Origin of the sequence: Zavarzinia compransoris, assembly GCF_003173055.1 — a bacterium.
Taxonomy (GTDB): domain Bacteria; phylum Pseudomonadota; class Alphaproteobacteria; order Zavarziniales; family Zavarziniaceae; genus Zavarzinia; species Zavarzinia compransoris.
In genome coordinates this window covers 55,671-112,108 of the sequence record NZ_QGLF01000001.1, presented here as the reverse complement: position 1 = coordinate 112,108, position 56,438 = coordinate 55,671, and the positions used below count along the sequence as shown (strand labels likewise).

The window sequence follows — 56,438 nt, the reverse complement described above, 5'->3', positions numbered from 1 at the left end:
CGAGGCGATATCGACCTCGACCGGCAGGCGCGCCACCTGCTCGAACCAATATTTGGCGACCAGGGCGGCATAGGAGGACGTCCCGCAGGCGACGATGGTCAGGCGCCCGACCGCGTTCCAGTCCGGCCCCGCGGCCGGCAGGCGCGGACGGCGCGTGGCGGGATCGAGATAGGTCGCGAGCGCATCGCCGATCACCTGCGGCTGCTCGAAGATTTCCTTCTGCATATAGTGGCGGTAGTTGCCCTTCTCGATCATCGCCGGCGACAGGGCGACGGTGCGCACCGCCCGCTGCACCGGCCGGTCCTCGGCGTCGAAGACTTCGGCGCCATCGTGGTTCAGCACCACCCAGTCGCCCTCTTCGAGATAGAGCACCCGCCGCGTCCAGGACGAGAGCGCCAGGGCGTCGGAGCCGAGATACATCTCGCCCTCGCCGAAGCCGACCGCGAGCGGGCTGCCGCGCCGCGCCCCGATCAGCAACCCGTCCTCGCCGGCGAACAGCATGGCGAGGGCGAAGGCCCCGCGCAGCCGGCGAAGCGCGGCGGCGACCGCCGCCTGCGGGCCGAGGCCGCGGTCGATCCCGTCCGAGATCAGATGGGCGACGACTTCCGAATCGGTCTCGCTTTCGAACTCGTGGCCGCGGGCGACCAATTCGTCCTTCAGCTCGCGGAAATTCTCGATGATACCGTTGTGCACCACCGCCACCTGAGCGGTGGCATGGGGATGGGCATTGGTCGTGGTCGGGGCGCCATGGGTCGCCCAGCGGGTGTGGCCGATGCCGGTAACGCCGGGCAGCGGCTGTTCGACCAGCAGATCGGCCAGGGCCTGGAGCTTGCCTTCCGCCCGCCGGCGCTCGATGGCGCCGCCGACCAAGGTGGCGAGGCCCGCCGAATCATAACCCCGGTATTCCAGGCGGCGCAGGCCTTCGACCAGCCGCGGCGCGACCGGATCCCGTCCGACGATGCCGACGATTCCGCACATAGGCTACTCCCTGAGCTTCACTTGGACTTGCGCATGGCGGCGCGGAAACGGGCGGCCCAGCCCGGTTTCTGCACCGGCCGGGCGCGTTCGAGATAGAGGGCATCGGCCGCGACCGCCTCGACCACCACCGAGCCGGCGCCGACGATGGCCCCGGCGCCGACCGCGACCGGCGCGACCAGCGCGCTGTTGGAACCGATGAAGGCCCCGGCGCCGATCTCGGTCTTCGACTTGGTGAAACCGTCGTAATTGCAGGTGATGGTGCCGGCGCCGATATTGGCCCCGGGCCCGACCGTGGCATCGCCGAGATAGGACAGGTGGTTGGCCTTCGCCCCCTCGCCCAGCACCGTGTTCTTCAGTTCGACGAAATTGCCGACATGGGCGCCGGCGCCGACCACCGCCCCGGGCCGCAGCCGGGCATAGGGCCCGACGATGGCGCCGGCGGCGACCGCCGCCCCCTCGAGATGGCTGAAGGCATGGATGCGGACCTCGTCGGCGACCGTCACCCCCGGTCCGAACACGACCTGGGGCGCCACCGTGACGTCGCGGCCCAGCACCGTATCGGCCGACAGGCGGACCGAGGCCGGATCCTCGAAAGTGACGCCCGCCGCCATGTGGCGGCGGCGCAGGCGGGCCTGGAAGATCGCCTCCGCCTCCGCCAGTTCGAGGCGGCTGTTGACGCCCAGCACTTCGTCCGCCGCGCCCTCGACCACGGCGGCGGCAAGGCCCCGGGCACGGGCGATGGCCACGACATCGGTCAGATAATATTCGCCCTTGGCATTGCCGTTGCCGATGGCGCCGACCAGGGCGGCCAGATGCTCCGCCCGGATCGCCATGACCCCGGCATTGCAAAGGGGAATGGCCAATTGCCCGGCCGTCGCCTCCGCCGCCTCGACGATGGCGGTCAGATGGCCCGCGCCGTCCTGGACCAGCCGGCCATAGGCGCCGGGCACCGCCGGCCGGAAGCCGAGCACGGCGACCGCCACCCCCGGCGCCTCCAGCGCCGCGCGCAGCCGCAGCAGGGTCGCGGCCTCGATCAGCGGCGTATCGCCGAACAGGATAAGGACACCGCCGGCAAAGCCTTCCAGCACCGGCAGGGCCGCCGCCACCGCATGCCCGGTGCCGAGCGGCGGGTCCTGGATCGCGACGGCAACGCCGGGCAGGGATTGGGCAACGGCGCCGAGCCCGGGCGAGAGCACGGCGACCAGCCGTTCCGCCCCGATCTCGCGCGCCGCCGCGACCACATGATGGATCATCGGCCGGTCGGCCACCGGGTGCAGCACCTTCGGCAGGGCCGAGCGCATCCGCGTTCCCTTGCCCGCGGCAAGGATCACGGCGGCGGTGGCAGGCGTGGCGACAGTCATGGCGGCAACTCACTCGGTCCTGGATTCGCGAGCGACAAGGTGCCACAGCCGGGACTGCCGGTTACAGTCACCTTTTGTTTCAAAGTTTTGCGCCGGGCAGGCACACTGCCGACATCATGTCGTCCTGCGAAATCCTGCCTTTTGGCGCCACCCTGCCCGACACGGTCGTCTTCGACCTGGACGGCACCCTGATCGACAGCGCGCCGGACCTGACCGGCGCCCTGAACGCGACCCTGGCCACCCTCGGCCTTGCCGCCATCCCGGAAGCCGAGGTCCGCCACATGGTCGGCCATGGCGCCCGCAAGCTGATCGAACGGGGCCTGGAAGCCCATGCGGTGGCGAAGACCGCGGCCGAGGTCGATGCCCTGGTCGAGATCTTCATCCGCTATTACGCCAGCCATGTCGCCGACCGCTCGGTGGTCTTTCCCGGGGTCGTCGCCACCTTGAACTGGCTGAAGGCGCGGGGCGTCAAGCTCGGGGTCTGCACCAACAAGCCGGAAGCGCTGGCGAAACAGGTGCTGATCGCCCTCGAACTCGACGGCTATTTCCCGGCGGCGGCGATTCTCGGCGGCGACAGTCTCGCGGTGAAAAAGCCGGACGGCCGCCACCTGATCGCCACCGTCGAAGCCCTGGACGGCAATCTGGACCGCACCGTGATGGTGGGCGACAGCGCCACCGACCTCAACGCCGCCCGCGACGCCGGCGTGCCCACGGTCCTGGTCAGTTTCGGCTATACGCCGATCCCGGCCCGCGAGCTTGGCGCCGACGCCGTGATCGATCATTTCGGCGATCTCGCAAAAGTCCTGCCCGAGGTGCTTGACAGGTCGCACGCGCGCCTCTAAACATCCGGGCCTCGACGGAATGGGCGCGTAGCTCAGCGGGAGAGCATCGCCTTCACACGGCGGGGGTCACAGGTTCAATCCCTGTCGCGCCCACCATTCCGAGCCGCCGGAAATACTGGATTTTCCGCCCTGACGCGGTTTTTGCCCGGGCATGGGAAACCGCCGCGCCCGGCAGGCGCCTCCCTTACGCGGCGTTGCGGGCGCGGGCGATATCGCCGAGCGCCGCAGCGATCAGCGCCGGATCGCCGTCCTCGACACAGGCTTCGAGATAGGCCGCGATGTCTTCCTCGGTCTTGAGGTAGTCGGCGGTATCGTAGCGGCTGAAGGTTTCTTTCCCGGTCATGGCTCGATCCATCCTTTCAGGGCAAGGCCCTTGGGCGTAAGCGATGAGAGCCGGTCAGTGCCGCGAGGCCGGCTTCAGTCGTTCTCAGGTACGGGGCTTGGTCGCGGGCTTCGGCGGTTTCTTCGTCGAGGCGGCGGGCTTCGGCTTGACCGCGGGCGGTTTCGGCTTGGCCGGCTTGGTGGCGGCGGGTTTCGGCTTGGCCGGTTTGGCCGCCACGGGCTTGGGCTTGCCGGGCTTGGTGGCGGCGGGCTTCGGCTTGCCCGGCTTGGCCGCCACCGGTTTCGGCTTGCCCGGCTTGCCCGGCTTGGCCGCCGCGGGCTTCGGCTTGCCCGGGCGGGTGACGCTGGAGGTGGCCCGCGTGGTCGAGGCCGGCTCGAAACCGCTGCGCTGGTTGTAGACCAGCGCGGTCATGTCGGGCCCGGTCGTAGCGAATTCCCGCGGGTCGTAGACCGACAGCGACTTGAAATCGGCGGCATAGAAGCAGGACAGCCCGGCCTGCTTGCAGATATGGTCGACCGCCATCGCCCGGTCGCGGGTGGGCACGCCGCCCGGATCGACCCGCCGGGTCGACAGGCCGCGATCGATCGAATTGGTGCTGAAGAAGACTTTCATGCCCCCGGCATCGGCGATGCGTTCCAGCACGGCCTGGGCGCTGCCGGCGGCAAGGTCGCCCTGGCTGACGAGGCCGGCGAGCGCATCGCCCGACAGGCCGGGCGGGGCATGATGGCTGCCCGCCTGATCGCCCGGGCCGATGGCGCCCGGCGTGATTTCCATCAGGCCGGCGGCTTCGTCGCCCTCCTCCTCGTCGCCGGCGGCAGCGGGCGGGCTCGAGGCGAACAGGCCGCGGGTCGCGGTGTCGCCGGCCGGGGCATAGGCCACAGCCCCGGTACCCGGCGCGTGGCCGGTACCGGCGTCGACCTCCTCGCCGGCGAGGTTGGTCACGCCCTGGCTGGTGATCATGGTGGTGGTGCCGGCGACGGTGGTCGTATCCGTGCTTCGCCGCGTGGCGCGCGACTTTGAACAGGCATCGAGCGCCGGCACGCTGAGCACCAGCAACAACACGGGCAACAGGCGCCACCGCCGGCCCTGACGCAGACCTGCCCGACGCAGACCTGTGCTTTTACCTTGCCCGTTCATACGCGTGCCCTCAACCGATGCGACGGCGGTTCAACCCATCGACCATGGCGTCCTCGGGCCGGCGTTTTTGCCGGCTTCTCGTCTTGCCACCGCTTTCAGGTGCCGACCCGGTTCCCATTCCCGTTCCCACCGGGACCTGCGGACCGGCAATATTTGCCCGGCAACAGGTTCGCGCCTCGGCGTCGCGAACGCAAATGTGAATACGCGTCAATTGCCCCAAATCATGGCTAAAAACGGGCGGCGTCGCCGTCGAAACGCGCGGGCGCGCGGACGAAGGCCAGAATGTCGCGCCAGACCCGCGGCCCGCGGCGGTCGCGCAACAACAGATGATAGCCGCGGTCGTACCAGCGTTCGCGGAAAAGGGGCGACTCCGCCCGGGCCCGGGCGGCCAGGCGGGCCACCGCCTCGAACGGCACGATCCGGTCCTGCAGGCCGTAGAGCAGCAGCACCGGGCGATCCCGCGGCACGCCCGCGGCGGCGGCGGCCGCCATCAGCGCCATCAGCCCCTGCACCGAGTCGGTCCGGGTTTCCTTCAGCATCAGGGGATCGGCGCGCATGGCCTTGATCTCGTCCTCATTGTCGGTCGGGCGTATGCGCATGCCCTCCGGCGGGGTCATGCGGTTCCAGGGCATGACGAAACTGGCGATATCGAGCAGAAGCAGGCCGGGAAAAGGCACGTCCTCCGCCCCCCAGACCGCCGGCGCGAGCAGGACGACGCCGGCGACCGGCAGATCGGGATGGCGCGCCAGGGTCAGCAGGGCGACCGCCCCGCCCATGCTTTCCCCCATCAGGAACAGCGGCCGGCCCGGATGGCGCGCGGCCAGCAGCCGGACCATGGCCGCCGCATCCTCGACCAGGGCCTCGGTCCCCGGCCACAGCAGGCGGGTGGCGCTGCGGCCGAAGCCGCGCTGATCGTAAGCGACGGTGGCGATGCCGTGATGGGCCCAGAAGGGTGCCGCCGGCGCGAAGGCGCCGGCATAGTCGTTGAACCCGTGCAGGCCGAGGAGAAGCGCCGCCGCCGGCCCACCCCCGCCCGGCAGCCAGGACTGCACGGGCAGCACCGTGCCGTCGGCGGCGGTAAACCCCGCGGCCGACAGGGACGGCGCCGCCACCCGGGGGCCGAGGCCGGTCACGGTCGCGCCGCAGCCGCCGAGGGCAGCGGCAAGGACGATCGGCAGCAGGCACCGGAACGGGACGGCGAACATGCCCCTTCCCTATCACCCCCGCTGCCGGGGGCAAAGGGTCAGTGGCTGATCATCCAGGGCCGTTTCGAGGGGAAGCTCTTGGCGCCGGACGGGGTCTTCACCGTCGTGCTCTTTTTCTTCTTCGCACCGGCCGTGCAGCAGGAACAGCCGCTGCGGTGCTGCTTCGCCGCCTGCTTTGCTGCATATTCGCCGGACGTCATCGGCGCATTCGCCGCGCGCTCGTTGGTTTCGATCGCCATCCTGGCGTCGCCGGCGATGCAGGCCATCATGGGCGGGGTCAGATAGGCGCGGGGCGCGTCTTCCCCGCAGTCCGGGCAGGCGCAGGGCAGCGCGGATTCCGCCATGGGCCGCAGTTCGGTGAAGGGCCCGCAATCGAAACATTCATATTCATAAAGCGGCATTCGGGCGTTTCCTCCCAAAAGGCCCCGGCCGCGCGGCCGGGGCCGGGTCGGGTCAGTCGAAGGCGATGGGCATGTCGATGTCGCCGGTCAGGAACTTGGTCGGACCGGCGGCACTGGGGTTGATGTCGAAATCGAAGATCTCGGTCGGCAGCCACAGGGTGGCGCAGGCATTCGGAATGTCGACGACGCCCGAGATATGGCCCTGCACCGGCGCGGTGCCCAGGATCGAATAGGCCTGGGCGCCGGAATAGCCGAATTTCTTCAGGTATTCGATGGCGTTCAGGCAGGCCTGGCGATAGGCGACATGGACGTCCAGATAATGCTGGGCGCCCGCCTCGTCGACCGAAATGCCTTCGAAGATCACATAGTCCTTATAGTTGGGCGTGATCGGCGACGGCTTGAAGATCGGGTTCTTGATGCCGTATTTGGCCATGCCGCCCTTGATGATATCGACCTTGATGTGCAGCCAGCCGGCCATTTCGATGGCGCCGCAGAAGGTGATCTCGCCGTCGCCCTGGCTGAAGTGCAGGTCGCCCATGGAAAGGCCGCCCCCCGGCACATAGACCGGGAAGAAGCATTTCGAGCCGCGCGACAGGTCCTTGATGTCGCAATTGCCGCCGTGTTCGCGCGGGGGCACGGTGCGGGCGCCGGTCGCGGCCGCCGCATCGCGGGCCTCGCCCGCCAGGCGGCCCATATGGGCGGTGCCGGCGAAGGGCGGATTGGCCAGGGGCGGCACCCGGGTCGGGTTGGTGGCGATGAAATCGACCTCGCGCTTGTTCCAGGTCTCCAGCAGCTTCGGGTCGGGCAGGCAGCCGATCAGGCCGGGGTGGATCAGCCCGGCGTATTTCACGCCCGGAATATGCCGGGAGGTGGTGAACATGCCGTGGAAATCCCAGATCGACTTCTGGGCATTCGGGAAGTGATCGGTCAGGAAACCGCCGCCGTTCTTCTTCGAGAAGAAACCGTTGAAGCCCCAGAGACTGTCCTGCTTCGCCCCGATGTCGAGGAAATCGACCACCAGCAGGTCGCCCGGCTCTGCCCCCTCGACCCCGATCGGGCCCGAGAGGAAGTGGACGGTGGTGAGGTCGACGTCGCGCACGTCCGCCGCATCGTCGTCGTTCTTGATGAAGCCGCCGGTCCAGTCGTAGGTCTCGATCACGAAGTCGTCGCCCGGCTTCACCCAGGCGACGATCGGGATATCGGGGTGCCAGCGGTTGTGGACCATGTCGTTCTCGTAAGGAGAAGTCGACAGATCCACCTCAATCAACGTCTTAGCCATGGGGGTCTCCCTTCCGATTAAACCCGATTGATTACACAGCGAGGAAGCGGCTGATCTTTTCCTCGTCCACCTCGGCGCGCGTGTTCTCGTGGACGATGCGGCCGTTCTCGATGACGAGGACACGGTCGGCGACATCGAGCACGAAGCTCAGCACCTGTTCGCAGACGACGATGCAGAGGTTGGTCATGTCGCGGATCTGGCGCAGCACCTTGGCCATGTCCTTGATGATGGAGGGTTGGATGCCCTCGGTCGGCTCGTCGAGCAGCAGGACCTTGGGGTTGGTCGCCAGCGCCCTGGCGATCGCCAATTGCTGCTGCTGCCCGCCCGAGAGATTGCCGCCCCGGCGCTTGGCGAATTCCTTGAGGATCGGAAAGATCTCGTAGAGTTCCTCCGGCACCTGCTTCCGGCCCGAGACGATCAGGCCGGTCTCGATATTCTCTTTCACCGTCATGGTGCCGAAGATCTGGCGCCCCTGCGGGACATAGGCGATGCCCTGCTTCACCCGCTGGTGCGAGGCGAGGCGGTGCACCTCGGCCTCGCCCAGCGACACGCTGCCGGCGGCGGTGGGCAGGATGCCGACGAGGGATTTCATCAGCGTCGACTTGCCCATGCCGTTGCGGCCGACCACGGCGACGATCTCGCCCGGCTTCACCGTGAAGTTGAGGCCGTGGAGCACTTCGCTCTGGCCATAGCAGACCTTGAGGTCGCGAACGTCGAGCATGTTACCTCTCCAATCTCAATGGCCGAGATAGACTTCGCGGACCTTGGGGTCGTCCTGGATCACTTCCATGCGCCCCTCGGCCAGCACCTTGCCCTGGTGCAGGACGGTGACCTTGTGGGCGATCGATTCGACGAACTTCATGTCGTGCTCGATCACGATCACCGCGCGGCCCTCGATGATGCGGTTCAGCAATTCCGCGGTCTTCACCCGTTCCGCCACCGACATGCCGGCGACCGGCTCGTCGAGCATCAGCAGTTCCGGGTCCTGGATCAGCAGCATGCCGATCTCGAGCCACTGCTTCTGGCCGTGGCTGAGGATTTCCGAGCGGGTGTCGAGATGGTCCTTCAGGAAGATCATCTCCGCGATCTCGTGGATGCGGTCGATCACGTCCTTGCTGCGCCGGAAGCCCAGTGCGCCGAACACGCCCCGGCCCTTCGGATAGGAAATCTCCAGGTTCTCGAACACGGTCAGGTCCTCGTAGATCGAGGGGTTCTGGAATTTCCGGCCGATGCCGAGGCGGACGATCTCGTGTTCCTTCAGCCGGGTCACTTCCGTGTCCTTGAACTGGATGGAACCTTCCGAGACCTTGGTGCGGCCGCAGATGAGGTCGAGCACGGTGGTCTTGCCGGCGCCGTTCGGGCCGATGATCACGCGCAATTCGCCCTTCTGGATGTAGAGGGAGAGGTCGTTCACCGCCTTGAAGCCGTCGAAGGAGACGGTGACGCCTTCAAGGGCGAGCAGGATATCGCTTTCGACGACGGGGCCGATGACGGGCATGGGTCTCCTCCTCTCACTCGGCGGGGGTCGGGGCCGGGCGATCGTTCGGCTTCACGCCGAGCAGATGCCGGCCGAGGAACGGGCGGACATAGTCGTCGACGAGGCCGGCCAGGCCCTTGGGGAAGAACAGGGTCACGCCGATGAAGAGGCCGCCCATGGCGAAGAGCCAGAGTTCCGGGAACATTTCGGAGAAGGTGGTCTTCGCCGCATTGACGATCAGGGCCCCGGCCACCGCGCCGATCAGGGACAGGCGGCCGCCCAGCGCGCAGAAGATCACCATCTCGATCGAGGGCACGATGCCGATGATGGTGGGCGACATGAAGCCGACCTGGAGCGTGAACATGGCCCCGCCGATGCCGGCCAGCGCCGCCGCCGTGCAGAAGACGAAGACCTTGAAGTTGGCGACGTCGTAACCGGAGAAGCGCACCCTCTCCTCCTTGTCGCGGATGGCGACCAGGATGCGGCCGAGCTTGGATTTCAGGACGAAGCGCCCGATCAGGATGCAGACGAGCAGCAGGGCGACGCAGATGAAATAGAGGGCGAAGCGCGCGTCGTCGGTGCGGATGTCCCAGCCCATCAGGGTGCGTAGGTCGGTGATGCCGTTGATGCCGCCGGTATAGCCCTGCTGGCCGATGATCAGGATGGTGAGGACCGCCGTCACCGCCTGGGTGATGATGGCGAAATAGACCCCGCCGACGCGGCGCTTGAACATGGCATAGGCGAGGATGAAGGCGATCGCCGCCGGCACCGCCATGATGGCGAAGACGGTGAAGGCGAAGGAATGGAACGGTTCCCAGAAGAAGGGCAGTTCGGTCAGCTGGTTCCAGTCCATGAAGTCGGGAATGCCGGGGGTGGACTGGATCGCGGTGTTTTCCGGCGTCGAGGCTTCGAGCTTCAGGAACATGGCGATGCAATAGCCGCCGAGCCCGAAGAAGATCCCCTGCCCCAGGCTGAGAATGCCGGTATAGCCCCAGCACAGCACCAGCCCGAGGACGACGAAGCCGAAGGAGAGATATTTGCCGACGAGGTTGAGGCGGAAATCGTCGAGCACGGACGGGAAGATCGCGATCAGCACGAAGGCGAGCAGGCCGAAGCCGAGCCATTCGCGGGCGAGACGGGCGAGCGTTTCCTTGGTCATGAGGATCACCTCCGCACCTTGAGGACGAAGAGGCCCTGGGGCCGCAGCATCAGGAGACCGATGACGATGAGCAGCGTCAGCACCTTGGCCATGGAGCCGGAGATGAAGAATTCCAGCGCCGACTGGCTCTGCGAGATGGTGAAGGCCGAGGCGACGGTGCCGATCAGGCTCTGCGCGCCGCCGAAGACGACGACGAGGAACGTATCGACGATATAGAGCTGGCCCGAGGTCGGCCCGGTCGAGCCGATCATGGTGAAGGCCGCCCCGGCGACGCCGGCGACGCCGCAGCCGAGGCCGAAGGTCATGCGGTCGACGCGCCGCGTATCGATGCCGACCGCGCCCGACATGGTGCGGTTGGTGGTGACGGCGCGCACCTGAAGGCCCCAGCGCGACTTGAACAGCAGGGTGAGCACGGCGACGGTGATCGCCACCGTGAGGCCCATGACGAAGAGGCCGTTGATCTGCACCTCGATGGTATCGCTGAGCGCCAGCGAGCCCATCATCCAGTCGGGCAGTTCGACCCCGACCTCGCGTGCGCCGAAGGTCGAGCGGAAGATCTGCTGCAGGATGAGGCTGAGCCCCCAGGTGGCGAGCAGCGTGTCGAGCGGCCGGGCATAGAGATGCCGGATCATCGCCCATTCGACGAGCAGGCCGAGGGCGCCCGCCACCACGAAGGCGAAGACCATGGCGACGAAGAAATAGGCGGGATAGGCGAAGGGCAGGAATTCGAGAAAGAGATGCGACGTCAGATAGGTCACATAGGCGCCGAGGATCATGAACTCGCCATGCGCCATGTTGATGACGCCCATCTGGCCGAAAATGATGGCAAGCCCGAGCGCCATGAGCACGAAGACCGAAAACAGGATCAGCCCGGCGAAGCCCTGCATCACCAGGATCGAGCTTAGCTCGGCAAACGAATAATCGAACATGGCCGCGTCACCCCGCACGACGGTTGAAACACGCAACGCCCAAAGGGGCCCGGCCGGGCCGGGCCCCGACGCAAGGCTTATTGGTAGCCGGCGGGGAACGGGTTCGGTTCCACCAGGTCGGCGGTCTCATAGACCACGTCGTATTGGCCGTCCTTGCGGACGCGGCCGACGCGGGTCTTCGACCACAGGTGATGGTTCTCGTGGATGCGGACGTAGCCTTCGGGGGCTTCTTTGAACTCGATCCCGGGCGAGGCCGCCGCCACCTTGTCGATATCGAAAGAGCCGGCCTTCTCGACCGTCGCCTTCCACAGCCAGGGACCGAGATAGGCGGCCTGGGTAACGTCACCGATCACGATGTCCTTGCCCCACATGGCCTTGAAGGCTTCGACGAACTTCTTGTTGTTCTCGTTGTCGAGGGACTGGAAATACTTCATGCAGGCATAGGCGCCGACGATGTTCTCGCCGCCGATGCCGAGGATCTCGTCCTCGGTAACCGAGATGGTCAGCAGGGTCTGCTTGTTCTCGAGGTCGAAGCCGGCGGCCTTCAGCTGCTTGTAGAAGGCGACGTTGGAACCGCCGACGATGATCGCATAGATCACATCGGGCTTCTTCAGCTTGATCTTGTTGATGACCGAGTTGAACTGGGTGTGGCCGAGCGGGAAATATTCCTCGCCCACCACTTCGAGCTTCTGGAAATTCTCGATGTGCTTCCGCGCGATCTTATTCGAGGTGCGCGGCCAGATATAGTCGGAGCCGAGCAGGTAGAAGGTCTTCGCGCCCTTCTCCTTCACCACCCAGTCGAGGCCGGCGATGATCTGCTGGGTCGCCTCCTGGCCGGTGTAGATGACGTTCTTCGACTGTTCGAGACCTTCATAGAAGGTCGGGTAGTAGAGCATGCCGTTGTATTGCTCGAAGACCGGCAGCACCGCCTTGCGGCTGGCCGAAGTCCAGCAGCCGAAGACCGAGGCGCATTTGTCGTTGACCAGCAGTTTCTTCGCCTTTTCGGCGAAGGTCGGCCAGTCGGACGCGCCGTCCTCCTGGATGTATTTGATCTTGCGGCCGAGCACGCCGCCCGCGGCGTTGATCTGCTCGATCGCCAGCTTTTCCGCCTGCACCGACCCGGTTTCCGAGATCGCCATGGTGCCGGTCACCGAATGCAGGATGCCGACCGTCACCTCGGTATCCGTGACCGCAAGGCCGGTGGTGTTGACGCCGTCGGCCGCGAAGCCGGCGCGCGGGGCGCCGCCGAAGGCCGCGACCGCGGGCAGCGCCGCCATGCCCTTCAGCAACTGCCGGCGCAGCGGCGAAGTCAGGCCCTTCTGTTCATTGGTATCGTCGGCAGCCATACGCCCCTCCTGTCAGTGATCCCTGTCAGATCCGATCGGGACTTGCGTCCCTGCGAGGCGATGGTCAGATTTTTTTGTGCATCGCAACCATACGCAGAACTGCGTATTTGCAGCGCAGCAATGACGCATCACTCTTGCGTCATGTCGCGGTCGATGGGGCGCCGCCGGCATTGCGTATCAAGCGCGGGACATGCGTATCTTGTTGGCACGTTGCGTAACCGAGGGGCCAGGGGATGTCGGCACGACAGCGCATCGTCCGGGTGCGCCGCCAGTATAATCAGTGGGTCGCGAACCAGACCCTGGAAGACTACGCCCTGCGCTTCACCGCCAAGGGGGCCCGCCGCTGGTCGTCGTTCCGTGTCGCCAATACCGCCCTCGGCGCCATTTCCTTCCTGGCGCTCGAAGCGATCGGCGGCGCCATCACCCTCTCCTACGGCTTCTCGAACGCGACCCTGGCGATCCTCGTCGTCGGCCTGCTGATCTTCCTGACCGGGGTGCCCATTTCCTATTACGCCGCGCGTTACGGTGTCGATATCGATCTTCTCACCCGCGGTGCGGGTTTCGGCTATATCGGCTCGACCTTGACGTCGCTGATCTATGCCTCCTTCACCTTCATCTTCTTTGCGATCGAGGCGGCGATCATGGCGCTCGCGCTCGAGATGCTGTTCGGCCTGCCGCCCTCGCTCGGCTATATCGTCTGCGCCCTGGCCGTTATCCCTGTGGTTACCCACGGCATCACCTGGATCAGCCGGGTGCAGATGTGGACACAGCCGTTCTGGATCGTGCTGCACCTGATGCCCTTCGCCTTCCTGATCTTTTCGGGCGGCGAGATCTTCGGCGACTGGAAGTCCCATACCGGGCGCCACGGCCCGGCCGACGGCGGCCTCGACCTCATCGCCTTCGGCCTTGCCGCCTCGGTCATCTTTTCCCTGGTCGCGCAGATCGGCGAACAGGTCGACTTCCTGCGCTTCCTGCCGGCGGCGCCGAAGACCCGGCGGGAGAAGTTCGGCTGGTGGGCCGGGCTGCTGGCCGCGGGGCCGGGGTGGATCGTGCTCGGCGTCCTCAAGATGCTGGCGGGATCCTTGCTGGCGGTGCTGTGCCTCCGCCACGGCATCGCGGTCGAACAGGCGGCGGAGCCGACCCAGATGTATCTGGTCGCCTTCGGCACCATGTTCGACGATCCGGGGGTCGCACTTGGCGTCACCGGCGCCTTCGTCGTGCTGTCGCAGTTCAAGATCAATGTGACCAATGCCTACGCCGGCTCGATCGCCTGGTCGAATTTCTTCTCGCGCCTGACCCACAGCCACCCGGGCCGGGTGGTCTGGCTGGTGTTCAACGTGGCGATCGCCCTGCTCCTGATGGAACTGGGCATCTATCACGCGCTGGAACGCATCCTCGGGCTCTATTCGGTGATCGCGATCGCCTGGGTCGGGGCGATCGTGTCCGACCTCGTGATCAACAAGCCGCTCGGCCTGTCGCCGAAACACATCGAATTCAAGCGCGCCCATCTCTACGACATCAACCCGGTCGGCGTCGGCTCCATGCTGATCGCGACGGGCGTGGCCTCGATCGCCCTGTTCGGCCTGTTCGGGGCCGAGATGCAGGCCCTTGCCCCCTTTCTCGCCCTCTTCGTCGCCTTTTCCACCGCGCCGGTGATCGCCTGGGTCACCAAGGGCCGCTATTACATCGCCCGCACGCCGCGGCGGAACTGGCGGGCCCGGCAATCGATCGCCTGCTGTATCTGCGAGCATAGGTTCGAGCCCGAGGATATGGCTTTCTGCCCCGCCTATGGCGGGCCGATCTGTTCCCTGTGCTGCTCGCTCGACGCCCGCTGCCACGACGGCTGCAAGGACAAGGCCCGCATCCCGGACCAGATTCTCGCCCTGCTCGGCACCATCATGCCGGCCCGCCTGGTCGACCGGCTGAATTCCCGCCTCGGCCATTATATCGGCATGCAGGCGATCGCGGCCGGGGTGATCGGCCTCACCCTGTGGCTGGTCTATTACCAGGGCACGCTGGACAGCGGCGGGCATAATCCGGCCCTCGCCAGCATGATGTGGTCGATCTTCTTCATCCTCTTCATCATCACCGGGGTCGCCGCCTGGCTCTTCGTCCTCGCCCAGGAAAGCCGCCATGTCGCGGAAGAGGAATCCGGCCGCCAGACCACCCTGCTGATGCAGGAGATCGAGGCCCACAAGGTCACCGACGCCAAGCTGCAAAAGGCCAAGGAAGCGGCCGAGAACGCCAATCTGGCCAAGACCCGCTATGTCGTCGGCATCAGCCACGAATTGCGCACGCCGCTGAACGCGATCTTCGGCTATGCCCAGTTGCTCGACCGCGATCCCGCCATGCCGCCCCACCGCCAGGATGCGGTGAAGGTGATCCGGCGCAGCGCCGAGCACCTGACCGGGCTGATCGAGGGCCTGCTCGACATCTCGAAGATCGAGGCCGGCCGCCTGCACCTGCACCGCGACGAGGTACAGACCGACGAATTCCTGGACCAGATCGTCGGCATGTTCCGGCTCCAGGCCCAGGGCAAGGGTATCGACTTCATCTTCGAGAAAGCCCCGACCCTGCCCGCCGTCGTCTTCACCGACGAGAAGCGCCTGCGCCAGATCCTGATCAACCTTCTCTCCAACGCGATCAAATTCACCCGCCACGGCCATGTCGCGCTGCGCATCCGGTTCCGCGATCCGATGGCGGAATTCGAGGTGGTGGATACGGGCATCGGCATCCACCCGGACGACATCGGCCGCATCTTCGATCCCTTCGAGCGGGGCCGGCAGCCGAATGCCTTCGCCTCCCTCGGCACCGGCCTCGGCCTTACCATCACCAAATTGCTGACCGAGATCATGGGCGGCGAGATTTCGGTCTCCTCCGTCTTCGGCAAGGGCACTTTGTTCAAGGTCCGCCTGCTGCTCTCGACCTCGGGCAAGCCGGTCGAGGAGCGCGAGCGCGACCCGGTGATCCGCGGCTATCTGGGCCCGGTGCGCACGGTGCTGGTCGCCGACGACGAGGCGGATCACCGCGAATTGATCCAGGATTCGCTTTCGCCCGTCGGCTTCACCGTGTTCGGCGCGGCGGACGGCACCTCGTGCATCGAGCTTGCCGCGGTCGCCCGGCCCGACCTCGTCCTGCTCGATATTTCGATGCCGGACATGAACGGCTGGGAGGTGGCGCACCGCCTGCGCGAGACCGCCGCGGCCGGGGACTGGCGCCCGCGCATCGTCATGGTCTCGGCCAATGCCAATGAATACCGCCCGGGCGGCGACCCGGACGACCCGCACGATGCCTTCCTGGTCAAGCCCGTCCACCTGCGCCGCCTGTTCGAGACCATCGGCCGGGTCCTGAACCTGTCCTGGACCCATGAGGCGGCGTCGCCCGCCGCCATCGCCGGCCCGCCCCGTTTCGACGCGGCCGCCCTGCCGCCCGCCCGCCATCTGCAAGACCTGCTGAAACTGGGCGAGATCGGCTATGTCCGCGGCATCCGCGCCAAGCTGGACGAGATCGACCAGCAACACCCACAGGCCCTGGCCTTCACGACCGCGCTGCGGTCCATGGTGAGAGGATTCGCCCTCGATGAATACATGGACACCCTACGCCGCCTATCGACCGGTGGACCCCATGACGGCCCGTGACATCGTCCTCGTCGTCGACGACAGCCCGGGCACCCTCGGCATGCTGACCGATGCGATCGAGGAAGCGGGCCTGACCGTCCTCGTCGCCGTCGCCGGCCAGGCCGCCCTGTCGCTGGTCGAGAAGATCACGCCGGACGTCATCCTGCTCGATGCGGTCATGCCGGGCATGAACGGCTTCGAGACCTGCCGCCACCTGAAGCGCATCCCGGCCATCGCCCATGTTCCCGTCATCTTCATGACCGGGCTGTCCGAGACCGAGCACATCGTCTCGGGCTTTGCTGCCGGCGGGGTGGATTATGTCACCAAGCCGATCGCGCCCGACGAACTGGTGGCGCGGATCCGCGTCCATCTCGCCAATGCCCGGCTGACGCAAAGCGCGCGGGCGGCCCTCGACGCCACCGGGCGCTATCTCCTCGGGGTCGATCCGGCCGGCCGGATCCTGTGGTCGACGCCCCAGGCCGCGCGCCTGCTCTCCGCCGACGGTGGCGCCGGCCGCCTTTCGGCCGAGGCGGTGCACTGGGTGGCGCAACTGGCGGCGGGCGACAATGCGCCGCCCCGCTTCACCCCGCCGGCGATCGCCGGGCGCAAGCTGCAATTCGGCTTCGTCGGCCGCACCGGGGCCCAGGAACTGCTGCTGCAACTGGCCGAACTGGACCAGCCGGCCCAGGAAATCGTGCTGCGCGACAAGCTCGGCCTGACCGCGCGCGAGGGCGAGGTGCTGATGTGGCTGGCGCGCGGCAAATCCAACCGCGACATCGCCGAAATCCTGGGCCTGTCGCCGCGGACGGTGAACAAGCACCTGGAAACGATCTACGACAAGCTGGGCGTCGAGAATCGCACCGCCGCCGCCATGCTGGCCCTGCGCACCCTGGAAGGCGACCGGAACTGAGCCCCTATTGCCCCTGGAACACCGGGGGCCGCTTGCCCAGCAGGGCCGCCACCGCCTCCTTGTGATCGGCGGTCGCATGGGCCAGGGCCTGAAGCGCCGCCGATTGTTCGAGGATGGGGCCGAGATCCGCGCGCCACGCCTGGCGCAGCAGGCGCTTGGTCATGCGCACCACATGGGGCGGGTTCACGGCGATCCGCCGCGCCAGGGCCTTCGCCTCGTCGATCAGCCGTTCGGCCGGCACCACTTTCGAGACCAGGCCGCAGGCCAGCGCCTCGGCCGCATCGACGGCATCGCCGGTCAGGGCCATTTCGCAAGCCTTGGCGAAGCCGACCACGCGGGGCAGCAGCCAGGCCCCGCCGTCGCCGGGAATGAGCCCGACCTTCACGAAACTTTCGGCGAAGCGCGCCCTGTCGGAGGCGATGCGCAGGTCGCACATCAAGGTCAGGTCGCAGCCCGCCCCGATCGCCGGCCCGTTCACCGCCGCGATCACCGGCACTTCCAGCGCCTCGAAGGCGAGCGGCAATTGCTGGATACCATAGCGGTAATTGCGCCGGGTTTCCGCCGGCAGGGCATGGTTCAGGCCACCCTGTTCCCCCATCGCCTTCAGGTTGCCGCCGGACGAAAAGGCCGAGCCCGCCCCGGTGAGAATGGCGACCCGAACGCTCATGTCCGCTTCCAGCCGGCGCAACACGGCGAGCAGGGCCTCGATCACCTCCTGGTCGGAAATCGGGTTGCGTGCCTCGGGGCGGTTCAGGGTGATGGTGGCGATGCCCTCGGCATCGCAGTCCAGAAGCACGGAATCGGACAAGACGGGCTCCTCCTCGGCCGTGTCGGCCGGCCGTTCAGCGATTGCATCTTGCCCGCCGGCAGCCGAAACGCCAAGATCGGGGCCGACGCGGCCCCCCCATCCGGGGCCGTTTGCTTTTCGGGGCCCGGGTCATGTCAGCGTCTTTCTGCGGGTTGGATTTCGGGACGTCGAATTCGACGGTGGGGATCGTCTCGGGCAATGGCTTTGCGCTTTGCCCGCTGGAGGGGGAGCAGGTCACCCTGCCCAGCTCGATCTTCTTCGACTATGAGGAGCACCGCGCCCGCTTCGGCCGCGACGGCACCGCCGCCTATATCGACGGCACCGAGGGCCGGTTGCTGCGGGCGCTGAAAAGCGTGCTCGGCTCGTCGCTGATCGAGGAAACCACCCAGGTCAACCGCCGCCAGGTGCCGGTGCGCGACATCATCGGCCTGTTTCTGCGCCACCTGAAGCATTGCGCCGAAGCCCGCCTGGGGCGCGAGATCGACCAGGTGGTGCTGGGCCGCCCGGTCCGCTTCGTCGATCACGACGACGAGGCGGACCGGCGGGCCGAGGCGGAACTGGTCGCCATCGCCCGGGCGCAAGGCTTCCGCCACATCGAGTTGCAGTTCGAGCCGGTGGCCGCCGCCCTCGACTACGAACAGGCGGTCACGCGTGAGGAATTGGCGCTGATCGTCGATCTGGGCGGCGGCACCTCGGATTTCGCCGTCACCCGCCTGTCGCCCGCCCATGCCCGGCAGGCGGACCGGGGGACGGATATCCTCGGCCGCGCCGGCGTCCATATCGGCGGCACGGATTTCGACCGCCGCCTGAGCCTTGCCCATGCCATGCCGGAACTGGGGCTGAACGTCCTGATCGGGCCGAAGAAACTGCCCATGCCGATCCGGCTGTACCAGGATCTCGCCACCTGGCATCGCATCCCCTCGCTCTATACCGCGTCGAACATGAATTATCTCCGCTCCATCCGCCCCCAGGCGGACCGGCCGGACCTGATCGACCGCCTGATGGAACTGCTGCGGGAACGCAACGGCCACCGGCTGGCCAGCGCGGTCGAGGCGGGAAAGATCGCTCTGTCCGCCCGGGAAGAAGCCGCCATCGACCTGCCCTTCCACCAGCCCCTGCCGGTGACCGTCACCCGCGCCGACCTCGAGGCGGCGCTCGCCCCCGACATCGCCGCGATCATCCGCGGCATCGACGAATGCCTGGCGCTTGCCGGCATCGGGGGCGAGGCTATTCAATCGGTCTTCCTCACCGGGGGCTCGACCGCCATCCCGGCGATCCGCCGCCGCATCCTGGCCCATCTGCCCGGGGCACGGCCGGTCGAGGGGGATATTTTCGGCAGCGTCGGCCTTGGCCTTGCCATCGATGCCGCGCGCCGCTTCGGCCGCTGAGAGGACGCCATGCCCCACTTCAAGATCAGGCTCTATTTCGACGACGACAGCTGGCTCGGCCCCGGCAAGATCGAGCTTCTGGAACGGATCGCGGCGGCAGGGTCGATCGCCGCCGCGAGCCGCGAGATGAACATGTCCTACAAGCGCGCCTGGGACCTGGTCGCCGAGATGAACCGCATCTTCGGCCAGCCCGTGGTCAGCGCCCAGATGGGCGGCCGGCACGGCGGCGGCGCCGAACTCACCCCGCTCGGCCGCTGCCTGATCGCGCGTTTCCGCGCCATCGAGGCGACATGCAACGCCACCGCCGCCGCCGAGATCGACGCCATCGAAGCCCTGCGGCAGCCCGCGGCTTCATAAAATCGCCACACCGGCCCCATTCAGCCCCTTGACGATTCAGCCCGACCGACCACAAGATGTTGTCAGCGTGGCACCCCGGAACACCATATTCGGGGTAGAGGGAATTCGGTAGCGGGCCTTTCGCCCTCGATGCCGAAGCCGCCCCCGCGACTGTAAGCGGCGAGCCGCCGTCGACGAAAGCCACTGGGCAAGCCGGTTTCCGGGGCGCCTGGGAAGGCAGACGGAGGGGCATCGACCCGCGAGCCAGGAGACCGGCCACGCTGCATATGTTGTCCACGGGCGGGGTGCTCCGGGGGGATTGCGACGGCCGAAGCTGATTCGGACGAAGGCTCCCCGACTCTGCCGAAATCCTGGGGGAATGCCGGTGTCGCTGCCAGCCTTTGAAATCACGCGCAAGGATCAACTGGCCGCGACCACGCCCGCCCCCGCCGCCAAAGCCGCGCCCGCGCCGCGCCCTGCCCCCGCGCTGGTGCCGCGCCGCCCGCTGCCTGCCGACCTGAAACTGGTGCGGTCGCGCGATGCCAAGCTCACCGCCTTCGGCAAGGCGACCCTGGACGACCGCTACCTGATGCCGGGCGAATCGTATCAGGACCTGTTCGCCCGCGTCGCCTGCGCCTATGCCGACGACGCCGACCACGCCCAGCGCATCTACGACGCCATCTCGAACCTGTGGTTCATGCCGGCGACACCCATTCTTTCCAACGGCGGCACCACCCGCGGCCTGCCCATTTCCTGCTTCCTGAACACGGTGTCCGACAGCCTGGACGGCATCGTCGGCACCTGGAACGAGAATGTGGCACTCGCCTCCAACGGCGGCGGCATCGGCACCTATTGGGGCCAGGTGCGTTCCATCGGCGAGCCGGTGAAGGGCTGCGGCGAGACCTCCGGCATCATTCCCTTCATCCATGTCATGGATGCGCTCACCCTCGCGATCTCCCAAGGCTCGCTGCGCCGGGGCTCGGCCGCGGTCTATCTCGACGTGCATCACCCGGAGATCGAGGAATTCCTCGAAATCCGCAAGTCGTCCGGCGACTTCAACCGCAAGGGCCTGAACCTGCACCACGGCATCAATATCACCGATGCCTTCATGGACGCGGTGAAGGCGGGCGAGAAATTCCCCCTGATCAGCCCGAAGTCGGGCGAAGTCATGCGTCACATCGATGCCCGGCAATTGTGGCAGCGCATCCTGGAAACCCGGTTGCAGACCGGCGAACCCTATCTCCTCTTCATCGATACGGTGAATCGGGCGGTGCCCAAGCACCAGCGCGACCTGGGGCTGAAGGTCTCGACCTCCAACCTCTGTTCCGAGATCACCCTGCCGACCGGCATCGACCACCGGGGCGAGGACCGCACCGCCGTGTGCTGCCTGTCGTCCCTGAACATCGAGACTTACGACGAATGGCGTGACGAGGAGGGCCTGATCGAAGACGTGATGCGTTTCCTCGACAATGTCCTGACCGATTTCATCGACAATGCGCCCCCGACCATGGCGCGGGCCACCTATGCCGCGATGCGCGAGCGGTCGGTCGGGCTCGGGGTCATGGGCTTCCACTCCTTCCTGCAATCGAAGGGCATTCCCTTCGAAAGCGCCATGGCGAAGTCGTGGAACATGCGCATCTTCAAGAAGATCCGCCAGGAGGCCGACGCCGCCTCGGTGCTGCTGGCCGAGGAGCGCGGCGCCTGCCCGGATGCAGCGGAACGCGGCCTGAAGGCCCGCTTCAGCCACAAGATCGCCATCGCCCCGACCGCCTCGATCAGCATCATCTGCGGCGGGACCTCGGCCTGCATCGAGCCGATCCCGGCCAATATCTACAACCACAAGACCCTGTCCGGCGCCTTCGTGGTGCGCAATCCCTATCTGACCGACCTATTGGCCGAAAAGGGCCTGGATACCCAGGAAACCTGGACCTCGATCCTCGAACACGAAGGCTCGGTCCAGCACCTGGAGGGTCTCGACGAGCACGAGAAGGCCGTGTTCCGCACCGCCTTCGAGATCGACCAGCGCTGGCTGGTGGAACTCGCCGCGGATCGCGCCCCCTTCATCTGCCAGAGCCAGTCGCTGAACCTCTATATCCCCGCCGATGCCGACAAATGGGACCTGCACATGCTGCATTGGTCGGCCTGGGCCAAGGGCATCAAGAGCCTTTACTACTGCCGGTCCAAGTCGGTCAGCCGGGCCGGTTTCGCCGGCAAGCTGGAAGCGCCCGCGGCGCGCAAGGATTATGAGGAGTGCCTCGCATGTCAGTGACCGGGATCGGCCACCTCGACCCCCGCAGCCTGATCGGCAGCGGGCGCGTCGGCCTGCTCACCTCGACCGGGACCTATGACGTCGAGCGCTACCCCTGGGCCTATGAGTGCTGGAAGCGCCAGCAGCAGACCCATTGGATGGGCGAGGAAGTGCCGCTCGGCGCCGACATCAAGGACTGGACCTCGGACCGGGTGACGGACGAGGAACGCGCCCTGCTGACCCAGATCTTCCGCTTCTTCACGCAAAGCGACGTCGAGGTCGGCGACAATTACATGAAGCGCTATCTGCCGATCTTCCAGCCGCTGGAAGTGCAGATGATGCTGGGCGCCTTCACCAATATGGAGACGGTGCATATCGATGCCTATGCCCTGCTGCTGAAGACGCTGGGCATGCCGAAGACCGAATTCGCCGCCTTCCGCGACTATGCCGCCATGCGCGACAAGGCGGATTACATGCACACGTTCGGCGTCGGCACCGTCGCCGACGTGTCGCGCACGCTGGCCATGTTCGGGGCCTTCACCGAAGGCATGGCGCTCTTCGCCTCCTTCGCCATGCTCCTGAACTTCCCGCGCCACAACAAGATGAGCGGCATGGGCCAGATCGTCTCGTGGTCGGTGCGCGACGAATCCTTGCATTGCGAAGGCATCATCCGCCTGTTCCACGAATGGAACGCCGAGACCGGCTGCCTGACCAAGGCGGTGAAGGACGATATCGTCGACGTCGCCCGGACCATGGTCGGCCTGGAGGAGAAATTCATCGATCTCGCCTTCGGCATCGGCGGCATCAAGGGCATGACGCCGGAAGACATCAAAGCCTATGTCCGCTATGTCGCCGACTGGCGCCTGACCCAATTGCGCCTGACCCCGGTCTATGGCCATTTCGAGGCGGTCGACGGCAGCTACCGGCAGTTGAAGGCGCATCCCCTGCCCTGGCTGGTCGAGATCCTGAACGGCGTCGAACACGCCAATTTCTTCGAACAGCGCGCCACCGAATATTCGAAGGGTGCCAGCCGCGGCACCTGGGACGGCGCCGACGGCGTCTGGGCCAATTTCGAGCGGATCGTCAACGCCGCCTGATCATTCCCCCACCCCCGCCCAGGGGCCCTGCTCGGCCTTGAAGCCGTGAAAGCCCCGATAGGGGGCGCGTTCCGGCGGTTTCCAGCCCGCCAGCAGCGCGGGGTCGAGACGATAGACCTCGACCCCGAGGGGCCGGCAGACATCGAGGGGATCGCGCGCCTCCGGCCCCCAGAGCGGCACCGAGAGGTCGCCGCCGGGACAGGCCGAAAGCGCGCAGAGCAGGTCGATCTCCGCGAAGAATTCCAGGTGGTCGCCCGGCCGCGCCGGGCAATAGCGCATGAAATACTTGTCCTCGTGATTGAGGCCGGTGCATTGGAAGACGTTCAGCACGTCATGCACGTCGAACTCGGTCAGGCCGTGGGGAAAGACCGCCCGGCACAGGTTCGAATGGCAGTGGAAGTGGAAATCCTCGCCGGTCAGCAGGCGGTTGACGTAAGGGTCGCAGCGCGTGCCCAGCAGGTCGTGCACCCGCCCGCCGTAGTCGTCCACGCCATAGCCCGCCAAGGTGTCGCTGGTGATCGTCGCCAGCGGGCGCAGGAACGGCAGGTTGGACCATAGCCGGTCGTAGGTGGTGACATGGGCCGCCTGCAATTGCCGGGTGCGCGACGCCCAGAAGCGTTCCCGGGGATCGCGGGCGTTCCAGATATTGAGGTCGCCGACCTGCGGCCCTTCGACCGTCAGGATGCGGAAGACGTGGCCCGCCGGCACTTCCCAGGCTTGGGCGCTGCGGATCGGGATTTCGAAGGCCTGGACCCGTTCCCGCTCCCCGGCCCGGGCGATGCGGTCGTAGAAGGCGCGGTCGACGTCGAGCGCGCCGCCGCGCGTGACCTGATAGGCGGCGGGGAAATTCCTGGTCATCCGTTCGCTCCCGTCTTCGCCGCCGCCCCGAAGCCGCCGGGCGTCGGGGTTTCGATGGTGACCGCATCGCCCGGCGCCAGCACGGTCTGGGCGCAACCGGGCAGGTCTTCGAGCGTGCCGTCATGGCGCCGCACCCGGTTGCGGCCGGTGCGGCCCGGCTCGCCGCCGTCGAGGCCGAAGGGGGCGACCACGCGCCGGCCCGACAGGATGGCGCAGTCCATGGTCTCGATGAACCGAAGGGTGCGCCGCGTACCGTCGCCGCCGTGCCAGCGCCCGCGGCCGCCGCTGCCGCGCATGATGCTGAACTCCTCCAGGACCACGGGGAAGCGGGTTTCCAGGATTTCCGGATCGGTCAGGCGTGAATTGGTCATATGGGTCTGGACCGCGGCGGCACCGTCGAAGCCCCGGCCGGCCGGGGCGCCGGAACAGATGGTTTCGTAATATTGGTAACGCGCGTTGCCGAAGGTCAGGTTGTTCATCGTCCCCTGCCCGGCCGCCAATGCGCCGAGTGCCGCGAACAGCGCATCGACCACCAATTGGCTGACCTCGACATTACCGGCGACCACCGCCGCCGGATAGCGCGGCGACAGCATGGAACCGGGTGGGACCACGAGGCGGATCGGCCGGAGGCAGCCGGCATTCATCGGGATCGGCTCGTTCACCACGGTGCGGAAGACATAGAGCACGGCCGCCCGCGTCACCGGTTCGGGCGCATTGAAATTGTCGCCGCGCTGGGCCGAGGTGCCGGTGAAATCGACCGTCGCCGCCCGCGCCGCGCGGTCGACGGTGATGCGCACCCGGATCACGCTGCCGTCGTCGGTCGCCACCTCGAAGCTGCGGTCCGCCGCCATGCGATCGATCACGCGGCGGACACTTTCGGCCGCATTGTCCTGGACATGGCCCATATAGGCCCGGACCACGTCGAGGCCGAAATGGCGCACCATGCGGTGCAATTCCTGGGCGCCCTTGGCATTGGCCGCGACCTGGGCCTTCAGGTCGTTGATATTCTGTTCGGGGTTGCGTGCCGGATAGGGCGGCCGGACCAGCAGGTCGCGCACCGCCTGCTCGCGGAAGGCATCGTTCTCGACCAGCTTGAAATTGTCGATATAGATCCCCTCCTCCTCGATGGTCGTGGCCAGCGGGGACATGGAACCGGGGGCGATGCCGCCGATATCGGCGTGGTGGCCGCGGCTGGCGACCCAGAACAGGATTTCCGCCCCGCCCTCGTCGAAGACCGGGGAACAGACGGTGACATCGGGCAGATGGGTGCCGCCGCTGTAGGGCGCGTTCAGGACGAAAGCGTCGCCCGGCCGGATCGCCGCATTCCGCGCGATGATCGACATGACCGACTGGTCCATGGAGCCGAGATGCACCGGCATATGGGGCGCATTGGCGACCAGATGGCCGTCGCGATCGAAGACGGCGCAGGAAAAGTCGAGCCTTTCCTTGATGTTCACCGAAAAGGCGGTGTTCTGCAGCGTCGCCCCCATCTGTTCGGCAATCGACATGAACAGATTGTTGAAAATCTCCAGCATCACCGGGTCCGCCGTGGTGCCGACGGCCTGGGCCGCCGGGCGGGCCGCGATACGGTGCAGAATGACGAAATCATCCGCCGTCACCCCGGCCTGCCAGCCGGGCTCGACGACGACGGTCTGATGCGCTTCGATCAGCAGGGCCGGGCCGGCGACCCGGGCGCCCGCGCCCAGGGCTTCCCGCCGGAAGATACCGGCCGCGTGCCACGCGCCGCCGGAATAGAAACGGGTTTCCGCCGCCGGCGCCACCGGGCCGCCGGCCGCCGCCGGCGCGGCGACATCGGCGGGATCGGCGCCATGGCCGATCGCCTCGACCGAGATCGCCTCGATCACCAGGGGTTTGTCGTTGTCGATGAAGCCGAAGCGCGCCCGATGCGCCGCCTCGAACGCCGCCCGCATCGCCCCCGGCAGGTCGTAGGGGACGGCAAGCGTACTGTCCGAGCCCTGGTAGCGGACCAGGGCCTGGACCACGACCTCGATCGCCGCCGGCCACACGCCCTGGTCCGCCACCTGTTCGCGGACCTCGGCGGCCAATTCGTCGATCAGGTCTTCGAGATCGGTTTCGAGGCCCTGCTGCACCGTGCGCTGGCGGCTGGCGCGGATATCGGCCAGGCCCATGCCATAGGCGGACAACAGGCCGGAGAAGGGATGGATCAGGATGGTCTCGATGCCCAGCGTATCGGCGACGAGGCAGGCATGCTGGCCGCCGGCGCCGCCGAAACATTGCAGGGCGTAACCGCTGACATCATGGCCGCGCTGGACCGAGATCTGCTTGATCGCATTGGCCATGTTCTCGACCGCGAGGCGGATGAAACCGTCCGCGACCGCCGCCGCCTCCCGCCCCTCGCCCATCTCGGCCGCAAGGGCGCGGAAGCGGTCGGCGACGACCTCCCGGTCCAGGGACAGGTCGCGGCCCGGGCCGAAGATGCGGGGGAAGAAACCCGGCAGCAGCTTGCCCACCATCACATTGGCATCGGTGACGGTCAGGGGCCCGCCCCGGCGATAGCTGGCGGGGCCCGGGTTGGCACCGGCGCTGTCCGGCCCGACCGTCGCCCGCAAGCCGTCGAACTTCAGGATCGAGCCGCCGCCGGCGGCAACCGTATGGATCAGCATCATGGGCGCCCGCATGCGCACCCCTGCCACCTCGGTCTCGAAGGCGCGTTCATAGTCGCCGCTGAAATGGGAGACATCGGTCGAAGTGCCGCCCATGTCGAAGCCGATCACCTGCTCGAAGCCGGCCAGGCGCGCGGTCTCGATGCAGCCGACCACGCCGCCCGCCGGGCCCGAGAGGATGGCGTCCCGGCCCTGGAACAGGCGCGCCGCGGTCAGGCCGCCGCCGGACGTCATGAACATCAGGCGGTTGTCGTCCTCGAGGCCGGGCAATTCGCCCCGCACCTGATCGACATAGCGGCGCAGGATCGGCGAGAGATAGGCATCGACCAGGGTGGTATCGCCCCGCCCCACCAGCTTGATCAGGGGGCTGACCTCGCTCGACACCGAGACCTGGGTGAAGCCGAGCGCCCGCGCCAGGGCGGCGGCCCGGCGCTCGTGGTCCGGGAAGCGATAGGCATGCATGAAGACGATGGCGCAGGCGCGGATCCCGGCCTCGAAAGCGGCGGCAAGGTCGCGGCGCAGGGCCGCCTCGTCCAGCGGGACCGCCACCGTGCCGTCGGCCAGTAGGCGCTCGTCCGCCTCGATCACCCGTTCCGACAATTGATCGGGCTTGACGATCTGAAGGGCGAAGATATCGCGCCGGGCCTGATAGCCGATCTCCAGGGCATCGCCGAAGCCCCGGGTCGTCACCAGCACCACCCGCTCGCCCTTCCGTTCCAGAAGCGCATTGGTGGCGACCGTGGTGCCCATCTTCACCGCGCCGATGGCCGCGGTATCGATGGCCGCGCCCGGCGCCCCCCCCATCAGGTCGCGGATGCCCTGGATGGCGGCATCGCGGTAAGCCTCGGGGTTTTCCGACAGCAGCTTATGGGCGAGAAGCCGGCCGTCCGGGCGGCGGGCGACGATATCGGTGAAAGTGCCGCCCCGGTCGATCCAGAAATCCCACGTGCTCACGCTCGTCCACCCTTGACCGCCACCATCCAAGGCGACGGTAGTCAAGCCCCGGAGAAATGACAACTGCCCCGCCCGGCCCCGGGGTGGAACGAAAGCCGGACGGCCCGGCAGGCATGGGAGGCCCGCCTCACATGCTCGGAAACTGCCCCCGAGTTGGAAGAACAGACGCGCCGTCTCCGGCTTTACCGTGGCGGCCGGGTGATCGAGGGGGAAGGCCAGTTCCCAGCCGCCGCCGATGCCGACAGCGCTGAGCGCGTCGCTGCGCCGTTCGCCCCCCCGGTTTCCGATGCGCCGGATCAGAGGCCCAGCATGGCCTGGAGTTGCGCCGGGTAGCGCGCCCCCTCGATATCGATTTCAGCCAGGGCCAGGCGGATGGCGGCCAGATCGGCCGCCGTCAGCGCGACATCCGCGGCACCGAGATTCTCCTCCAGCCGATGCAGCTTGGTGGTGCCGGGGATCGGGACGATCCAGGGCCGCTGCGCCAGCAGCCAGGCCAGGGCGACCTGCGCCGGTGTCGCGCTCTTCTCGCCGGCGATGCGCTTCAGCAGATCGACCAGGGCCTGGTTTCTCTCCATCGCCTCGGGGGTGAAGCGCGGCAGTATCTTGCGGAAATCATTCTCCGCGATTTTCGTGTCCTTGCCCATGGTGCCGGTCAGGAACCCCTTGCCCAGCGGGCTGTAAGGCACGAGGCCGATGCCAAGCTCCTCGCAAGTCTCGATGATGCCGTTGGTTTCCGGTCCGCGCGTCCAAAGCGAATATTCATTCTGCAAGGCCGCGACCGGATGGACGGCATGGGCCCGGCGCACGGTCTGGGCGCCGGGTTCGGACAGGCCGAAATGCCTGACCTTGCCCGCGGCGACCAGATCCTTGACCGTCCCCGCCACCTCCTCGATCGGGACATGGGGGTCGACCCGGTGCTGGTAGAACAGGTCGATGACGTCGATCCCCAGTCTTTTGAGCGACGCATCCGCGACGTGGCGGATATTTTCGGGGCGGCTGTTCGTCCCCGCCATGCGGCCGTCGACGATCTCGAAGCCGAATTTGGTGGCGATCACGACCCGGTCGCGCAGCGGGCGCAGCGCCTCGCCCACCATGTCCTCGTTGGTGAAGGGGCCATAGACCTCGGCCGTGTCGAAGAAGGTTACGCCAAGCTCGACCGCCTTGCGGATCAGGCCGATGCCTTCCTGCCGCGTCACCTTGTGGCCATAGCTGAAGTCGAGGCCCATGCAGCCGAAACCAAGGGCCGAAACCGCCAGCCCGCTCTTTCCCAGAACCCGTGTCTGCATCGCAAATCCCCTGTCCGCCGGCTTTCGCCCCGCCCGATCGGGGAACGGGGCCGATGGTGGCACCTCATGAGCCGTAACCTGAATATCACCGGCAGGGGCATTCCATTAGATCGTGCAAACGGCATGACCCTATCCCTCCGGTTCATATATGCATCCCCGCTGCAGGCCGTCCCGGGTTACCCCTGCCGGGCGCGGAAATAGGGTGCCGACCTCTTAATCCATGAATTCCCGATATAGGCGCGTTCGGCTTTGACCGTCTAATCGCCCCCTTCCCGCGACGTTAACGTCTTCGGGCCCCTTCGGGAGACTGCCCCGCTCGCCGGCGCGAAGGCAGATGGGCGCGAAAACCGTAGATGCCGAAAAACATCCACCCGCGAGAGTTCCGGACCGGCCCCGGCAGGCGAAGGGAAGACCCATGTGCGACCTATGCGGCAAAGCCCATCGAGAGAACGGCCCGACCAGCCAAAACCGGCGGAGCCTGCTGTTCGGGGGCGCGACCCTGATCGCGGCCACCCCGGCGCTGCTGGCCGGGGAGGCCCGGGCGGAACAACCCCGCCCGGCCGCCGGCGACGGCCCCTATCCGACGCGAGCCTGGGCAACGGCTGCACTCGGCGGCCCCTTCGCCCCGATCACGATCCAGCGCCGCGCCCTTGGCCCGAACGACGTCCTGCTCGATGTTCTCTATGCCGGCATCTGTCACTCCGACGTGCATACGGTGCGGGGCGATTGGGGCACGCCGCCGTTTCCCTGCGTGCCCGGTCACGAGATCGTCGGCCGCGTGGCCGCGGTGGGCAGTGCCGTGACCAAATTCAAGGCCGGCGACCTCGGCGGTGTCGGCTGCATGGTGAAGGCCTGCGGCACTTGCGCGAATTGCCTCGCCGACCGCGAACAGATCTGCCTCGACCGGGTCACCTTCACCTATGGCAGCGAGGACGATATTTCCGGCGGGCACACCTATGGCGGCTATTCGGACAGGATGGTCGTCAGGGAAAAATTCGTCATCCGCATTCCGCCGGGCATGGATCCGGTTTCGACCGCGCCGATCCTTTGCGCGGGCATCACCACCTTCTCCCCCCTCCGCCATTGGGCGGTGCGCCCCGGCCAGCGCGTCGGCGTGGTCGGGCTCGGCGGCCTTGGCCATATGGCGGTGAAACTCGCCGTGGCCCAGCGCGCGGATGTCACCGTCTTCACCACCACGCCGGGCAAGCTCGACGACGCGAAACGGCTGGGCGCAGGGGCGGCCGTGCTGTGGGACGACAAGGCGGCGATGGCGCGGCTCGCCAATGCTTTCGACCTGATCATCTCGACCGTGCCCTATGCCTTCGAGGCGCAGCCCTTCATGGACATGCTGAAACTCGATTGCACCCTGGTCAACGTGGGCCTGGGCGAGGCCCGGGGCCTCGATCCCGCCGCCATGGCCTTCGGGCGCAAGGGCCTGGCGGGTTCGATGATCGGCGGCATCGCCGAAACGCAGGAGGTCGTCGACCATTGCTTCGCCCGCGGCATCCGGCCGGATGTCGAGGTGATCCGGCCCGACCAGATCGCCGCCGCCTACGACCGGGTGGTCGGAAAGGATGTGCGCTACCGCTTCGTCATCGATTTCGCCTCGGCCCGATGAAATCCGGGCAGCGGCGGCGGGTGACGGCCGGACCGACGAGACCCAATCCGTCGGCGGGATATTCCGCCGGCGCACGCGCATGCGGGAACAAGGACCAGACCATGAAAACGATCGCGGCAGGCATTGCCATCTCGGCGCTGGCGGCAACCGGCGCGGCGGCGCAGGACGAGAAACGCCGCGTCGCGCCGCCGGCGGTCTATGATGTCGCGCCCGGCCTCGGCCACTTCACCGACGACGTGTTGTTTGGCGAAGTCTGGGAACGGGCGGATCTCGCCCCGCGCGACCGCAGCCTCGCCACACTCGCCGCCCTGGTTTCCACCGGCAAGACGGCGCAGATCGGCGGCCATGTGCGCCGGGCGCTGGACAATGGCGTGCTGCCGGCGGAAATCGGCGAATTGATCACCCATCTCGCCTTCTATTCCGGCTGGCCGAATGCCATCTCGGCCGTTACCGAAGCGAAGAAAATCTTCGACGAGCGCGGCATCGGCCCGGTCGCCGGCAGCGACCGGGCCCGGATCGAACTGGCGGCGGCGGCGGAGGCCGCCCGGGCCGGCACGGTCGATACCACCGTGGGGCCGACCGCGCCGGCCCTGGCCGACCTGACCAACCGCGTGCTGTTCGGCGATCTGTGGCGCCGGCCGGAGCTTTCCCCGCGCGACCGCAGCCTGGTGACCATGGCGGCGCTGGTCGCCATCGGCCAGCCGGAACAATTGCCGTTCCATGCCCATCGCGCCATGGACAACGGCCTGACCCGGGGGGAGGCGGCGGAACTGCTGGCCCATCTCGGCTTCTACGCCGGCTGGCCCCGGGCCATGTCGGCGGTCCCGGTGCTCCGTCAGGTCTTTGCCGCGCGCGAGGCGCCGGCCGCCCCCGCAGGCGAACTCCAGGTCCACCGCGCGACGCCCGGGGCCGGGACCAAAGGCCCGGAAGCCAATTTCACCGGCGATGTCACGATTTCCACCCGCTACCAGGGCACCGGCCCGGCCCGGATCGGCGGCGGCACGGTTTCCTTCGCGGCGGGCGCCCGCACGGCCTGGCATACCCATCCCCTGGGCCAGACGCTCTATATCGTTTCCGGCCGCGGCTGGGTTCAGCGCGAGGGCGGCCCGATCGTCGAATTCGGCCCGGGCGACGTGGTCTGGATTCCGCCCCTGGTCCGGCATTGGCATGGTGCCAGCGCCACCGAGGCGATGGTACATTTCGCCGTCGCCGAAGTCCTGGACGGCAGCGCGGTCACCTGGATGGAGAAAGTGACCGACGAACAATACCGCGCCGGCCCGCCCCGGTAAGGCGGATGCCCGCACCGCCCCGAGCCACCGAGTGCCCTGCGCCACCGAGTGAGGAACGCCATGCCCCCGACACGCCCCGCCCACGGCCCACGCCCGTTTCTCGCCCTCGGCCTGTTTCTCGCCCTGGACCTGCTGGCCGCGCCGCTGACGGGCCGCGCGGCGACGGCGCAGGATTTCAACGCCGAGGCGCCCAATGCCGCCGGCCAGCGGCCGGCCTTCCAGGGGCAGACCCGGGCCGCCGCCATCGCGGATGACGTCGGGCTTCGGGCGACCGTCATCGCCTCGGGCCTCGATACGCCCTGGGGCATGGCCCATCTGCCGGACGGGCGCTGGCTGGTGACGGAACGCCCCGGCCGGCTGCGGCTGATCGGGACCGACGGCACCCTGTCCAGCCCCGTCGCCGGCCTGCCGGCGGTGGATGCCAGCGGCCAGGGCGGGTTGCTCGATGTCGCCGTCAGGGGCGATTTCGGCGCTACCCGGCGGGTCTGGTGGAGCTTTTCCGAACCGCGCGGCGAAGGGCGCAATTCGACCTCGGTGGCGACCGGCACGCTTTCCGCCGACGGCACGGCGATGACCGGCGTCCGCGTGGTCTTCCGCCAGGAGCCGGCCTGGGCCTCGACCTATCACTTCGGCTCCCGCCTGGTCTTCGACGGGACGGGGGCCTTGTTCGTCACCACCGGGGACCGTTCGCGGCCCGAGCCGCGGCAATTGGCCCAGGATCTTTCCACCCATATCGGCAAGGTGCTGCGCATCGATCCCGAGGGCGGCCCGGCGGCGGGCAATCCGGCGATCCCCGGCGCCCGGCCCGAAATCTGGTCCTATGGCCATCGCAATATCCAGGCCGCGGCCATCGGGCCGGACGGCGCGCTTTGGACCGTCGAGCACGGCGCCCGCGGCGGCGACGAATTGAACCGGCCCGAGGCGGGAAAGAACTACGGCTGGCCCGTCATCACCTATGGCCAGGAATACAGCGGCCGGCCCATCGGCCAGGGCCTGACCGCACAGCCCGGCATGGAACAGCCGGTCTACTACTGGGATCCGGTGATCGCGCCGAGCGGCCTGGTCTTCTACGACGGCGACATGTTCCCCGGCTGGCGCGGCAGCGCGCTGATCGGCGGCCTGTCGGGCATGGCGCTGGTGCGGCTGGAACTGGACGGCGCCCGGGTGACGGGCGAAGCGCGCTACCTGCGCGACGAGGCCCGCATCCGCGATGTCGCCGTCGCCCCGGACGGGGCCGTGATGATCCTGACCGATTCGGACGACGGCGCCCTGATCCGCCTGACCCCAGCGCCATAGCGCCTGGTGCCCCCCCGGCATGCCCCCGGGCCGGGGCGGCGCGGACCGGACGGGGAATTGGGACGCCCCCTTCCCCATCTTCGTGCCGCTATGGGTTCCCGCCATTCATGAACCATGGACATAGCTTCATGCCGATCTTGGCGGCTACCGCGCGGGGAGGATCGGCCGCTACCCTTCCCCCATGTGCCCCCGCTCGCATAGGGCGCCGCGCCCCCATCGCCCGTCCTGGGCCGGCCGGAAGACGAGGCACCCCATCAACCGACGAAGGTAGAGAATGAAGACGATCGGCTTCGCCTGCACGGCGGCAAACGAACCCCTGGCGCCGTTCCATTTCGAGCGCCGGGCCCTGCGGCCCAACGATATCGCCCTGGAAATCCTTTATTGCGGGGTTTGCCATTCCGACCTGCACTGGGCGCGCAACGACTGGGGCTGGACGGTATTTCCCGCGATCCCGGGCCATGAGATCGTCGGCCGCGTGGTCGATGCCGGCCCGGCCGTCACCCGGTATAAGATCGGCGACCATGTCGCCGTCGGCTGCATGGTCGACAGTTGCCAGCACTGCGACCAGTGCCGCAAGGGCGAGGAACAGCTGTGCCGGGAAGGCAATACCGGCACCTACGGCGGGTTCGACCGTTTCACCAGGGACCATACGCTCGGCGGCTATTCGAAACACCTGGTGGTGCGGGAGGAATTCGCCCTCCGCATTCCCGCCGGGCTGGACCTTGCCCGGGCGGCGCCCCTGCTGTGCGCCGGGATCACCACCTATTCGCCCCTGCGCACCTGGAACGTCGGCCCGGGCAGCCGTGTCGGCGTGGTCGGCCTCGGCGGCCTCGGCCATATGGCGGTCAAGCTCGCCGCCGGCCTCGGCGCCCATGTCACCGTCATCAGCCGGAGCCCGGGCAAGGCCGAGGACGCCCTGGCCCTGGGCGCCGATGCCCTGCTCGTCTCGACCGATGCGGATGCGATGGCCAAGGCGGCGAACAGCCTCGACCTCATCATCGACACGGTGCCGGTGAAGCACGACCTCAATCCCTATATGCCGCTGCTCGATGTCGACGGCACGCTGGTGATCGTCGGCCAGATCGGCCTTCTGCCCGAGCCGACCACGGTGCCCCTGGTCCTCGGCCGGCGGCGGATCGCCGGCTCGCCCATCGGCGGCATCCGGGAAACCCAGGAGATGCTCGATTTCTGCGCGAAGAAGAACATCCTGCCGGATGTCGAGATGATCGCCATGGACCAGATCAACGCGGCCTTCGAACGGCTCGAGCAATCGGACGTCCGCTATCGCTTCGTCATCGACATGGCCTCGCTCGCGGTCGGGGCGTAACCGGAGACGGCATGGCGGCGACGGTGGCCCGCCGCCCCTCCCCCTGGCCGGCCGGTCAGGGGGCCGGCAGCTCCTGCGGCGGGAAATGCACCGCATAGCGCAGGTGCACCGCGCCGAACCCGACCGCCGCGCAAGAGGTGAGCGATAGTGCCGCCCGCCCGGCAAGCCCCGCCTCGCCGGCATCGATCACGCCGGCGGCGCCGGTGCGCCCGTCCAGCGCGGGCGCGACGAGAAGGCTGAGTTCGTCCACCAGCCCGGCGGCGAAAAACGCGCCGTTGATGACGGCGCCGCCTTCGAGCAGCAGGCGGCGGATTCCGAGTTCGCGGCCGAGCACGGCCAGCACCTTGGCCGGATCGGGCCTTTCATCCTCGGCCACGAGATAGGAAATACCGTCGGCGGCCAAGGCCGCCAGATGGCTGTCCCCGACGCCAGGGCCCAGCACCACCACGATGTGATCGCCGCCGATCCTGTCCGACTGGAAATGGAGCCGGCCGGCGGGATCCATGGCGATGGCATAGGCGCCGGCCGCGCGGTCGGCGAAATGCCAGGGCCGGCTGACCGCCACCGGCCCCGTGGGCGCATGGGGCGCGCCGCCGCTCATCTCGGCCATGGTCACCCGGCCGACGATCCAGGCATCGCCGGCCAGCGACCGATGGATCTCCTCATAGAGGGCCGACCAATCGGCGCGCCCGCCATCCGGGCTGTCGGTCCAGCGGCCGGGATGCAGGCGGCCGTCCAGGGAGGTGACCATGTGACAGATGACCAGGGGTTTCATCGCATCCCTCCGAAAGACCGGGATTGCCGCGCAAGCCGGCCGGCAGGCAGGCAGGAAAAAGGTGGCCCGGCGCCGCGACGTTTCATTCGACCACAATTTAGCCAAAGGGGACTTCGATGATTAGCCGCGGTAAACTGATCGGGGCCATATCGGAGGTTCATGAATGAAGCGCGAGGATCTCGTCGATTTGAACGCCTTCCTCGTGGTCGCGGAGGAACAGAGCTTCACCCGGGCGGCGGCGAAACTCAGCACATCCCAGTCGTCGCTGAGCCATACCATCCGCCGGCTCGAAACCCGGCTGGGCGTCCGCCTCCTGACCCGGACGACACGCAATGTCGCCCCGACCGAAGCCGGCGAGCGCCTGCTGCGCACCCTGCGCCCCGCGCTGGAAAGCATCGGCGGCGAGCTTGCCTCGATCAGCGAACTGCGGGAAAAGCCCGCGGGAACCATCCGCATCACCGCATCCGACCATGCCGTGAAAACCGTGCTGTGGCCGGCCATCGCAAAGCTGCTGCCGCAATATCCCGACGTCCATATCGAGCTCAGCATCGATTCCAGCCTGACCGATATCGTGGCCGAACGGTTCGACGCCGGCGTCAGGCTGGGGGAAGCGCTGGCCAAGGACATGGTGGCGGTCCGGATCGGGCCGGACTTGCGGATGATCGTGGTCGGATCGCCGGCCTATTTCCGGAACAACCCGGTTCCCCGCTTTCCCCACGACCTTGCAGGCCATCGCTGCATCAATCTGCGGATGCTGAGTTCCGGCTCGCTCTATGCCTGGGAATTGGCCAAGGACGGGCGCGACGTCCGCGTGCGCGTCGAGGGGCAACTGGCCTTCAACAGCGTCCCGATGATCGTCGAAGCGGCCGCGGCGGGTTTCGGCCTCGGCTTCGTCATGGCGGACCAGGCCGAACAGCATCTGGCGGACGGGCGCCTGGTCCAGGTGCTGGAAGACTGGTGCCCCGCCTTCGCCGGCTATCACCTTTACTATCCAAGCCGGCGCCAACCCTCGGCCGCCTTCGCCCTGCTCGTCGATGCCCTTCGCTATCGCGCCTAGAATATCTTCAGGCGACGTGGAAACCGGTTCGCCGTCGGCGTCAGGCGGCCCTGGCCAGAAGCCGCCGCGCGAAGAGCCAGCAGGCGACAGCCCAACCGGTGCCGGCGCTCCAGCCCCCCACGACGTCGGTCGGATAGTGGACGCCAAGGTAGATCCGGCTGAAACCGACCCCCACAGCCAGAAGGATTGCGCTGCCGATGAAATACAGGCGCAAGGCCAATGCCTTCTGCTCCTGCGCCAGCAAAGCACCCAGGGTGAGAAAGGTCACGGTGGACAGCATGGCATGCCCGCTGGGAAAACTGAGGTCGTTGACCACGACCAGATGCCCGACGATATCAGGCCGGGGCCGAGCGACACCAAGTTTGAGGGCCGTGCTGAGCAGCCAGCCGCCGGCCACGGACGCCAGCACGAATACTGCCGCGCCGCGGCGTGCCGTCAGCGCAAGATAGGAAGCCGTCAGCACGGTAATCAACGTCAGCGTCGTCGCGCTTCCGAGACTGGTAAGATCGGTCATGAAGATGCGCAGCCAAGCCGGGCCGATCGGTGCCTCGACGTCCTGCGGCTGGCGCAAGGCCAGGAGAACGGCTTCGTCAAAAGCCCGCGTCTCCCCCTCCAGCACTTCACCGGTCAGCTGCGCAAAGGCGAACAGCGCCCCCGACGCAAGCGCGAACATCACCAAAGCCAGCATGTCGCCCCTGATGGCGCCCGTCTCACACTTCGATCCCAGCCGCATCGACCGTCTTTCATCAATCGGAACGCATGATTTCCTTCGCTGCCCGCGCCCGCGCGGCCGCCAACGCCAGAAATTCCCATGCCGACACAACCCGCATCAGGCTGACACGGAAAACTTAGCAAGAACTTAGCCCGCCCCGCACATCCGCCATGATCAGCCGCCAGTTCAAACGCGTTGACCGCCAGGTATAATGTTGACCGGTCATCGGCGGGCCCCGGGGGCGTGCCGGCGCGCGTTGCGGAAGCGATCCCTGATCCGGAGCCAAGATCGGCATTGAAGCGGCAAAGCAAAAGCATCGATGAGAATCCTGCTCGTAGAAGATGACCCGATGATCGGCAACAGCCTCTGTGCCGCCCTGGCCGATGCCCGCATGTCGGTCGACTGGGTGCGGAACGGTACCGATGCCGACCTCGCCCTGGACGCCAATACCTATGCGGTCGTTCTTCTCGATCTGGCCTTGCCGCGGAAACCCGGGATGAAAGTCCTGAAGGAGATGCGGGAGCGGGGCAACGGGACGCCGCTGATCATCATCTCCGCCCAGGACGATCCCGCCAATCTCGTGATCGGCCTGGACCTCGGCGCGGACGACTATCTGGTCAAACCCTTCGAGATCGAGGAACTGCAGGCGCGGATGCGGGCGGTCCTGCGCCGGCACGGCGGCCATGCCACCTCGGTCATCGGCAGCGACCGGATCAAGCTGGACCTTGCGACCGCGGAACTGTCCTACAACGGCAAGACGGTGCAACTGCCTACCCGAGAGTTCGCCCTCATGCGGGCGCTGCTGCATCGGCCCGGCGCCATATTGTCGCGCCACCAACTGGAAGAACATGTCTACGGCTGGGGGCAGGAAGTCGAAAGCAACGCGGTCGAAGTGCTGATCCACTACGTCCGGCGCAAGTTCGACAAGGACATCATCCGCAACATCCGCGGCGCCGGGTGGATGGCCGCCAAGTGAAGCGATCGCTTTCCCTGCGCCGGACCCTGTCGCGCTGGCTGACGGTGCTGCTGGCGCTTGTCGGCATCCTGACCGGCGCCCTGTCCTATTTGCTGACATTGAAAGAGGCGGCAGAATTCTTCGATCAGCAGTTGCGCCAGGTCGCCCTCAATGTCGGCGATCCCGGCGTCCAGGGCCTGCCCCCTCAGCGCCCCCCCGCGGACGAGATCTATGACCAGGAGGACGATTTCGCCGTCCAGATCTGGGATCGACGGGATGAGATCGTGCAATCGTCGCCCCCTGAAGCGGCCGACATCCCGCGCCATTCGTCGACCGGGTATTCCGACACGTCGAGCGGCGGCCTGGCGTGGCGCACCTACACCCTGGTCACCCCCAGGCGGACGGTGCAGATTTCCCAGCAGGTCGAAGTGCAGCGGGAACTGGCGGAAGCGGCCGCCCTCCGGTCGATGCTGCCGGTGGCGATCGCCATCCCCCTGTCCTGGCTTCTGCTCATCGTCGTCGTCCGCCGCATAACCATCGGGCTGAACCGCCTGGCCCAAAGCCTGGCCAGGCGCAGCGCCGACGACGACGCCGCCTTCCGCCTGGACAATATCCCGGCCGAAGTCGCCCCCCTGGTCACCGAGATGGAACGCCTGCTGGGGCGCTTGCAGTCCGTCGTCGCGGTCCAGCGCCGCTTCGTGTCCGAGGCGGCGCACGAATTGCGCACCCCGCTCGCGGCCCTGCAACTTCAAGCCGGCAACCTCGACAGGATCGGCGATCCCGCCACCAGGGCGGCGCGCATCGCTGAACTGAAGCAGGGCATCAGGCGGGCCTCGCTGCTGGTTGACCAACTCCTCAAGATAGCGCGTCAGGAAGCGGGCAGCACCGGCACCGGCTTCGCGGCGATCGATCTCCTGGAACTGATCAAGGAGGTCGTCGCCAGCATCCTGCCGATCGCCGATCACCGGCGGCAGGACATCGGCCTGACCCATACGGACACCGCCGTCGTGTTCGGGAACCCCTCCGACTTGCGCACGCTTTTCGGCAATCTTGTGGAGAACGCCCTGCGCTACACGCCCGAGGACGGCACCATCGACATCGCCGTGCGCCGCGCGGGCGACAGCGTGTTTGTGGAGATTTCGGACAGCGGCCCGGGAATTCCGGAACATTTGATGACGCGCGTCTTCGACCCCTTCTTCCGCGCCGCATCCGCCGACATCGAGGGCAGCGGGCTGGGGCTGGCGATCGCCGCCCGCATTGCCGCGCGCCATGGCACGGCGATCGAACTGGCGAACCGGCCCGACGGCCGGGGCCTCGTCGCCCGGGTCTCGCTGAATATCAGGGAACCGGGTGACCGGCTTCCGGTGACGCCGAAAAACAGATGATGACGCGAAGGCCGGGGTCCGCATTCTTCAAGGAGATCTGCGCACCGTGGAGATCGGCGACAGCCCGCACGAGGCTGAGGCCAAGCCCGCTGCCCGGCGTCGTCCGGCTCTTTTCCATGCGGTACAGGCGGCGAAAGACTTTCTCGTGCTCCGGCTCCGGGATGCCCGGGCCATCATCGCGCACCTCCACGACCACCCTGCGCCCGACAGCCTGGACCAGCAGCGAGATCGAAGTCCCCGCCGGACAATGGCGCATCGCGTTCTCGACCAGATTGGCCAGGAGCTGGGTCAGCAGATCGGCATCTCCGTTGATCACGGCGGCGCCTTCAGGCGGCAGATCCAGGGTCAGCACCTTCCCGCCGTCAGCCGCGACTTCGGCATAGATATCCCCGATCGTCTCGGCCACGAGGCGCAGGTCGACCGCCTTGAAGCGCGCCTTGCGCGCCCCCGCCTCGATCTGTGCGATGCGCAGCAGGGCGTCGAAGGTTGCATTGATGCGCTCCATCTCGCCGCGGGCCTCGTCCAAGGCGGCGGAAAGTTCCGGCGAGGCGACCCGGCCGGAGAGGTCTTCCAAGGTGATGTTCAACCGGTTCAGCGGTGTCTTCAGATCATGGGCGATGTCGGCGCTGACCTGCCGCATGCTGTCGACCAGCGACGCCAGGCGATCGAGCGCGGCATTCACCTGTTCGGAGACGATATCGATGTCGTCGCCGTTCCCGATCATCGGAATCCGCGCCTGCAGCCGGCCGAGAGAGACCTCGACCATGGTCGTCGCGATCGCATCCAGCCGGCGCTGCACGCGCGCGGCCAGGATCGCGCCCGCGGTTACAGCCAGCAGCGCGGCGATCAGGGTCGCCCAGCCGAAGCCCGTAATGACGATGGCGCGCAGTTCCTCCGTTTCGGCATAGCTGAGGCCGATGATCAGCAGATTGCCGGCGATCCGGCCGGCGAAGACCCGATAGCGCTCGTCGTCCGGCAGGCCGAAGTCGGTTCCCGCACGATCGGAGAACCCGGGCATCACACCTGCCGGCACGACGTTGCCCGCCAGCCTGCGGCCCGAGGCGTCGGTGAGGGCCAGGATCTGGTGGGAACTGTCGGTCGCGGCGGCGTGGCTGCCCACCGCCGCGACAAGATCCTCGAGATCGTTCTCGCCATAGGCGGCCGCGACCACGGCAAAGGTCTGATCGATCGTCTCGTCCAGCCGGTCCGCGATATCGGCGCTCATCACGCGGTAGACGATGGTGCCGGAGAGGATGAACACGACGATCAGCAGCGAACTGAAAGTCACCGCCAGGCGGAAAGGCGTGCTCCGGACGAGGTGGCTAGCGCGGGACATGAATGCTGTAGCCCGTATTGCGGATCGTGTGCAGCAGCTGGACTTCGAAAGGCTTGTCTATCTTGGCGCGCAGGCGGCTGATGTGGGTCTCGACCACGCTGGTTTTCGGGTCGAAGTGAAAATCCCAGACCTGCTCGAGCAGCATGGTGCGCGTGATGACACGCCCCTCGCCCCGCATCAGCACTTCGAGAAGGCGGAACTCGCGCGGCTGCAGGTCGATCGCCTCGCCGGCGCGGCTGACCTGCCGCTTGATCAGGTCCATTTCCAGATCGGCGATACGCAATACCGTTTTCTGGTCGAGGGTGGGCGGGCGCCGGCTCAAGGCCAGAACCCGCGCGAGCAATTCCGAAAAGGCGAAGGGCTTGACCAGATAATCGTCGCCACCGGCTTCGAGCCCCTCCACGCGGTCGTCAACGCCGCCGATCGAGGTCAGAAACAGCACCGGGGTCTTCACCCCGGCCGAGCGGGCCGATTTAACCATCGAGAGACCGTCCAGGCCGGGCAGCATCCGGTCGGCGATGATCACGTCATAGGGCTCGCGCATGGCGGCATATAATCCATCGCGCCCGTCGACCAGAATGTCACAGACATGGCCGGCCTCGCCCAGGCCCTTGGCAATATAGCCGGCGGTCTTGCCGTCATCCTCGACCAGAAGAATGCGCATCGGCCCTGCCTGTCGATAGTTTCGTTTCGATCACCCGCCATCCTAGCAGCCTGGCGGAAGGAACGGGAACCGCCCGCTCCCCCGGGGAGCGGGCGGCGCCGCAAGCGACGAGCCGAACGGTTTACCGGCTTGGCGCGGGCTTGTCGTGCGTGCTCCTGGTCACGGTCATATAGATGACCAGGGCGGCGATCGCGGCCAGGAACAGCAGGCTGGTCAAGGTCGTTCCGAACCCCAGCCCGCCGTATTCGGCAGGCTGCGACAGGAGATCGCCGAACGAAGCCCCCAGCGGGCGGGTGAAGATATAGGCGAGCCAGAAGGCGGCTATGCCGTTGAGTTCGAACGTATAGTAGCAGAAGGCGATCAGGCCGATGACGCCGGCGAACAGGATGCCGGTGGTCAGGTAGCCGAATGCAAATCGCTCCGCCACCAGATCGCCCGCCGCGGTGCCGAGGGCGAAGGTGAACAGGATCGCCAGCCAATACCAGGCTTCGCGCCTGACGTTGTCGATGGTGTGGATCGACAGGCTGCGTTCCATTGCGTGCCAGACCGCGAACGTCGCGACCAACGCCACCGTGAACAGAATGGTCGAGGTTTCCAGCGGCACGCCGAAATTATCGGTGAGGTTGTCAGTCACCAGCGTCCCGACGACACTGATCAGCACCACGGCCGACCAATAGCTCCAGGGGACATAGCGCTGCTGGCGAAACTGCACCAGCAGCATCACGGCGAGAACCGCCGCCATGAGGAGCGAGGTGGCGGTCAGGCCCAGGCCCATGTTGACGGCCAGGTAGTCGGCGGCCGTCTCGCCCATGGTCACGGCCATGAGCTTGATCAGCCAGAAATCGACCGTGACCTTGGGCACACGGTTGGGCGCCGAAGATACCGGAGCGGTGAAGGGAGAAGTCATGGCGATCATCCTGCAATCCGCAAGGTCACGGTCTGTTGCTTACTTGCCGAGCAGGGCCTTCGCCTGGGCGAAGAAATCGTCGGCACGCTTGTCGTCGTCGGCATTGCAGCGCTCGATGCCCTTGGCCTTCAGGCTCTCGTAGGACGCCTTGTTGGCGTCCGAGACGGTGCCGGCAGCCTCGGCAGCGCGCAATTCCTTCAGCACCTCTTCGCAGGGGACGGAGGCCGCATAGGCCAGCGGCATCGCCGCCACCGCCATGCCGGTGCCGAGCAGCGCCGCGAGAACGATTTTCCTCATAGAACCGATCCTTGATATGGCGCCGGGCCGGCGCCGTTGATCCCGCCCGGACGAATGCCCTGGGCAGGATCAAGCTAGGCGCAGCCGTTTACCGGCACCTGTCGCTCACCATACGGATCGGTAATGTGGGCGGCTTACAAATCCGTATGCGAACGGCAAGGTGGCTGTAAGCGGCGGCCCGGATGCTCACAGGTGCGGGTCTGTTCCCGCGGTTCGGAGACATCCATGAAGAAATATCTGCTGGCCCTGGCCATCGTGACCGCCCCCGTTGCCATGACCGGGCTTGCCGCGGTGCCGGCACAGGCTGCTGCCGCCGCGCCGGCCTCCGCCCTGGGCGACCTGTCGCTTTACGAAGCCATCGCCAAGGACACCCTGGCCCTGGTGACGAAGGGCGATCTGGCCGCCGCCCAGAAGCGCATCACCGACTTCGAGACGGCGTGGGACGACGATCAACCCGACCTGCGGCCCCGCAATGTCGACCAATGGGGCGTCATCGACGATGCGGCCGATCGCGCGATCGCGGCCCTCAGGGCCGGCAAGCCGGTTCAGTCCGAAGCGAAGGACGCCGTGGCCGGCCTGATCGCCGCCCTGCAGAACCCCGCGGGCAAGTGAGGAGTTGCCGCCGCCCCGAAAGGGCGGCGGCCTCCACCTCCCTGCTAGACCAGCCGCGCGAGATCGGCGGCACTCTCGCGCGCCGCCTGCAGGGTGAGTTCCACCTCATCCAGGCCATGCGCGGTCGAGACGAAGAGATTCTCATAGGCACCGGGATGAAACAGCACGCCGCGGGCCAGCATATTCTCCCACCAGACACGAAATAGGGCCTGGTCGGCGTTACGGACCGCATCCCGGTAGTTGGCGATCGGCTCGCGCGAGAACCAGACCTGCATCAGCGGCCCGAGCCCGACCACGAAGGCCGGCAGCCCCGCCTGTTCGAAGATCCGGCCCAACCCGCCGCGCAGGCGGTCGGAGACCTCGTCCAGCCGGTCGTAGACGCCGGCGCCGCTCAATTCGTCGAGGGCGGCATTGGCCGCAGCGACGGCGATGCCGTTGGCCGTATAGGTCCCCGCCATCGACACGGTGCCATCGGCGACCAGGGCCATGATCTCCCGCCGGCCGCCCAGCGCGGCCACCGGGAAACCGCCCCCCAAGCCCTTCGCGAAGACCGACAGGTCGGGCAGGATGCCGAAGCGCCCCTGGGCCCCCCCGAGGCCCAGGCGGAAGCCGGTGATCACCTCGTCGAAGATCAGCACGACGCCGTGGCGGCCGGTCATGTCCCGGACGGCCTCCAGGTAGCCGGCCTGCGGCAGGATGCAGCCCGTATTGCACATGACGGGTTCCATGAGCACCGCCGCGATCTCGTCCCCCCTGGTCGCCAGCACCTCGGCGAGGGCTTCGGCATCGTTCCAGGGCAGGATGATGAGATTGTCCTCGACCCCCTTGGGCAGGCCCGGCCCCTGCGCGACCGGGCGCGGCCGATGGTCGGGGCCGGCCTCGTCGATGCGGGGGTGCTTGCTCCAGTAAACCGCATCCGAGAAGCCGTGATACATGCCCTCGAAGCGGACGATCTTGCTGCGGCGGGTGAAGGCCCGGGCAAGGCGCGTGGCATAGAGCACCGCTTCCGTCCCGGTGTTGCAGAGCCGGACCTGCTCGACGCTCGGCACCGCCGCGATGATCTTCTCGGCCAGCACCGCCTCCTCCTCCGTCGGCAGGGCGAAGACGGTGCCGCGGTTGCGGATGAATTCCACCACGGCATCGGTCACCGCCGGCGGCCGATGGCCGAGGATCATCGGCCCGAGGCCCAGCAGATAATCCACGTAGCGATTGCCGTCGACATCCTGGAGCCAGGCCCCCGTCCCCCCCGTCACGAACAGGGGATAGGGCGTCCAGCCCGCCCACTGCGCCCGGGCGGTGCTGTTGACGCCGCCGGGGATCACCCTCGCGGCGGTATCGAAGAGCGCCGCGCTGCGCGCGGTGCGCGGGGTTACAGTGCTGAAGTAATTCACAGGATTTCCTTTTGCGGTGGGAACGGGGGAAGGCGGCGGGGCGACAGGCTGCGGTCGAGAAAGCCCAGCGCATGGGGCGGCCAGATGACGCGCGTGCCCGCCCGGCGCTGCTCCTCGGCCAGGGCGCGGCGCAGCTCGGGCATCCGGGTCCAATGCGCCTTGGGCCGATAATGGTGTTCGGCGTGATAGCCGTTGTTCAGCCAGGTCCAGTTGTAGAGGCGGCCATAAGTGCTGACGCCCCAGGCGATGGGCCGGTCCGGATCGCCGCCGAAATGCTCGTAATAGCCGTTCAGCGAGGACAGGCACTGGCCCAGGTAATTGAACGGCAGCATGCAGACGACGAAGCGCCAGTCGAGCACGAGCAGGACCAGATAGAAGGCCGCGACCCCGGCCATTTCCAGCTTGGCCTGCAACGCCAGCCCCGCCCTGCGCGGCCCCATCGCCCGCAGGATCTCCGCCGGATCGTCGCGGAAGTAGCTGAGGAATGTGTAATGCCAGACATTCTCGGCCCGGCCGCCCCGGCCATGCTTGTAGATGGACAGGTAGTCGATTGTCCGCCCCCCGTCGTCGGGGCGATCCATGTTGCCGCTGTGGTGTCGCATATGCACGAAGTCGTACATCGCCTGCGAAAAGCCGACTGTCGCCGACAGCATGAAGCTGAAGCAGGCGTTCAGCCAGCGCTGCCGGAAATAGGGATTGTGGATGAAGTTGTGCGAGATACTGTTGATGTTCCACGAGACCGCGACCGCATAGGCAAGGCCGCAAAGGCCCACCTGCCACCAAGCCAGGGCCGGAAAGGCGACGAACAGCCACAGGACGGCCGCGAAGTGAAGCACGCCCAGCATGACCGGGATCCAGTCCCATCGATTGCGGGTGAGGGTTGCTGACGGCATGGCGTGGGGTCCCGTCCGTTTCCGAAATCCATATCGTTACCCGGCCCGGCATTCGCCGAGGGGTGTCGCCCCGTCACCCGCAAGCTCCGTGCCAAGTCGGCGAGGGCGCGGATCCCCAAGGCATCGGCACGCCCCGCCCGGCCCGGCCCCGCCAATTTGTGATGCGAGCTGCAAATTTTGGAGCCTGCGCCGCCGCCATCCGCCCGCAACGCAGCCTCTCCGGCCGTGGCACGGATCTTGCGGTTACGGAATCCAGGTGGAAGCCGGCCGTGTTTTTGTAATGAGGGGAATATCCATGTCCTGCCGCATCCTGTGCGATTTCGACGGCACGATCGCGCTCGGCGACGTGACCGACATGCTGCTGGATGCCTTCGCCGACCCGAGCTGGCGTGACGTGGAAGCCTTGTGGAAAGCCGGCGAGATCGGTTCGGCCGCATGCATGGCCCGCCAGGTCGCCTTGATGCGCTGCGGCCGGGATGCGCTTCACGGCGTTCTCGACCGGGTGACGATCGATCCGGGCTTCCGCAGCTTCGTCGCCTATTGCCGACAGGAAGGCTTGTCACTGACCGTGGTCAGCGACGGCATCGACTATGCGATCCACCACATCCTGCGCAGGGCGGAGATCGACGGCATCCCGGTGATCGCCAATCGCCTGCTGTTCCTGGATCAGGAAAGGCACGCCCTGCTGACCCCCCATGCCTCGGCGCGCTGCGTCTCGGCCGCGGGCACATGCAAATGCGCCGTCGCGAAGCAGCCCGACGACGGGCGCCTCACCGTCCTGATCGGCGACGGCCGGTCCGACTTCTGCGCCGCGGATACGGTGGACTTCGTGCTGGCCAAAAGTTCGCTGCTCGATCATTGCCGGGCGAATGCCCTGCCCCATGCCGCCTTCGGCAGCTTCTCGGAAATCCCCCACCTCCTGGCGCGGCACCTTCCGGTCGCGGCCGGCCGGCCGGCTTCCGCCGCCCCTGCGGCCCTGTCCGTGTAAGCGCCGGAACAGGGAGGCAAGCCGATGCGCACTCTGGTCCTCGACCTGGACGACAGCCTTCCCGGCCAGCCGCCGCTGGCGGCAAGGATGGCGGCACACAGGGCGGAATATCACCCGCTGCGCCGGCTGGGGCCCGCCCTGCGGCTATGGTCGCTTGCCGGGCCCTTCCGATCCTTTCAGGCCTATTGGCGCGGCCTGCCCCGAACGGCGGCCCCTGTCCTGGCGCTGCTGGGATCGGGGGATTTCCACCATCTGAGCGCATGTTTCATCGAGTCCGCGGCAGGCCCGCTTTCGGTCGTTCACTTCGACAACCATCCGGACTGGGCCTGGACTTTCCCGCGCCGCCACTGCGGCTCCTGGGTGAACGAGGTGCTGGCGATGCCCCATGTTCAGCGTGTGGTTACCATCGGCCCTTGCAGCGACGACATCATCCGGCCCCGGCGCAGGGCCGGCCCGTGGTTGCACAAGCTCGAGATTCATCCCTGGTGGAACAGCGGCGCGCGGGGATCGGACGGGGTCGTGCGGGCGCGCAATCTCGCGGATTGCGATTGGCATGTCTTCCTGGCGGAGTTGATCGCCAGCCTGCCGACCGAGCGCCTCTGGATCACCATCGACAAGGATGTGCTCGCCCCCGACGAGGCGGTCACCAATTGGGACCAGGGCGGCCTACCCCTTGCCAGGCTGGTGGAGACGATCCGGCGCCTGGCCCGGCATTTCACGATCGTCGGCGCCGACATCTGCGGCGAATACGCCCCGATCAACCACCGCAACCCGTTCAAATCTCTGGAAGCGCGCCTCGATCAGCCGCGGCTGCCGCCGCAGGCGGATCTGGCCGTCAACGCCCGCACCAACGAGACCCTGATTTCGACCTTCGAGGAAATATGGTGAATACCGTCGCCTATGCCGTATTGGCCTTGACCATCGTTCTCGACGTGGCTGGCCAGGTCTGCTTCAAGCTGGGCCTCAACCGATCGGCAGGCTCCGCCGGCCCGCGGTCCTTCTGGCGCCGCGTGGCGGGAACGCCGCTGATCTGGGCCGGCGTCGCCGCCTATGCCATCGACCTCGGCGCCTGGCTGTTCGTGCTTTCGCGGGTCCCCCTCAGCCTGGCGGTGCCCTTGGCCAGCCTGTCCTATTGCGGCATCGCCCTGGCCGGCCGCCTCCTTCTCGGCGAGCGCCTGTCCCCCCGTCGATGGGCCGGCACGGTGCTGATCGCCCTGGGCGCCGCCATCGTGAGCACTACGGCATGACCGCGGCGCCCCCGCCCCCGCCGCCGCGCGGCGCCGGCTTCCATTTCGCCGGCGGATCGACGGCCGTCCTGCTGATCCACGGCCTGACCGGAACCCCCGGCGAGGTGAAGCCGCTTGCCCGTGCCCTGGCCCGCGACGGCAATTCCGTCTACGGCGTGCAACTGGCCGGCCACTGCGGCACGGAAGCGGACCTGCTCGCCACCGACAGGCACGACTGGCTCGACAGCGCGCTCGACGCCTTCGACCGCATCCGCCGGAACCATGAGACCGTTTTCGTCGGCGGCCTGTCCATGGGGGCGCTGCTGTCCCTGATGGTTGCGGCCGAGCGGCCCGGCCTCGTCGCCGGCTGCCTGCTCTATTCGCCGACCATGTTCTACGACGGCTGGAGCATCCCCCGGGCCAGCATCTTCCTGCATCTTGCCCTCGTGCTGGGGCTGGGCCGCTTCGTCCGGTTCCGCGAGAGTTTCCCCCATGGCATCAAGGACGAGCGCCTGCGCGCCAAGATCGTCTCCCAGATGGAGGCGGGGCGCAGTGCCGATGCCGGCCTGCTTTATATGCCGGGCCTAAGCCTCCGCCAACTTTTGAGGCTTATCTCTACCCTCAAGCGGCGCCTGCCCCGGATACGCACACCGACCTTGCTGCTGCACGCGCGGGAGGACGATGTCACCAGCATCCGGAATGCCGCCTATATCGCCGCCAATATCGGCGGAAGGATTGAGAAGATCTTGCTGGAAAACAGTTATCACATGATCACCATCGATCAGGAGCGTGATCTTGTCGCCGATCACTCGGCCGCTTTCATTCGCCGCATCGGCCCCGCGTCCCGGGCCGCCGTCATGGCCGGATAGGTGAAATCGTGCCGGTTACCGCAATCGAGACGACGATCGAAGCCTTCGCCCCGGCGGATTGGAATCGCTGCTTTCCCGGCGACCCCGAAAACTGGGCCTTCTATGCCGCCTGCGAAAAGGCCGGCCCGCCCGGCTTTCGCTGGTTCTATGCGGCCGTGCGCGAGGGTGGCCGTCTCGTCGCCGTGGCCCCCGCGTTCGGCACCGACTACCGTCTCGACACCACGGTCCAGGGCGCCTGGAAAAAAGTGACCGAGCGCCTTTACCGCCTGGCGCCAGCGCTGCTCAGCGTGCGGCTGCTGGCCATGGGCTCGCCGGTCGCGGAGATCTGCCATCTGGGCTTCGCGCCGGACGTGGCCGGGGACGCCAGGCCCGGATACCTGGCGGCGCTGGTCGCCGCCTTGCAACGCCTGGCGGCCCAGCAGCGCTACGGCCTGCTCGGGATCAAGGATGCCCCCGCCGCGGACGGCGCGCTTTGGGCCGACACGCTTCTGCCCAGGGGCTTCACCCGCCTGCCCGGGCTGCCGACCGCCGTGCTCGACCTGCCGCATGCCGATTTCGACGGCTATCTGGCCACCCTGAGCCGTGCGACCCGCAAGGACCTGCGCCGGAAAGCCAAGGCCTTCGACGAGATCCGGATCGAGAAGCGTCACAGCGTGGACGATGTCATCGACGAGATCGGCCGCCTGTACGAAGCGACGGTCGCCCATAGCGACCTGCAATTCGAGCACCTGCCGCCCGACTACTTCCGCGAGCTGCTGCGGCGCCTGGCCCCCAACGCCAGCGTCTTCCTCTATTGGGCGGACACCAGGCTGATTGCCTTCAACTTCGTGATCGAGACCGAGGGGCGCCTGATCGACAAATATATCGGCATGGATTACGCGCTGGTCCACGAATACAGCACTTACTTCAACACCTGGATGTGCAACGTAAAATATTGTATCGCCCAGGCGATATCCACCTATCAGAGCGGCCAGGCCTTCTACGGGCCCAAACTGCGCCTGGGGTGCCGCCTGACGCCGAACTGGCAATTCTTCAGGCATCGCAATGTAATCCTCAACGCGCTCCTGCTGCTGGTCGCGAAATGTGTCCGGCTCGACCGCTTCGATCCGGCGATCGCGAAACTGATCGAGGATGCGGCATGACCGCGGTAAGCAGCCAGGCGTGGCGGCGCAACCTGGGCCCGGTCTTCGCCTGGCTGTTCCTCCTGGCGTTCGAAACGCTGGCGCAGATCGCCCTGAAGGCCGGGGGCAACGCCCTGACGGATCAGCCTTTCGGCGGCGACTGGCTGCTCGCGGCCGTCACCAGCCCCTGGGTGATTGCCGGCATGGCGGGCTATATCGGCTCGTTCTGCGCCTGGATGATCATTCTCGACCGCACGCCGCTCAGCTTCGGCTTCCCGCTCACGGCCGTGGTTATGCTATGCGTTACCCTGGCCGCCTATGTCGTCTTCGGCGAGGTGCTGACGGGCTGGCGCACGGCGGGCATCGCGCTGATCATCCTCGGCGTGATCGTCATGGGCGGAGAGGAGGCTTGACCCTCCGCCTCGGTGCCGCGGGGGCGTGGTGGGCACGATCGATCCGGTGGAAACTGGCCGGTATCTTCGTCGCCATCTGTCTCGTGCCGATGCTGATCGTCACCGATTTCACATCCCATGTCGTGGTGAGAAACTTCCGGACGGATGTGGAAACCTGGCTGTTCCAGATCTCGCGCTTCTTCGCCGCCGATATCCTCGATGAGCGGCTGGAGACGGCGCAGACCGCCAATGCCCTGGTGGAAGAAGGCGTCCTGATACCGCTGATCACCGGCGAGACGCACGACCTGCCGCCCCTGGTGCAGCGCATGATCGACACGCTGGGCTACGACATCCTGGCGATCTTCGACGATCAGGACGAAGTGGTGTTTTCCACCGGCCCGCAGGCAGCCTTCACCAGCATTTCGTTCGTCGCCGGACAGGCGATCTACCTGTACCACCAAGGCCAGCGGCCGATCCTGATGGCCGCCGGCTCCCGCCATCTCCAGCTGGGCGGCCGCGCCTATACGGTGCTGCTGGGAACCCTGATCGACCAGAGCTTCATCAGCAACATGGGCGCGATGTCATCCCTGATGATACGGGTCTACTACAACCTCGATGGCGATTTCGTCGAAGTGTATTCGTCGCAGGCGACGCCCGACGGCCAGGCCAGATTGCCGCTGGCGGTGACCGAATCGCTCACCGGCGGCCAGGCGGGCAATGGATATGTCTCGGCCGATACCACCGGCAGCGCGCAATCGATCGGCATCTACACGCCGTTCGTCGCCAACGGCAAGCTGATCGGCATCCTTTACTGCGGCCTCAACTCCAATGCCGGCCTTGCCGGCTGGGTGACCCGCTGGAACCTCTTCATCGGCATCTTCGCCCTGGGGATGGCGCTGTCGATCGGCGCCGGCCTGATCATGTCGCGCCTGCTCGTCAGGCCGGTCACGCGGCTTGCGGCGGGCGTGAACGCGATTGCCGAAGGGGATTTCTCGGAACGCGTCCCCGTGGTCGGCCACGACGAGCTGGCTCAGCTGGCCGTCGCCTTCAATTCCATGGCGCGCCAACTGGAAGGCCTGCGCAAGCGCGAGGCCAAGCTGCGGCGGCGCGAACGGATGATCACGCTGGGCGAGGTCGCGGCCGGCCTTGCCCACGAGGTGCGCAACCCGCTCGGTATCATCAAGACCTCGGCCGAGCTGCTGGAAGCCAGCGCCAGCCTGACCGAGGTCGAGCGGCGGCGGATCGGCTACGTCGTGGACGAGGTGCGGCGCATCGATCGCCTTATCCGCGATTTCCTGGCCTTCGCCCGCCCGCCCCAGCGCCAGGTGGAGATCGCGGTGCATGATCTGGTCACCCATGTGCTCGGCATCTGCCAGAGCGAGATCGAACGCCTGGGGGTGGCTGTGCAGGTTCTCGATCACAGCGGCGGCGCCAAAGCCTGCGTCGATTTCGATCAGATGATCCAGGCCGGCCTCAACCTCGTGCTCAACGCCTTGCAGGCGATGGCGGGGGAACCGGGCAAGGCCGCCCCGGCGGGGCCGCCGCCGCGCCTCTCCATCGATATCGCGGCCGAGGACGACGAGGTCCACCTGCGCATCGCCGACAATGGTCCCGGCATTCCCGACCCGCTGCTCGCCCGGATCTTCGATCCGTTCGTCACGACGAAAAGCGGCGGGACGGGACTCGGACTGGCGAAAGTCTTCGCCGTCGCCGAGGGACATGGCGGCTGGGTCGAGGCCCGGAACCACCTTGACGGCGGCGCGATCTTCGAATTTGTGGTCCCACGTTCGGACCGGAGGCAGGGCAATGCCCCACACGATCCTGATCGTTGACGATGAGATCCGTCTCCTCGACGTCCTTTCCGGCGCGCTGGAGGCGCTCGGCTATGCCAGCGTCGCGGCGGCCAACGGCGCCGAAGCCCTGAACATCCTGGAACGGGAACAGGTCGACCTGGTGCTGACCGACCTCAGGATGCCGGTCATGGGCGGCCGGGAATTGCTGGCCGAGATACGTTCCAAGCACCCGGCCATGCCCGTCGTCATCATGACCGCCTTCAGTTCGGTGCGGGATGCCGTGCAGGCGATCAAGGACGGCGCCTTCGACTATATCGACAAGCCGATCGAGCAGGATGACCTGTCGACCACCTTGGCCAATGCGCTTCGCCTGCGCGATGCCCTGCGCGACAACGAGCATCTGCGCCAGGAACTGGCCGGGCGCTATAAATTCGACTCCCTGGTCGGTAACTCCGGCAGTTTCCGCGCCGTCATCCGGTCCGTCGGCGAAGTCTGCGAGCAGCGCACGACCGTGCTCCTGACCGGAGAAAGCGGCACGGGAAAAGAGGTCGTCGCCAGGGCCATCCATTTCAACAGTCCCCGCCATCGCAAGCCCTTCGTCGCCGTCAACTGCGCCGCGATCCCCGAGAACCTGCTGGAAAGCGAATTCTTCGGCCATGTGAAGGGCAGTTTTACCGGCGCCCTGACCAACAGGACCGGGCGCTTCGGGCAGGCGGAGGGCGGCACGCTGTTTCTGGACGAAGTGGGCGACATGCCGCTTCACCTGCAGGCCAAGATCCTGCGCGTGCTGCAGGAAAGGCAATACGAGCCGGTAGGGGGATCGAGCCAGCGCTCGGCCGACGTCCGCATCATCGCCGCGACCAACCGCGATCTGCTGGCCATGGCGGGCGAAGGCCGTTTCCGCGAAGACCTCTATTATCGCCTTGCGGTTTTCCCGATCGCCCTGCCCGCCTTGCGGGAACGGCCGGAAGACATTCCTCTCCTGCTGGACCTGTTCGTCAACCAGCTCTCGTCATCACTGGGGAAGCGCGGCATTCAGTTCAGTGCCGAGGCGGCACGGCTGCTCTCCGCCTACCGCTGGCCCGGCAATGTCCGCGAGCTTCAGAACTGCGTGGAACGCCTGCTGATCCAGTCGAAAGGGCGCACGATCGAGGCCCGCGACCTGCCCGCCTATCTGACCGAACGCCCCGCGGCCGAGCCGGGGGCCGGCTTCCCGATCCTGCTCGATGAGGAAGCCGCGGTATTCGAGCGGCGATATATCCTTGCCGCCCTCAAGCAGGCCAACGGCGTCCAGGTTCGCGCCGCGGAACTGCTGGGCATCAACGAGCGCAGCCTGTGGCACCGGCTGAAGAAATACGGGATCGCCATTTCGAAGGCGGCGGCAGCGCAGAATTAGAGCCGGCCCGGTCAGAGTTGGCAGCGCGGCGCCCGCTGCGCGCGGGTGCGGCTTTGGCGTGCGGCCGAGCGATAGGCGGCATAGCGGTCGAGCGCCGTGGCGTTCAGGTGATCGAGATCCTTCAGGGCGTCGGCGCGGTCGTCGAGCGCTTCGAGCCCGGCCCGCACATAGGACAGGTAGTCGACCCCGGCTTCGGCAAAGGCAAGGTCGACCGGTTCGGCGAACCATTCGAGCACGGCACCGCCCGCATCGCGCAGGTTGGACGGACCAAGAAGCGGCAGCACCAGATAGGGCCCGTCCGGGATCCCCCAGGCGGCCAGCGTCAGGCCGAAGTCATTGTCGTGGTGACCGATGCCCAGGTGGTCGCCGGCGACATCGAAGACCCCCGCGATACCGACGGTACTGTTCACAAGGAACCGGATCAGCGCTTCCGCGGCCTGGCAGCTTCTGGCTTGAAGCAGGTCGTTGACGAAACTGTAGGGTTCCCGAAGATTGGACAGGGCGTTCGACAGCCCCTGCCGCAGGTCGGCCGGCACATTGCCGCTGTAGGCTGCGGCGACAGGCCTGGCGATCGAAGCGTCGATCGCCTGGTTGACCTCGAAAACGCCCCTGTTCAACCCCTCCAGGGGGTCGTCCGGCACCGCCGCCGCCGCCCTGCCCGGGGATACGGTCGCGCAGCCGCCGAGGCCGGCCGCCGACAGCAACAGAACAGCGGCCAACAGCCGCCGGGCCTGGACGGGCATGCGCATTCAGGGCGTCGCCGGCGGCAGTCTTGCGATCAGAGCATCGAGATCGCCGCCGGCCTGCCGCAAGACCGCGAGGTAATCCTCGCGGGTCGTGTCGGTGGTGCTGACGCCGTCGACCACGATATCGAACAGCTTCAGCGTCCGGCCGCTTTCCAGCACTTCCCAGTCCAGGCTGCGCGTGTCCTGGCTGCTTCCGCCGGTGACGCTGGTGGTCACCACCATGATATCGCCCGCCGCCTTGGCCTCCGAGACATCGACGCTCTGCCCTGAGTAATCGTCAAGGAGATCGATATAGGTGCGCAGCAGCGCGCCTTCGAAGACGGCGTAGAACCGCGTCCTCTGGTCATCGCCTGCCTTGGCCCAATACGAGCCGCACACATACTGGCCGATGGCCTTCACATCCAGCGCCGCCATCAGGAAGGTGCGGAATTTCTCCCGCCGCTGGTCCGGGGTCAGCCGGGCATCCCCCAGGATGCCGATCCCCTCCGCCGCCTCGGCGCGGACATAGGCGATGGCCTGTTCAGGGCCGGGCGTGGCATGGGCTGCCGGACCAGCGGCGATCGCCATGGCGAACGCCAGCCAGCAGGCGGCCCTGCCCGCGGTCTTTGGCACCGGCAACGCTTGCCAAGGGTTCCATTGCATCATCGGCTCCTTTCCGGGCCATCGGCGCCGGGCGGCATGAAATAGACGTCGACCCGGCCCCCCGGCAGCACCTGTGCACCGTCATCGACCAGGATCTTCACAACCTGCACATCGGCAAGGACGCTGCGGGTATTGCCACCATTGCCGATGGTGCGCCGGCCGATCATCGGCGACACGGCCGAGACGGTGCCATGGCCGGCGACGGCGCCCGTTTCGTCATGGAGGCTGACGTCGTCCCCCGGGTGGACCTTGCCCGCGTCTCTTCCGTCAAGCTCGGCATGCACGGCCATGGAACCATGAGCGCCCATGATGACGACCGGCTGTTCGAGCGAGGGCAGGGCCAGTTCGCCGGGCTGGCCCGAGACGGCCAGGACCGTTCCATCGACGGGCGCCCGTATCCTCGTCAGTTCCAAGGCGGCCCAGGCCCGGGCCAGTTCCGCCCGCGCGACATCGACCGCCGCTTCCTTGCGATTGAACGGGCGCGGCCCCGCCGCCGCTTCCGCGACGCCCAAGGCCTCGGCCGCGCGATGCCGGGCGGCCGAGGCGGCGGCGAGATCCGCGCGCGGGCCGGCCCTGCCGGCCGCCCCGGAGACGGCATCGAGTTCTTCCCGCAGCGAAAACACGGCCCGGTCCGCAGCGGCCAGGGCATCCTTCGCGGCCATGACCGGATCGCCCGCCAGCCGGTCGATGGCGCCGTCGCGTTCGGCCAGGCGCAAGGCAAGCTCGGCCTCGGCGGCGCGGACATGGGCCCGCGGCTCGGCGTCCGCCATCCTGAACAGGACATCCTCGGCCTGTACAGTCGCGCCCGCCTGGACATTCACGCTCGCGATCCGGCCCGGTTCGGCGACGGAGATACGGATGAAGCCCGTCCCGGGCTCGACGATGCCGGGCGCCGCGGCCGTCCAATGATCCCGCCCGGCCCCGGGCGGCGGCGCGGCCTGGACCGCCGGAGGTCGCATCAGCATGGGCAGGCCCGCCAGGCAGGCGAGGCCGACGAGGCCGAAGGCGATGTTGCGCCGGGTATGGTCATTCATGCCTGTAGTCCCGTGACGAGGTGAGCCGCGACGAGATTTTTCGCCTCTCGTCCTGCGTAATCGCGCCATCTTCGATCCGCACCATTCGATCGGCATAGGGTTCCGTCCGCGGATCATGCGTCACGGCCAGCACGGTGGCGGACCGCCGGTGGGCCAGTTCCGTCAGGAGTTCCATCACGATCTGCCCGTTGCGGGCATCGAGCGCCGATGTCGGCTCGTCGGCCAGGATGACCGGCGCCCCCGCGGCGATCGCCCGGCCGATCGCCAGGCGCTGCTGCTCGCCGCCGCTCATGGCCGCCGGCTTCGCCTCGCCGCGTGCCGTCAGGCCGACTTCGGCCAGGACATGCTCGACCCGGGCGGATGGATCCGCGCCGTCCCAATCGCAGGCATCGAGGGCCAGGCGGAGATTCTCCCTCGCGGTCAGGGCGGGAAAGAGATTGTAGTGCTGGAACACGAAGCCGATGCGCAGCCTGCGCACGCGTGCCAGCGCGCCGGCATCATAGCCAGTTACATTCTCGCCCATGATGCTGAGGGTGCCTTGCGTGGGCCGGCGCAGACAGCCGAGGATGGACAGCAAGGTCGTCTTGCCGCTGCCGGAGGGCCCGGACAACAGCGTGAGATCGCCGGCGAAAAGCGACAGCGACACCTCGCGCAGCACGGTCACCGGGCCGGCCCCGCCGGGCAGCATCTGGACGACCTTGCGGGCCTCGACCATCGGCAATCGGGTCATCGCGCGAGGACCAGCATGGGGTCGACGCGCAAGACCCTGATCACCGCCGCCATCGACGATCCGGCGCAGATCATCAGCGTCAAGGCCAGCAGCAGGCCGGCCAGGGGCCAGGACAGCACGACCGGCATCGCCGTGCCGGCGGTTGCCGCGGCGATCCCAGCCCCCGCAGCCAGCGCCACCGAATAGCCGAGGACCCCGCTGGCGCAGGCCTGCCACAGAACGACATCGACCAGATAGCGGCTCCTCGCCCCCAATGCCCGCAGCGTCGCAAACTGCGGCAGGTGGTCTTTGGCGCTGCCGTAGAGCGTTTGCGCGACGATCGCGATGCCGACCGCGAGCCCCAGGATGGCGCCGCTCAGAAGCGCCGCGCCCGCCCCGGTCGA

Annotated in this window: 52 protein-coding genes, 1 tRNA gene and 1 riboswitch (2 of these 54 cut by a window edge); of the genes, 24 read left to right on the top strand and 29 right to left on the bottom strand. The window is 67.3% G+C overall.

What is annotated here, in order from left to right:
• Together glmS and glmU are read right to left on the bottom strand one after the other, a co-directional pair.
• Nucleotides 1–978, bottom strand: the 5' portion of a protein-coding gene (gene glmS, locus DKG75_RS00545) for a glutamine--fructose-6-phosphate transaminase (isomerizing) (RefSeq protein ID WP_109919131.1). 846 nt of this gene lie to the left of the window's left edge; only the first 978 of its 1,824 coding nucleotides appear in the window; it begins with the start codon at nt 976–978; its stop codon lies off the left edge, out of view.
• A gap of 17 nt (nt 979–995) precedes the next feature.
• The gene (glmU, locus tag DKG75_RS00540; RefSeq protein ID WP_109919130.1) at nt 996–2,339 is read right to left on the bottom strand and encodes a bifunctional UDP-N-acetylglucosamine diphosphorylase/glucosamine-1-phosphate N-acetyltransferase GlmU; all 1,344 of its coding nucleotides are present in this window, start codon (nt 2,337–2,339) and stop codon (nt 996–998) included.
• Between the two features lie 116 nt (nt 2,340–2,455).
• Here glmU and gph point away from each other — a divergent pair, with 116 nt between their 5' ends.
• The gene (gph, locus tag DKG75_RS00535; protein WP_109919129.1) at nt 2,456–3,181 is read left to right on the top strand and encodes a phosphoglycolate phosphatase; all 726 of its coding nucleotides are present in this window, start codon (nt 2,456–2,458) and stop codon (nt 3,179–3,181) included.
• Nucleotides 3,182–3,202: 21 nt separating this feature from the next.
• Nucleotides 3,203–3,277, top strand: a tRNA-Val gene (locus tag DKG75_RS00530).
• Nucleotides 3,278–3,365: 88 nt separating this feature from the next.
• Here DKG75_RS00530 and DKG75_RS00525 read toward each other — a convergent pair.
• The 10 genes from DKG75_RS00525 to urtA form a co-directional block, all read right to left on the bottom strand.
• On the bottom strand, nt 3,366–3,524 hold the full coding sequence (locus DKG75_RS00525; RefSeq protein WP_109919128.1) for an addiction module antidote protein: 159 nt from the start codon (nt 3,522–3,524) through the stop codon (nt 3,366–3,368).
• Between the two features lie 84 nt (nt 3,525–3,608).
• Nucleotides 3,609–4,592 (bottom strand): hypothetical protein, encoded by a 984-nt coding sequence (locus tag DKG75_RS23150; RefSeq protein WP_208112032.1) that lies wholly within the window; start codon nt 4,590–4,592, stop codon nt 3,609–3,611.
• Between the two features lie 296 nt (nt 4,593–4,888).
• Nucleotides 4,889–5,866 carry an alpha/beta fold hydrolase gene (locus DKG75_RS00515; protein WP_109919127.1) on the bottom strand — a complete coding sequence of 326 codons (978 nt, stop codon included), beginning with the start codon at nt 5,864–5,866 and terminating at the stop codon, nt 4,889–4,891.
• Nucleotides 5,867–5,904: 38 nt separating this feature from the next.
• Nucleotides 5,905–6,267 (bottom strand): FmdB family zinc ribbon protein, encoded by a 363-nt coding sequence (locus tag DKG75_RS00510; RefSeq protein ID WP_109919126.1) that lies wholly within the window; start codon nt 6,265–6,267, stop codon nt 5,905–5,907.
• 52 nt (nt 6,268–6,319) lie between these two features.
• Complete coding sequence (gene fmdA / locus DKG75_RS00505; protein ID WP_109919125.1) at nt 6,320–7,546, bottom strand: formamidase; 1,227 nt, start codon at nt 7,544–7,546, stop codon at nt 6,320–6,322.
• A gap of 31 nt (nt 7,547–7,577) precedes the next feature.
• On the bottom strand, nt 7,578–8,267 hold the full coding sequence (gene urtE, locus DKG75_RS00500) for an urea ABC transporter ATP-binding subunit UrtE (protein WP_109919124.1): 690 nt from the start codon (nt 8,265–8,267) through the stop codon (nt 7,578–7,580).
• Nucleotides 8,268–8,282: 15 nt separating this feature from the next.
• Nucleotides 8,283–9,044 carry an urea ABC transporter ATP-binding protein UrtD gene (gene urtD / locus DKG75_RS00495; protein ID WP_109919123.1) on the bottom strand — a complete coding sequence of 254 codons (762 nt, stop codon included), beginning with the start codon at nt 9,042–9,044 and terminating at the stop codon, nt 8,283–8,285.
• Nucleotides 9,045–9,057: 13 nt separating this feature from the next.
• Nucleotides 9,058–10,182 (bottom strand): urea ABC transporter permease subunit UrtC, encoded by a 1,125-nt coding sequence (gene urtC / locus DKG75_RS00490; protein WP_109919122.1) that lies wholly within the window; start codon nt 10,180–10,182, stop codon nt 9,058–9,060.
• Between the two features lie 5 nt (nt 10,183–10,187).
• Nucleotides 10,188–11,111: an urea ABC transporter permease subunit UrtB gene (gene urtB, locus DKG75_RS00485; protein ID WP_109919121.1), complete on the bottom strand. Its 924-nt coding sequence runs from the start codon at nt 11,109–11,111 to the stop codon at nt 10,188–10,190.
• Nucleotides 11,112–11,188: 77 nt separating this feature from the next.
• Nucleotides 11,189–12,457 carry an urea ABC transporter substrate-binding protein gene (gene urtA, locus DKG75_RS00480; protein WP_109919120.1) on the bottom strand — a complete coding sequence of 423 codons (1,269 nt, stop codon included), beginning with the start codon at nt 12,455–12,457 and terminating at the stop codon, nt 11,189–11,191.
• Nucleotides 12,458–12,690: 233 nt separating this feature from the next.
• On the opposite strand from urtA, the gene DKG75_RS00475 reads away from it, so the two are divergent.
• Together DKG75_RS00475 and DKG75_RS00470 are read left to right on the top strand one after the other, a co-directional pair.
• Nucleotides 12,691–16,095: an ATP-binding protein gene (locus tag DKG75_RS00475; RefSeq protein WP_109919119.1), complete on the top strand. Its 3,405-nt coding sequence runs from the start codon at nt 12,691–12,693 to the stop codon at nt 16,093–16,095.
• Nucleotides 16,082–16,984 (top strand): response regulator transcription factor, encoded by a 903-nt coding sequence (locus DKG75_RS00470; protein WP_109920089.1) that lies wholly within the window; start codon nt 16,082–16,084, stop codon nt 16,982–16,984. The genes DKG75_RS00475 and DKG75_RS00470 overlap by 14 nt, the downstream gene beginning before the upstream one ends.
• A gap of 4 nt (nt 16,985–16,988) precedes the next feature.
• Here the strand turns inward: DKG75_RS00470 and DKG75_RS00465 are convergent, their stop codons facing one another.
• Nucleotides 16,989–17,792 (bottom strand): crotonase/enoyl-CoA hydratase family protein, encoded by an 804-nt coding sequence (locus DKG75_RS00465; protein WP_109919118.1) that lies wholly within the window; start codon nt 17,790–17,792, stop codon nt 16,989–16,991.
• 131 nt (nt 17,793–17,923) lie between these two features.
• Between DKG75_RS00465 and DKG75_RS00460 the strand changes: the two genes are divergently transcribed.
• The 4 genes from DKG75_RS00460 (at nt 17,924) to DKG75_RS00445 (ending at nt 22,861) form a co-directional block, all read left to right on the top strand.
• A complete protein-coding gene (locus DKG75_RS00460) occupies nt 17,924–19,180 on the top strand; it encodes an Hsp70 family protein (RefSeq protein ID WP_109920088.1) in 1,257 nt (418 codons plus the stop codon).
• A gap of 9 nt (nt 19,181–19,189) precedes the next feature.
• Nucleotides 19,190–19,537, top strand: a complete 348-nt coding sequence (locus DKG75_RS00455) for a winged helix-turn-helix domain-containing protein (RefSeq protein ID WP_109919117.1) — start codon at nt 19,190–19,192, stop codon at nt 19,535–19,537.
• Nucleotides 19,538–19,588: 51 nt separating this feature from the next.
• Nucleotides 19,589–19,811, top strand: a riboswitch (cobalamin riboswitch).
• 195 nt (nt 19,812–20,006) lie between these two features.
• Entirely contained in the window at nt 20,007–21,785 is a 1,779-nt protein-coding gene (locus DKG75_RS00450) for a ribonucleoside-diphosphate reductase subunit alpha (RefSeq protein ID WP_243746510.1), read from the top strand.
• Nucleotides 21,776–22,861 carry a ribonucleotide-diphosphate reductase subunit beta gene (locus DKG75_RS00445; RefSeq protein WP_109919115.1) on the top strand — a complete coding sequence of 362 codons (1,086 nt, stop codon included), beginning with the start codon at nt 21,776–21,778 and terminating at the stop codon, nt 22,859–22,861. The genes DKG75_RS00450 and DKG75_RS00445 overlap by 10 nt, the downstream gene beginning before the upstream one ends.
• On the opposite strand, the gene DKG75_RS00440 is transcribed toward DKG75_RS00445, so the two are convergent.
• From DKG75_RS00440 to DKG75_RS00430, 3 genes are all read right to left on the bottom strand, one after another.
• Complete coding sequence (locus DKG75_RS00440; protein ID WP_109919114.1) at nt 22,862–23,719, bottom strand: urea carboxylase-associated family protein; 858 nt, start codon at nt 23,717–23,719, stop codon at nt 22,862–22,864. It lies immediately after the preceding gene.
• Nucleotides 23,716–27,318: a hydantoinase B/oxoprolinase family protein gene (locus tag DKG75_RS00435; RefSeq protein WP_109919113.1), complete on the bottom strand. Its 3,603-nt coding sequence runs from the start codon at nt 27,316–27,318 to the stop codon at nt 23,716–23,718. The genes DKG75_RS00440 and DKG75_RS00435 overlap by 4 nt, the downstream gene beginning before the upstream one ends.
• Nucleotides 27,319–27,614: 296 nt before the next feature.
• On the bottom strand, nt 27,615–28,604 hold the full coding sequence (locus DKG75_RS00430; protein WP_109919112.1) for an aldo/keto reductase: 990 nt from the start codon (nt 28,602–28,604) through the stop codon (nt 27,615–27,617).
• A gap of 415 nt (nt 28,605–29,019) precedes the next feature.
• Between DKG75_RS00430 and DKG75_RS00425 the strand changes: the two genes are divergently transcribed.
• The 4 genes from DKG75_RS00425 (at nt 29,020) to DKG75_RS00410 (ending at nt 34,134) form a co-directional block, all read left to right on the top strand.
• Nucleotides 29,020–30,222 carry an NAD(P)-dependent alcohol dehydrogenase gene (locus tag DKG75_RS00425; protein ID WP_109919111.1) on the top strand — a complete coding sequence of 401 codons (1,203 nt, stop codon included), beginning with the start codon at nt 29,020–29,022 and terminating at the stop codon, nt 30,220–30,222.
• Nucleotides 30,223–30,323: 101 nt separating this feature from the next.
• Nucleotides 30,324–31,511, top strand: a complete 1,188-nt coding sequence (locus tag DKG75_RS00420; protein ID WP_109919110.1) for a (R)-mandelonitrile lyase — start codon at nt 30,324–30,326, stop codon at nt 31,509–31,511.
• 60 nt (nt 31,512–31,571) lie between these two features.
• The gene (locus tag DKG75_RS00415) at nt 31,572–32,807 is read left to right on the top strand and encodes a PQQ-dependent sugar dehydrogenase (RefSeq protein ID WP_109919109.1); all 1,236 of its coding nucleotides are present in this window, start codon (nt 31,572–31,574) and stop codon (nt 32,805–32,807) included.
• A gap of 274 nt (nt 32,808–33,081) precedes the next feature.
• A complete protein-coding gene (locus tag DKG75_RS00410; protein ID WP_109919108.1) occupies nt 33,082–34,134 on the top strand; it encodes an NAD(P)-dependent alcohol dehydrogenase in 1,053 nt (350 codons plus the stop codon).
• Between the two features lie 55 nt (nt 34,135–34,189).
• On the opposite strand, the gene DKG75_RS00405 is transcribed toward DKG75_RS00410, so the two are convergent.
• Nucleotides 34,190–34,909 carry a RibD family protein gene (locus tag DKG75_RS00405; protein ID WP_109919107.1) on the bottom strand — a complete coding sequence of 240 codons (720 nt, stop codon included), beginning with the start codon at nt 34,907–34,909 and terminating at the stop codon, nt 34,190–34,192.
• Between the two features lie 163 nt (nt 34,910–35,072).
• On the opposite strand from DKG75_RS00405, the gene DKG75_RS00400 reads away from it, so the two are divergent.
• A complete protein-coding gene (locus DKG75_RS00400) occupies nt 35,073–35,966 on the top strand; it encodes a LysR family transcriptional regulator (RefSeq protein WP_109919106.1) in 894 nt (297 codons plus the stop codon).
• Between the two features lie 40 nt (nt 35,967–36,006).
• On the opposite strand, the gene DKG75_RS00395 is transcribed toward DKG75_RS00400, so the two are convergent.
• Nucleotides 36,007–36,654, bottom strand: coding sequence for a phosphatase PAP2 family protein (locus tag DKG75_RS00395; protein ID WP_208112033.1), 648 nt, complete (start codon nt 36,652–36,654; stop codon nt 36,007–36,009).
• A 343-nt stretch (nt 36,655–36,997) separates the two neighbouring features.
• Here DKG75_RS00395 and DKG75_RS00390 point away from each other — a divergent pair, with 343 nt between their 5' ends.
• Complete coding sequence (locus DKG75_RS00390; RefSeq protein ID WP_109919104.1) at nt 36,998–37,654, top strand: response regulator transcription factor; 657 nt, start codon at nt 36,998–37,000, stop codon at nt 37,652–37,654.
• On the top strand, nt 37,651–39,018 hold the full coding sequence (locus DKG75_RS00385) for an ATP-binding protein (RefSeq protein ID WP_166646448.1): 1,368 nt from the start codon (nt 37,651–37,653) through the stop codon (nt 39,016–39,018). The genes DKG75_RS00390 and DKG75_RS00385 overlap by 4 nt, the downstream gene beginning before the upstream one ends.
• Here the strand turns inward: DKG75_RS00385 and DKG75_RS00380 are convergent.
• From DKG75_RS00380 to DKG75_RS00365, 4 genes are all read right to left on the bottom strand, one after another.
• Nucleotides 38,972–40,354 (bottom strand): sensor histidine kinase, encoded by a 1,383-nt coding sequence (locus DKG75_RS00380; RefSeq protein ID WP_109919102.1) that lies wholly within the window; start codon nt 40,352–40,354, stop codon nt 38,972–38,974. The two genes, DKG75_RS00385 and DKG75_RS00380, sit on opposite strands and share 47 nt — an antisense overlap.
• Complete coding sequence (locus DKG75_RS00375; RefSeq protein WP_109919101.1) at nt 40,341–41,018, bottom strand: winged helix-turn-helix domain-containing protein; 678 nt, start codon at nt 41,016–41,018, stop codon at nt 40,341–40,343. Before DKG75_RS00375 ends, DKG75_RS00380 begins: the two co-directional genes overlap by 14 nt.
• Before the next feature lie 121 nt (nt 41,019–41,139).
• On the bottom strand, nt 41,140–41,925 hold the full coding sequence (locus DKG75_RS00370) for a COG4705 family protein (protein ID WP_109920087.1): 786 nt from the start codon (nt 41,923–41,925) through the stop codon (nt 41,140–41,142).
• Nucleotides 41,926–41,964: 39 nt separating this feature from the next.
• Nucleotides 41,965–42,222 carry a hypothetical protein gene (locus tag DKG75_RS00365; RefSeq protein WP_109919100.1) on the bottom strand — a complete coding sequence of 86 codons (258 nt, stop codon included), beginning with the start codon at nt 42,220–42,222 and terminating at the stop codon, nt 41,965–41,967.
• Nucleotides 42,223–42,447: 225 nt separating this feature from the next.
• On the opposite strand from DKG75_RS00365, the gene DKG75_RS00360 reads away from it, so the two are divergent.
• Entirely contained in the window at nt 42,448–42,834 is a 387-nt protein-coding gene (locus tag DKG75_RS00360; protein WP_208112034.1) for a hypothetical protein, read from the top strand.
• 44 nt (nt 42,835–42,878) lie between these two features.
• Here DKG75_RS00360 and DKG75_RS00355 read toward each other — a convergent pair whose 3' ends face one another.
• A complete protein-coding gene (locus DKG75_RS00355) occupies nt 42,879–44,225 on the bottom strand; it encodes an aspartate aminotransferase family protein (protein ID WP_109919099.1) in 1,347 nt (448 codons plus the stop codon).
• Complete coding sequence (locus tag DKG75_RS00350) at nt 44,222–45,118, bottom strand: fatty acid desaturase family protein (protein WP_109919098.1); 897 nt, start codon at nt 45,116–45,118, stop codon at nt 44,222–44,224. Before DKG75_RS00350 ends, DKG75_RS00355 begins: the two co-directional genes overlap by 4 nt.
• Nucleotides 45,119–45,413: 295 nt before the next feature.
• On the opposite strand from DKG75_RS00350, the gene DKG75_RS00345 reads away from it, so the two are divergent.
• The 8 genes from DKG75_RS00345 to DKG75_RS00310 are packed head-to-tail and all read left to right on the top strand — an operon-like array spanning nt 45,414 to nt 52,903.
• Nucleotides 45,414–46,106, top strand: a complete 693-nt coding sequence (locus DKG75_RS00345) for an MtnX-like HAD-IB family phosphatase (protein WP_166646449.1) — start codon at nt 45,414–45,416, stop codon at nt 46,104–46,106.
• A gap of 24 nt (nt 46,107–46,130) precedes the next feature.
• The gene (locus DKG75_RS00340; RefSeq protein ID WP_109919097.1) at nt 46,131–46,994 is read left to right on the top strand and encodes an arginase family protein; all 864 of its coding nucleotides are present in this window, start codon (nt 46,131–46,133) and stop codon (nt 46,992–46,994) included.
• Nucleotides 46,988–47,353 (top strand): EamA family transporter, encoded by a 366-nt coding sequence (locus DKG75_RS00335; protein WP_109919096.1) that lies wholly within the window; start codon nt 46,988–46,990, stop codon nt 47,351–47,353. The genes DKG75_RS00340 and DKG75_RS00335 overlap by 7 nt, the downstream gene beginning before the upstream one ends.
• A complete protein-coding gene (locus DKG75_RS00330; RefSeq protein WP_109919095.1) occupies nt 47,350–48,201 on the top strand; it encodes an alpha/beta hydrolase in 852 nt (283 codons plus the stop codon). The genes DKG75_RS00335 and DKG75_RS00330 overlap by 4 nt, the downstream gene beginning before the upstream one ends.
• Before the next feature lie 8 nt (nt 48,202–48,209).
• A complete protein-coding gene (locus tag DKG75_RS00325; protein WP_109919094.1) occupies nt 48,210–49,343 on the top strand; it encodes a GNAT family N-acetyltransferase in 1,134 nt (377 codons plus the stop codon).
• Nucleotides 49,340–49,735 (top strand): DMT family transporter, encoded by a 396-nt coding sequence (locus DKG75_RS00320; RefSeq protein WP_166646450.1) that lies wholly within the window; start codon nt 49,340–49,342, stop codon nt 49,733–49,735. The genes DKG75_RS00325 and DKG75_RS00320 overlap by 4 nt, the downstream gene beginning before the upstream one ends.
• Nucleotides 49,732–51,546, top strand: a complete 1,815-nt coding sequence (locus DKG75_RS00315) for a sensor histidine kinase (protein WP_166646451.1) — start codon at nt 49,732–49,734, stop codon at nt 51,544–51,546. Before DKG75_RS00320 ends, DKG75_RS00315 begins: the two co-directional genes overlap by 4 nt.
• Nucleotides 51,521–52,903, top strand: coding sequence for a sigma-54-dependent transcriptional regulator (locus DKG75_RS00310; protein WP_109919091.1), 1,383 nt, complete (start codon nt 51,521–51,523; stop codon nt 52,901–52,903). The genes DKG75_RS00315 and DKG75_RS00310 overlap by 26 nt, the downstream gene beginning before the upstream one ends.
• A gap of 11 nt (nt 52,904–52,914) precedes the next feature.
• Here the strand turns inward: DKG75_RS00310 and DKG75_RS00305 are convergent, their stop codons facing one another.
• The 5 genes in view from DKG75_RS00305 to DKG75_RS00285 are tightly spaced (at most 29 nt apart) and all read right to left on the bottom strand, a layout consistent with a single transcriptional unit that may run on beyond the window.
• Nucleotides 52,915–53,652 (bottom strand): MlaA family lipoprotein, encoded by a 738-nt coding sequence (locus DKG75_RS00305; protein ID WP_109919090.1) that lies wholly within the window; start codon nt 53,650–53,652, stop codon nt 52,915–52,917.
• Nucleotides 53,653–54,261 carry an MlaC/ttg2D family ABC transporter substrate-binding protein gene (locus tag DKG75_RS00300; protein WP_166646452.1) on the bottom strand — a complete coding sequence of 203 codons (609 nt, stop codon included), beginning with the start codon at nt 54,259–54,261 and terminating at the stop codon, nt 53,653–53,655. It abuts the gene before it with no gap.
• A 29-nt stretch (nt 54,262–54,290) separates the two neighbouring features.
• Nucleotides 54,291–55,325, bottom strand: a complete 1,035-nt coding sequence (locus DKG75_RS00295) for an HlyD family secretion protein (protein ID WP_166646453.1) — start codon at nt 55,323–55,325, stop codon at nt 54,291–54,293.
• Entirely contained in the window at nt 55,318–56,055 is a 738-nt protein-coding gene (locus DKG75_RS00290) for an ABC transporter ATP-binding protein (RefSeq protein ID WP_109919087.1), read from the bottom strand. Before DKG75_RS00290 ends, DKG75_RS00295 begins: the two co-directional genes overlap by 8 nt.
• A protein-coding gene (locus DKG75_RS00285; protein ID WP_166646454.1) for an ABC transporter permease crosses the window boundary here: on the bottom strand, nt 56,052–56,438 show its final stretch. The gene runs 741 nt beyond the window's last position; 387 of the gene's 1,128 nt are visible here — the last part of the coding sequence; its start codon lies off the right edge, out of view — the gene reads right to left on this strand; its stop codon occupies nt 56,052–56,054. Before DKG75_RS00285 ends, DKG75_RS00290 begins: the two co-directional genes overlap by 4 nt.

What these genes read in the sequence shown, in the direction of transcription:
- glmU (WP_109919130.1), bottom strand. Translation starts at nt 2,339, where the DNA reads ATGACTGTCGCCACGCCTGCCACCGCCGCCGTGATCCTTGCCGCGGGC.
- gph (WP_109919129.1), top strand. Translation starts at nt 2,456, where the DNA reads ATGTCGTCCTGCGAAATCCTGCCTTTTGGCGCCACCCTGCCCGACACG.
- DKG75_RS00525 (WP_109919128.1), bottom strand. Translation starts at nt 3,524, where the DNA reads ATGACCGGGAAAGAAACCTTCAGCCGCTACGATACCGCCGACTACCTC.
- DKG75_RS00515 (WP_109919127.1), bottom strand. Translation starts at nt 5,866, where the DNA reads ATGTTCGCCGTCCCGTTCCGGTGCCTGCTGCCGATCGTCCTTGCCGCT.
- DKG75_RS00510 (WP_109919126.1), bottom strand. Translation starts at nt 6,267, where the DNA reads ATGCCGCTTTATGAATATGAATGTTTCGATTGCGGGCCCTTCACCGAA.
- fmdA (WP_109919125.1), bottom strand. Translation starts at nt 7,546, where the DNA reads ATGGCTAAGACGTTGATTGAGGTGGATCTGTCGACTTCTCCTTACGAG.
- urtE (WP_109919124.1), bottom strand. Translation starts at nt 8,267, where the DNA reads ATGCTCGACGTTCGCGACCTCAAGGTCTGCTATGGCCAGAGCGAAGTG.
- urtD (WP_109919123.1), bottom strand. Translation starts at nt 9,044, where the DNA reads ATGCCCGTCATCGGCCCCGTCGTCGAAAGCGATATCCTGCTCGCCCTT.
- urtC (WP_109919122.1), bottom strand. Translation starts at nt 10,182, where the DNA reads ATGACCAAGGAAACGCTCGCCCGTCTCGCCCGCGAATGGCTCGGCTTC.
- urtB (WP_109919121.1), bottom strand. Translation starts at nt 11,111, where the DNA reads ATGTTCGATTATTCGTTTGCCGAGCTAAGCTCGATCCTGGTGATGCAG.
- urtA (WP_109919120.1), bottom strand. Translation starts at nt 12,457, where the DNA reads ATGGCTGCCGACGATACCAATGAACAGAAGGGCCTGACTTCGCCGCTG.
- DKG75_RS00475 (WP_109919119.1), top strand. Translation starts at nt 12,691, where the DNA reads ATGTCGGCACGACAGCGCATCGTCCGGGTGCGCCGCCAGTATAATCAG.
- DKG75_RS00470 (WP_109920089.1), top strand. Translation starts at nt 16,082, where the DNA reads ATGACGGCCCGTGACATCGTCCTCGTCGTCGACGACAGCCCGGGCACC.
- DKG75_RS00460 (WP_109920088.1), top strand. Translation starts at nt 17,924, where the DNA reads ATGTCAGCGTCTTTCTGCGGGTTGGATTTCGGGACGTCGAATTCGACG.
- DKG75_RS00455 (WP_109919117.1), top strand. Translation starts at nt 19,190, where the DNA reads ATGCCCCACTTCAAGATCAGGCTCTATTTCGACGACGACAGCTGGCTC.
- DKG75_RS00445 (WP_109919115.1), top strand. Translation starts at nt 21,776, where the DNA reads ATGTCAGTGACCGGGATCGGCCACCTCGACCCCCGCAGCCTGATCGGC.
- DKG75_RS00440 (WP_109919114.1), bottom strand. Translation starts at nt 23,719, where the DNA reads ATGACCAGGAATTTCCCCGCCGCCTATCAGGTCACGCGCGGCGGCGCG.
- DKG75_RS00430 (WP_109919112.1), bottom strand. Translation starts at nt 28,604, where the DNA reads ATGCAGACACGGGTTCTGGGAAAGAGCGGGCTGGCGGTTTCGGCCCTT.
- DKG75_RS00425 (WP_109919111.1), top strand. Translation starts at nt 29,020, where the DNA reads ATGTGCGACCTATGCGGCAAAGCCCATCGAGAGAACGGCCCGACCAGC.
- DKG75_RS00420 (WP_109919110.1), top strand. Translation starts at nt 30,324, where the DNA reads ATGAAAACGATCGCGGCAGGCATTGCCATCTCGGCGCTGGCGGCAACC.
- DKG75_RS00415 (WP_109919109.1), top strand. Translation starts at nt 31,572, where the DNA reads ATGCCCCCGACACGCCCCGCCCACGGCCCACGCCCGTTTCTCGCCCTC.
- DKG75_RS00410 (WP_109919108.1), top strand. Translation starts at nt 33,082, where the DNA reads ATGAAGACGATCGGCTTCGCCTGCACGGCGGCAAACGAACCCCTGGCG.
- DKG75_RS00405 (WP_109919107.1), bottom strand. Translation starts at nt 34,909, where the DNA reads ATGAAACCCCTGGTCATCTGTCACATGGTCACCTCCCTGGACGGCCGC.
- DKG75_RS00400 (WP_109919106.1), top strand. Translation starts at nt 35,073, where the DNA reads ATGAAGCGCGAGGATCTCGTCGATTTGAACGCCTTCCTCGTGGTCGCG.
- DKG75_RS00395 (WP_208112033.1), bottom strand. Translation starts at nt 36,654, where the DNA reads ATGCTGGCTTTGGTGATGTTCGCGCTTGCGTCGGGGGCGCTGTTCGCC.
- DKG75_RS00390 (WP_109919104.1), top strand. Translation starts at nt 36,998, where the DNA reads ATGAGAATCCTGCTCGTAGAAGATGACCCGATGATCGGCAACAGCCTC.
- DKG75_RS00380 (WP_109919102.1), bottom strand. Translation starts at nt 40,354, where the DNA reads ATGTCCCGCGCTAGCCACCTCGTCCGGAGCACGCCTTTCCGCCTGGCG.
- DKG75_RS00375 (WP_109919101.1), bottom strand. Translation starts at nt 41,018, where the DNA reads ATGCGCATTCTTCTGGTCGAGGATGACGGCAAGACCGCCGGCTATATT.
- DKG75_RS00370 (WP_109920087.1), bottom strand. Translation starts at nt 41,925, where the DNA reads ATGACTTCTCCCTTCACCGCTCCGGTATCTTCGGCGCCCAACCGTGTG.
- DKG75_RS00365 (WP_109919100.1), bottom strand. Translation starts at nt 42,222, where the DNA reads ATGAGGAAAATCGTTCTCGCGGCGCTGCTCGGCACCGGCATGGCGGTG.
- DKG75_RS00360 (WP_208112034.1), top strand. Translation starts at nt 42,448, where the DNA reads ATGAAGAAATATCTGCTGGCCCTGGCCATCGTGACCGCCCCCGTTGCC.
- DKG75_RS00350 (WP_109919098.1), bottom strand. Translation starts at nt 45,118, where the DNA reads ATGCCGTCAGCAACCCTCACCCGCAATCGATGGGACTGGATCCCGGTC.
- DKG75_RS00345 (WP_166646449.1), top strand. Translation starts at nt 45,414, where the DNA reads ATGTCCTGCCGCATCCTGTGCGATTTCGACGGCACGATCGCGCTCGGC.
- DKG75_RS00340 (WP_109919097.1), top strand. Translation starts at nt 46,131, where the DNA reads ATGCGCACTCTGGTCCTCGACCTGGACGACAGCCTTCCCGGCCAGCCG.
- DKG75_RS00335 (WP_109919096.1), top strand. Translation starts at nt 46,988, where the DNA reads ATGGTGAATACCGTCGCCTATGCCGTATTGGCCTTGACCATCGTTCTC.
- DKG75_RS00330 (WP_109919095.1), top strand. Translation starts at nt 47,350, where the DNA reads ATGACCGCGGCGCCCCCGCCCCCGCCGCCGCGCGGCGCCGGCTTCCAT.
- DKG75_RS00320 (WP_166646450.1), top strand. Translation starts at nt 49,340, where the DNA reads ATGACCGCGGTAAGCAGCCAGGCGTGGCGGCGCAACCTGGGCCCGGTC.
- DKG75_RS00310 (WP_109919091.1), top strand. Translation starts at nt 51,521, where the DNA reads ATGCCCCACACGATCCTGATCGTTGACGATGAGATCCGTCTCCTCGAC.
- DKG75_RS00305 (WP_109919090.1), bottom strand. Translation starts at nt 53,652, where the DNA reads ATGCGCATGCCCGTCCAGGCCCGGCGGCTGTTGGCCGCTGTTCTGTTG.
- DKG75_RS00295 (WP_166646453.1), bottom strand. Translation starts at nt 55,325, where the DNA reads ATGAATGACCATACCCGGCGCAACATCGCCTTCGGCCTCGTCGGCCTC.
- DKG75_RS00290 (WP_109919087.1), bottom strand. Translation starts at nt 56,055, where the DNA reads ATGACCCGATTGCCGATGGTCGAGGCCCGCAAGGTCGTCCAGATGCTG.